General features: G+C 69.9%; 28 protein-coding genes (2 of these 28 only partly in view). 10 read left to right on the plus strand and 18 right to left on the minus strand.

The window, feature by feature from the left end:
• The 5 genes in view from ALI144C_RS41105 to ALI144C_RS41125 are tightly spaced (each overlapping or abutting the next) and all read left to right on the plus strand, a layout consistent with a single transcriptional unit that may run on beyond the window.
• Positions 1-1,733, plus strand: the 3' end of a protein-coding gene (locus tag ALI144C_RS41105) for a nitrate reductase subunit alpha (RefSeq protein WP_076992606.1). The gene continues 1,969 nt to the left of window position 1, outside the view; 1,733 of the gene's 3,702 nt are visible here — the last part of the coding sequence; its start codon lies off the left edge, out of view; the stop codon is at positions 1,731-1,733.
• Positions 1,733-3,313, plus strand: a complete 1,581-nt coding sequence (narH, locus tag ALI144C_RS41110; RefSeq protein ID WP_076992607.1) for a nitrate reductase subunit beta — start codon at positions 1,733-1,735, stop codon at positions 3,311-3,313. The genes ALI144C_RS41105 and narH overlap by 1 nt, the downstream gene beginning before the upstream one ends.
• On the plus strand, positions 3,310-3,921 hold the full coding sequence (gene narJ, locus ALI144C_RS41115; protein ID WP_076992608.1) for a nitrate reductase molybdenum cofactor assembly chaperone: 612 nt from the start codon (positions 3,310-3,312) through the stop codon (positions 3,919-3,921). The genes narH and narJ overlap by 4 nt, the downstream gene beginning before the upstream one ends.
• Positions 3,918-4,649, plus strand: a complete 732-nt coding sequence (gene narI, locus ALI144C_RS41120; RefSeq protein ID WP_076992609.1) for a respiratory nitrate reductase subunit gamma — start codon at positions 3,918-3,920, stop codon at positions 4,647-4,649. Before narJ ends, narI begins: the two co-directional genes overlap by 4 nt.
• Positions 4,646-5,206, plus strand: coding sequence for an HPP family protein (locus ALI144C_RS41125; RefSeq protein WP_237774558.1), 561 nt, complete (start codon positions 4,646-4,648; stop codon positions 5,204-5,206). Before narI ends, ALI144C_RS41125 begins: the two co-directional genes overlap by 4 nt.
• A 1-nt stretch (position 5,207) precedes the next feature.
• Here ALI144C_RS41125 and ALI144C_RS41130 read toward each other — a convergent pair whose 3' ends face one another.
• Positions 5,208-6,095 carry a hypothetical protein gene (locus ALI144C_RS41130; RefSeq protein ID WP_143231162.1) on the minus strand — a complete coding sequence of 296 codons (888 nt, stop codon included), beginning with the start codon at positions 6,093-6,095 and terminating at the stop codon, positions 5,208-5,210.
• 81 nt (positions 6,096-6,176) lie between these two features.
• Between ALI144C_RS41130 and ALI144C_RS41135 the strand changes: the two genes are divergently transcribed.
• The 3 genes from ALI144C_RS41135 to ALI144C_RS41145 are packed head-to-tail and all read left to right on the plus strand — an operon-like array spanning position 6,177 to position 9,422.
• Positions 6,177-6,974 carry an arginase family protein gene (locus tag ALI144C_RS41135; protein WP_076992611.1) on the plus strand — a complete coding sequence of 266 codons (798 nt, stop codon included), beginning with the start codon at positions 6,177-6,179 and terminating at the stop codon, positions 6,972-6,974.
• 9 nt (positions 6,975-6,983) lie between these two features.
• A complete protein-coding gene (locus ALI144C_RS41140; RefSeq protein WP_076992612.1) occupies positions 6,984-7,949 on the plus strand; it encodes a GlxA family transcriptional regulator in 966 nt (321 codons plus the stop codon).
• 48 nt (positions 7,950-7,997) lie between these two features.
• Positions 7,998-9,422: a pyridoxal phosphate-dependent decarboxylase family protein gene (locus tag ALI144C_RS41145; protein ID WP_076992613.1), complete on the plus strand. Its 1,425-nt coding sequence runs from the start codon at positions 7,998-8,000 to the stop codon at positions 9,420-9,422.
• A 34-nt stretch (positions 9,423-9,456) separates the two neighbouring features.
• On the opposite strand, the gene ALI144C_RS41150 is transcribed toward ALI144C_RS41145, so the two are convergent.
• From ALI144C_RS41150 to ALI144C_RS41200, 11 genes are all read right to left on the minus strand, one after another.
• A complete protein-coding gene (locus ALI144C_RS41150) occupies positions 9,457-9,699 on the minus strand; it encodes a phosphopantetheine-binding protein (protein ID WP_076992614.1) in 243 nt (80 codons plus the stop codon).
• Complete coding sequence (locus tag ALI144C_RS41155; RefSeq protein ID WP_076992842.1) at positions 9,696-10,313, minus strand: isochorismatase family protein; 618 nt, start codon at positions 10,311-10,313, stop codon at positions 9,696-9,698. Before ALI144C_RS41155 ends, ALI144C_RS41150 begins: the two co-directional genes overlap by 4 nt.
• Before the next feature lie 44 nt (positions 10,314-10,357).
• On the minus strand, positions 10,358-11,956 hold the full coding sequence (locus tag ALI144C_RS41160) for a (2,3-dihydroxybenzoyl)adenylate synthase (protein ID WP_076992615.1): 1,599 nt from the start codon (positions 11,954-11,956) through the stop codon (positions 10,358-10,360).
• The gene (locus tag ALI144C_RS41165; RefSeq protein WP_076992616.1) at positions 11,953-13,071 is read right to left on the minus strand and encodes an isochorismate synthase; all 1,119 of its coding nucleotides are present in this window, start codon (positions 13,069-13,071) and stop codon (positions 11,953-11,955) included. Before ALI144C_RS41165 ends, ALI144C_RS41160 begins: the two co-directional genes overlap by 4 nt.
• A 54-nt stretch (positions 13,072-13,125) precedes the next feature.
• On the minus strand, positions 13,126-13,923 hold the full coding sequence (locus tag ALI144C_RS41170; protein ID WP_076992617.1) for a 2,3-dihydro-2,3-dihydroxybenzoate dehydrogenase: 798 nt from the start codon (positions 13,921-13,923) through the stop codon (positions 13,126-13,128).
• Positions 13,924-14,017: 94 nt separating this feature from the next.
• Positions 14,018-15,772 carry an ABC transporter ATP-binding protein gene (locus ALI144C_RS41175; RefSeq protein ID WP_076992618.1) on the minus strand — a complete coding sequence of 585 codons (1,755 nt, stop codon included), beginning with the start codon at positions 15,770-15,772 and terminating at the stop codon, positions 14,018-14,020.
• A complete protein-coding gene (locus ALI144C_RS41180; protein WP_076992619.1) occupies positions 15,769-17,442 on the minus strand; it encodes an ABC transporter ATP-binding protein in 1,674 nt (557 codons plus the stop codon). The genes ALI144C_RS41175 and ALI144C_RS41180 overlap by 4 nt, the downstream gene beginning before the upstream one ends.
• A 5-nt stretch (positions 17,443-17,447) precedes the next feature.
• Complete coding sequence (locus ALI144C_RS41185; RefSeq protein WP_168211482.1) at positions 17,448-18,428, minus strand: ABC transporter substrate-binding protein; 981 nt, start codon at positions 18,426-18,428, stop codon at positions 17,448-17,450.
• Between the two features lie 20 nt (positions 18,429-18,448).
• Positions 18,449-19,291 carry an ABC transporter ATP-binding protein gene (locus ALI144C_RS41190; protein WP_076992621.1) on the minus strand — a complete coding sequence of 281 codons (843 nt, stop codon included), beginning with the start codon at positions 19,289-19,291 and terminating at the stop codon, positions 18,449-18,451.
• Positions 19,288-20,322, minus strand: coding sequence for a FecCD family ABC transporter permease (locus ALI144C_RS41195; protein WP_083753827.1), 1,035 nt, complete (start codon positions 20,320-20,322; stop codon positions 19,288-19,290). The genes ALI144C_RS41190 and ALI144C_RS41195 overlap by 4 nt, the downstream gene beginning before the upstream one ends.
• Positions 20,319-21,344, minus strand: coding sequence for a FecCD family ABC transporter permease (locus ALI144C_RS41200; RefSeq protein WP_083753828.1), 1,026 nt, complete (start codon positions 21,342-21,344; stop codon positions 20,319-20,321). Before ALI144C_RS41200 ends, ALI144C_RS41195 begins: the two co-directional genes overlap by 4 nt.
• A gap of 103 nt (positions 21,345-21,447) precedes the next feature.
• Here ALI144C_RS41200 and ALI144C_RS41205 point away from each other — a divergent pair, with 103 nt between their 5' ends.
• The gene (locus ALI144C_RS41205) at positions 21,448-22,230 is read left to right on the plus strand and encodes a siderophore-interacting protein (protein WP_083753829.1); all 783 of its coding nucleotides are present in this window, start codon (positions 21,448-21,450) and stop codon (positions 22,228-22,230) included.
• A gap of 28 nt (positions 22,231-22,258) precedes the next feature.
• Entirely contained in the window at positions 22,259-24,061 is a 1,803-nt protein-coding gene (locus tag ALI144C_RS41210; RefSeq protein ID WP_083753830.1) for an ArnT family glycosyltransferase, read from the plus strand.
• Between the two features lie 517 nt (positions 24,062-24,578).
• Here ALI144C_RS41210 and ALI144C_RS41220 read toward each other — a convergent pair.
• The 6 genes from ALI144C_RS41220 to panD form a co-directional block, all read right to left on the minus strand.
• On the minus strand, positions 24,579-25,829 hold the full coding sequence (locus ALI144C_RS41220) for an HNH endonuclease signature motif containing protein (RefSeq protein ID WP_076992626.1): 1,251 nt from the start codon (positions 25,827-25,829) through the stop codon (positions 24,579-24,581).
• 169 nt (positions 25,830-25,998) lie between these two features.
• On the minus strand, positions 25,999-28,062 hold the full coding sequence (locus ALI144C_RS41225) for a multicopper oxidase family protein (protein ID WP_076992627.1): 2,064 nt from the start codon (positions 28,060-28,062) through the stop codon (positions 25,999-26,001).
• Positions 28,059-34,067 carry a non-ribosomal peptide synthetase gene (locus ALI144C_RS41230; protein WP_076992628.1) on the minus strand — a complete coding sequence of 2,003 codons (6,009 nt, stop codon included), beginning with the start codon at positions 34,065-34,067 and terminating at the stop codon, positions 28,059-28,061. The genes ALI144C_RS41225 and ALI144C_RS41230 overlap by 4 nt, the downstream gene beginning before the upstream one ends.
• Positions 34,052-47,557 (minus strand): non-ribosomal peptide synthetase, encoded by a 13,506-nt coding sequence (locus tag ALI144C_RS41235; RefSeq protein WP_076992629.1) that lies wholly within the window; start codon positions 47,555-47,557, stop codon positions 34,052-34,054. The genes ALI144C_RS41230 and ALI144C_RS41235 overlap by 16 nt, the downstream gene beginning before the upstream one ends.
• Positions 47,554-57,333: a non-ribosomal peptide synthetase gene (locus ALI144C_RS41240; protein WP_076992630.1), complete on the minus strand. Its 9,780-nt coding sequence runs from the start codon at positions 57,331-57,333 to the stop codon at positions 47,554-47,556. The genes ALI144C_RS41235 and ALI144C_RS41240 overlap by 4 nt, the downstream gene beginning before the upstream one ends.
• Positions 57,326-57,671, minus strand: the 3' portion of a protein-coding gene (gene panD, locus ALI144C_RS41245; RefSeq protein ID WP_076992631.1) for an aspartate 1-decarboxylase. It continues 74 nt past the right edge of the window; only the last 346 of its 420 coding nucleotides appear in the window; its start codon lies beyond the right edge, outside the window; its stop codon occupies positions 57,326-57,328. Before panD ends, ALI144C_RS41240 begins: the two co-directional genes overlap by 8 nt.

Genomic DNA, 57,671 nt, shown 5'->3' on the forward strand with positions numbered 1-57,671 from the left:
TGCCGTCGTACCCGACGTTCGACCGCAACCCGCTCGACCTGACCGACGAGGCCGAACAAGCCGGGCTCGACCCGGCGGAGCACCTGCTGGCCCAGCTGAAGGCAGGCGAGCTCGGGTTCGCCTGTGAGGACCCGGACGCGCCGGAGAACTGGCCGCGGGTGCTCACGGTATGGCGCGCCAACCTGCTGGGCTCGTCGGCCAAGGGCAACGAGTACTTCCTCAGGCACCTGCTGGGCACCACGTCGTCCATGCGCGCGACCGAGGTCCCGGCGGACGAACGGCCGAAGTCCGTGCGGTGGCGCGACGAGGCGCCCGAGGGCAAGCTGGACATGTTGCTGGCTCTGGATTTCCGGATGACCAGCACGACGTTGTTCGCGGACGTCACGCTGCCCGCGGCGACCTGGTACGAGAAGCACGACCTGTCCAGCACCGACATGCACCCGTTCGTGCACTCGTTCAACGCGGCGGTCGACCCGCCGTGGCAGGCGCGGACGGACTTCGACGCGTTCCACGCCATCGCCGAGCGGCTGAGCGAACTCGCCGAGGACCACCTGGGAACCAGGCGGGATCTGGTGGTCACGGCGTTGCAGCACGACACACCGGGCGAAGTCGCCCAGCCCGGTGGTGTGGTGCGGGACTGGCGCGACGAGGACGACGACCCCGTGCCGGGCAGGACGTTCCCGATCCTCACGGTCGTGGAACGGGACTACACCGCGATCGCCGCGAAACTCGCCGCGCTCGGCCCATTGCTGGACAAGCTCGGCACCACCGCCAAGGGGATCAACGTCGAGGTCGCGCCGGAACTGGCCTGGCTCGGTGCGGCCAACGGCCTGGCCACCGGCGGCGCCGCGATCGGCCGTCCGCTGCTGGACACCGACCGCAAGGCCGCGGACGCCGTGCTGGCCCTGTCCGGGACCACCAACGGACGGGTCTCGGAGGAGGGCTTCCGCGTGCTGGAGGAGCGCGTCGGCCGTCCACTTCGGCATCTGGTCAGCCATCACCAGGCCCACCGGGTCACGTTCGAGGACACGCGGTCGCGTCCCGCGCCGGTGGTGACCAGTCCGGAGTGGTCGGGCGACGAGTCCGGCGGCCGTCGGTACGCGCCGTTCACCATCAACGTCGAGCAGCTCAAACCGTGGCACACGCTCACCGGGCGGCAGCACTTCTTCCTCGACCACGACTGGGTCGCGGAGATCGGCGAGCACCTGCCGGTCTACCGGCCGCCGCTGGACCTGCACCGGCTGTTCGGGGAGCCGAGGCTCGGCCCGAACGGCCCGGAGGTGACGGTGCGGTACCTCACGCCGCACTCGAAGTGGTCGATCCACTCGGAATACCAGGACAACCTGCTGATGCTGACGTTGTCGCGCGGCGGCCCGACGTTCTGGATCAGCCCGGCCGACGCCGAGGCGATCGGCGTGTCGGACAACGACTGGGTCGAAGCGGTCAACCGCAACGGCGTCGTCGTCGCCAGAGCCGTTGTCTCACACCGGATGCCCACCGGCACGGTCTTCATGTACCACGCGCAGGAACGCACGGTGAACGTCCCCAAGACCGAGACCACCGGCAAACGCGGCGGTATCCACAACTCGCTGACCAGGCTCCAGATCAAGCCGACGCACCTGATCGGCGGCTACGGCCAGCTCAGCTTCGCGCTCAACTACTACGGCCCCACCGGCAACCAGCGTGACGAGGTCACCGTGCTGCGTCGCCGCAGCCAGGAGGTGACCTACTGATGAGACCAATGGCACAGCTGGCCATGGTGATGAACCTGGACAAGTGCATCGGCTGCCACACCTGTTCGGTCACGTGCAAGCAGACGTGGACCAACCGCGGCGGTGTGGAGTACGTCTGGTTCAACAACGTGGAAACCAAGCCAGGACAGGGATATCCACGCCGCTACGAGGACCAGGAGCAATGGCACGGCGGTTGGAAGCTCGGCCGCAACGGACGGCTGCAACTCGCCGCGGGCAGCCGGATCAAACGCATGCTTTCCTTGTTCGCCAACCCGAATCTGCCCGCCATCGAGGACTACTACGAGCCGTGGACCTACGACTACCGCAACCTCACCGACGCGCCGCTGGGTGACGACACACCCACCGCACGACCGGTGTCCGCGGTGACGGGCGCGCCCACTTCCGTGCGCTGGGGCCCGAACTGGGAGGACAGTCTCGGTGGCGCGCCGGAACACGCTGCCACCGACCCCGTCGCGGAGGGCATGCGCGCCCGGTTGGGCAAGAGCATCCAACTGGAGTACGAGCAGGCGTTCATGTTCTACCTGCCGCGCATCTGCGAGCACTGCCTCAACCCGAGCTGCGTCGCTTCCTGCCCGTCCGGCGCGATGTACAAGCGGGCCGAGGACGGGATCGTGCTGGTCGACCAGGACCGGTGCCGCGGCTGGCGGATGTGCGTCAGCGGCTGCCCGTACAAGAAGGTCTACTTCAACCACAAGACCGGCAAGGCCGAGAAGTGCACCTTCTGCTACCCCAGGCTGGAGATCGGCCAGCCGACGATCTGCGCGGAGACGTGCGTCGGCAGGCTGCGCTACATCGGCGTCATGCTCTACGACGCGGACGCCGTCGGCCGGGCGGCGAGCGTCAAGGACGACAAGAAGCTCTACCCGGCGCAGATGGAGGTGTTCCTCGACCCGCACGACCCCGAGGTGGTCACGGCCGCGCGACGCGCCGGGATCCCGCACGACTGGATCACCGCCGCGCAGCGCTCCCCGGTGTACTCGCTGATCGCCGAGCACCGCGTGGCGCTGCCGCTGCACCCGGAATACCGGACCATGCCGATGGTCTGGTACATCCCGCCGCTGTCGCCGGTGGTGGAAGCCGTGTCCAGCACCGGGTTCGACGGCGAGCGGGCCGGGAACCTGTTCGGCGCCATCGACGCGCTGCGGATCCCGGTCGACTACCTCGCCGGGCTGTTCACCGCGGGCGACCCGGACCCGGTGCGGGACGTGCTGCGGCGGCTCGCGGCGATGCGGTCGCACATGCGGTCGATCAACCTCGGTGAACCGCCGGACCGGTACGTGCCCAAGAGCGTTGGGATGACCGCCGAGCAGATCGAGTCCATGTACCGGCTGCTGGCCGTGGCCAAGTACGCCGACAGGTACGTCATCCCGACCGCGGGGATCAGCCGTGCGCACGAACTGGAGTCCATCGGCACGACGTGCAGCCTGGACACCGACGGCGGTCCCGGCATGGGCGGCGCCAGCACCAACGGGCACGGCAACGGGCAGACAGACCTGTTCACGTGGCGGGACGGGGAACGCCCGGAGGGCATGTTCCCCAGTTTGGGGCGGAAGCGATGAGCCGCGCGGTCAACGTGCTGCAGCAGGTCGCGTCGCACTGCCTGCACTACCCCGATGAGCAGCTGTACCAACGGATCCCGCTACTGCGCCGGTGCGTGGCCGAGATCGGGGCCAAGCACGCGGGCGGGATCGCGTCGGTGCTCGACCACTTCGAGCGGACGTCCCCGGTCGACGCGGCCCGGCACTACGTCGACGTGTTCGACACCAAACCGGGCCGCTGCCTGTACATGACCTGGTACACCGACGGGGACACGCGCCGACGCGGCGGTTCGCTCGCCGCCATGAAGAGCACCTACCGGCAGCACGGTTTCCGGCTCGCCGACGGTGAACTGCCGGACTACCTGCCCATCCTGCTCGAGTTCGCCGCGCTCACCGGCGAGCCGGGCCGCCAGGCGCTCGCCCGGTTCCGGCAAGGCCTGGATCTGTTGCACACCAAGCTGTCCAAGATCGACACGCCGTACACGGCGGTGGTCGGCGCGGTGATCGCCACCGTCCCCCACGCCGTGGACGTCCTGCCTGCCGATCCGATGCCGCGCGCGGAACAGGTCGGGCTCGAACCGGTGCTGCTGGGCTACCCGACCACGCGGCCGCTGGAGGCGACCCGATGACCAGTCCGATCGACCTGTTGCTGTGGACTGTGCTGCCGTACCTGACGATCGTGGTGTTCGTCGGCGGCACGGTGTGGCGCTTCAAGTACGACCAGTTCGGCTGGACCACGCGCAGTTCCCAGCTGCACGAGTCGAGGCTGCTGAGGATCGGCGGGCCGCTGTTCCACCTCGGCCTGTTCATGGTGATCGGCGGGCACGTCGCCGGTCTGCTCATCCCGAAGTCGCTGACCGAATGGCTCGGTATCCACAACGAGCTGTACCACCTCGTGTCCTTGGTCGCGGGCACCATCGCGGGCCTGGCCACCGTGGTCGGCCTGGCCGTCCTGGTGTACCGGAGGTGGAGCGTCCCGGCAGTCCGCAAGGCGACGTCGAACAACGACAAGCTGACCTACACCGTGCTCGGGGCGACGATCCTGCTCGGCATGTTCGTCACCGTGGTCGTCAACGGCGTACAGGGCGGATACGACTACCGGGTGAGCATCGCGCCGTGGTTCCGCGGAATCCTGATGCTGCAACCGGATTCGTCGCTGATCGCCGACGCGCCGCTGATGTACCGGGCGCACGCGCTGTTCGGCATGGCATTGTTCCTGCTCTGGCCGTTCAGCAGGCTGGTGCACGCCTTCAGCGCGCCCGTCCGGTACCTGATCCGGCCGTACGTGGTCTACCGCAGCCGCGGCGAGACACTGGCCACCCGCTCGGCGGCGCGTCGCGGCTGGGACCAGCCTTGACACTCTCAGCCACGCCGGACACGGAGGGAAATCGGAAGCCCGGGGGGATCCGGGCACGCCACGGCAAGGCCCTGTACGCCACGGTCGGCGCCCTCGTCACGATGGCGCTGATCGGGGCGGAGGCGGTCGTCACGGACCAGCCGTTGCTGTTCCCGTCGCTCGGTCCCACCGCGTTCCTGCTGTTCACCCGTCCCACGCACGCGACCGCGAGCCCCCGCAACACGCTGCTCGGCCACCTGATCGGTGTGCTGGCCGGGGTGATCGGGCTGGTGGCGTTCGGCCAATGGCACGGCGGGCCGTCGATCACGCACATGACGTTCGCCAGTGCCGGGGCGGCGGCGTTGGCACTGGCGCTGACGTGCGGGGCGATGACGTTGCTCGGCCTGCCGCACCCACCCGCGGGCGCGACGACCCTGATCATCTCCCTCGGCGTGCTGCACACGCCGTTGCAGCTCGTGCTGATCATGTGCAGCGTGGTCGTGCTCACCGTGCTGGGTGGCGTGATCAACAGGCTGACGGGTACGCGATATCCGCTCTGGCGTGCCAGGGAGGGCTGAGCTACCGCAACCCGTTGAGCACGGTGGCGAAGTCGGCCGAGTAGTGGGTGACGACGTCCTCGCCGATGACACCGTTCGCGTCACCGTCGAAGTGGGCGACCGGTTCGAGGTAGCCCGCGCCGGAAGGCAGCCAGTACACGTACGGGGTCAGCGGCGCCGGTCCGGAGGCGTCGGCGTGGAAGCCTGCCGCGAGCCGGGCGATCTCACCCATCGCGTACCGGGCGGCAGCACCGTCGCGCAGGACGTGGAAGATCAGCGTGCCGTGGTTGGGCATCGCGACGAGCACGCCGTCCGGGTACTCGCGTTCACCCGTGACCGCCTCGACCACCCAGGGCATGACAAGCACAGTCGAACCCACGTACTCCCCGCCGGTGAGGATGTAGACGTCGTCGCTGACCGCGTACGTCTCGGGCAACTGGCCGCACAGGTTGTCCAGTCCCGCCTGGATCAGCTGGTCGTAGCCGTACTGCCGGACCCTGTCGTCGTTGAGGATGGCGACCCGGTCGGGGTGGTCGAGCGCGAGCACCATCAGCAGGCCTGGCGCGATCTCAGGGGCGTAGGTCCACCACTCGACCGGGCTGCCCTCGACCGGCCGCAGCCGCGCGTAGATCCGGTCGATCACGTGCTCGACCGGGCCGTCCAGGTCGCTGTCGCCGTTGACCAGCACGTCGACCACCCGGTTGAGGCGGTCGTCGACCAGGTCGGCCCACTGCGCCATCGGTACGCCTTCGACCGCGTCGAACACCGGCCCGAGCCCGATCTCCAGCTCGTGCGGTTCGACGACCTGCACTCTGTCCTCGTGCACGACGACCCGCATACCGATGAACGCCGGGCTGCGCCGGACAAGGTTCATCAACCGATCGTGCTGGGCCGTCGTCAGGGTGCTCACCACGGCAAGCTACAAGATCCACGAGCGCCCCGTGGGAAAACCGGTGATGTCCCGTGGTTTTCCCGGCGTAAGGTCCGCGCCATGACGACTGTTCTCTGTGTGCCCCAGTGGCAGGGCTCCGCCTCGACCGACGCGCCGAGGCTGGTGGCGGGTGCGAAACGCGCCGCGGCGCTGATCGCCGCCGAGTCACTGGTGACGGTGCCGGTGCCGGACACGAGCGGCGACAAGCAGGACGGCGTCCGGGCGCTGGCCACCATCAGGCAGAACCTGGAACTGACCCGGGAGGCCCTGGCCGGTGTCGACGGCATGGTGATCACTGTCGGTGGTGACTGCGGTGTGGACCTCGTCCCGATCGCCCGCGCGGGTGCCCGGTACGGCGAAGCGTTGACCGTGTTGTGGTTCGACGCGCACCCGGACTGCTTCACCGGCGACACCCTGCCGTCCGGCGCGTTCCACGGCATGGTCGTCCGCACCTTGCTCGGTGACGGTCCCGCGGCCCTCACGCAGAAGCACCTGCTCACGTCACGCCAGATCGTCCTCGCCGGGCTGCGTGCGGGCGAACCGAGCGAGTACGAGTACATCGAGCGGACCGGCATCCGGAAGGTCGGCGTCGACGACCTGGACAGCGTCCTCGACGGGCTCCGTGGCCCGGTGTACGTGCACATCGACCTGGACGTGCTCGAACCGGCGCGGTTCGGTTCGGTCTGCTACCCCGAGCCGGACGGGGTGTTGCCCGAGCGATTGATCGACGTGGTTTCCCGTCTCGACAACGTGGTCGGCGCGGGTATCACCGAACACGCCCCCGCTGACGGTGAACCGCGTGCCGCCGAGGCCGAGGTGATCCGCCAGTTGGGTGCCGTGCTCACCCGCTCGAAGTAGGCCAGGCACGTGGGTCGCCGCCGGGTCGCCGTGCCGGTGTTCGCGGGCGGTCCCGTGTTCGACCTCGCCGTGCTGTGTGAGGTGTTCGGCAGGGATCGGCGCTACCTGACCCCGGACTGGTACGAGGTGGTGCTGTGCCAGGTCACGCCGGGCCAGCACACCTCGGTTCCCGGTCTGCTGGTGGAGACCGGCGAGGGCCTCGACGCGCTCGCGACAGCGGACCTCGTCGTGGTTCCGCCTCCTGGACCGTCCTTCCGGCCGCCCGGTGCGCTGGTGGCCGCGCTTCGCGCCGCGCACCGGCGCGGAGTGCGGATCGCGGCCTTGTGTTCGGGTGTTCTCGTCCTCGCCGCCGCTGACCTGCTCGACGGCCGCGAGGTCACCACTCACCGGGATCACGTCGACGAACTGCGACGCCGCTACCCGCGAGTCCACGTCAACGGGCAGGCGCTGTTCGTCGACGACGGCGACATCCTCAGCGCGGCGGGAACCGTCGCCACGATCGACCTGTGCCTGCACATCATCCGCCAGGACTTCGGGGCGGCGGCCGCCGCGGAAGTCGGCCGCCGCATGGTGGTCGCGCCCCATCGCAATGGCGTCCAGTCCCACACGCGACACAGCGGGTCCGGCGGTCTGGCACCGGTGCTGGACTGGGCCCGGCAGCGGCTGCACGAACCGCTGACCATCCCGCAGCTCGCCGGGCGGGCCGCGATGAGCACCCGGTCGTTCGGCCGGCGGTTCGTCAGGGAAATCGGCGTCACGCCGCTGCGGTGGCTCACGCTGCAACGGCTGGCGGACGCACGGGCACTGCTGGAAACCACGGCCCTGTCGGTCGACTCCATCGCCACGCGAACCGGGTTCACCACAGGCAAGGCACTGCGCCGGCATTTCCAACGGCATCTCGGGGTCACGCCGTCCGACTACCGCCGCGCGTTCCAGGCCACCGACGCCGGGTGGCGAAAAACGGGTGGCGCGTGACGTTCTCGGGCCTGTCCGCTCGCCGCGTGCGCGTCGATGATTCGCGGCGTGAACTTGTCCAAGCCCGGCCCGTTGCACGTGGACAGCGGGCACGCCGCCGCACTGCTCGACCAAGCGTCCGTATTGGCCGTACAGCACTACCGGGAAGTCGCCGACGGCCCGGTCACGCCACCGTCCGACATCGCCGCGGTCCGTGAACGGCTTGCCGCATACGACTTCGAGACCCCGCACGCGCCCGGTGATCTGCTCGCCGACGTGATGGACCTGCTGCGCGCGGGAATGGTGCACACGAGCCATCCACGCTACTTCGGCTTGTTCAACCCCGCGCCCACCTGGTGGGGCGTGACCGGGGAGCTGCTGTCGGCGGCGGCCAATCCGCAGCTGGCGGCGTACCTGCACGCGTGGGCGCCCGTGGAGGTCGAACGGCACGTGCTTCGGTTCCTCGCCGACAGGCTTGGATTGCCGGCGGGAAGCACGGGCTCGTTCACGGTCGGCGGTTCGGAAGCGAACCAGACAGCGGTCATCGTCGCGTTGACCAAACGCTGGCCCGAATACGCCGACCACGGCGTCACCGCGGTCCCGGGCCGTCCGCTGCTGTACGCCTCCGCCGAGAGCCACCTCGCGTGGGTCAAGATCGCGCACATGGCGGGGCTGGGTCGCCAGGCGGTACGGCTCGTACCGGTCGACGCCGCGCACCGCATGGACGTGGACCAGCTGCGCGCCATGATCGACACGGACACGGCGGCGGGTCACGAACCGTTCCTGCTCGTCGCCACAGCGGGCACGACCGGCGCAGGCGCGCTGGATCCTCTGCCCGATCTGGTCGCGCTCGCCCGGCGACGAGGGCTGTACCTGCACGTGGACGCCGCCTGGGGCGGTGCGGTCGCGTTGTCGGACCGGCTGCGGCCGTTGCTGTCCGGAGTGGAATCCGCGGACAGTGTCACAGTGGACGCCCACAAGTGGATGTCCGCGCCCATGGGCGCCGGGATGTTCTTGACCCCGCACGCCGAGGCGCTCAGCGCGAGCTTCGACGTGCGCACGGCGTACATGCCCGACGCGGTGGACGGCACGCCCGACCCGTACTCGTCCAGTGTGCAGTGGTCCCGCCGGTTCATCGGGCTGAAGGTCTTCCTGTCACTGGCCGGGTCGGGCCGCCCGGCGTTCGCGCGCCAACTGGAACGCGACGTCGAACTGGGCGAACTGCTCGCCTCCAGGCTGGCCGGACGTGGGTGGCTGCGGATCAACGACACACCTCTGCCGGTCGTCTGCGTGGCGAACCCGGACGTCGACAGCCCCACGTGGCACGCCGCCGTCGCGGCCGAGGTCGTCCGGCGTGGCCACGCGTGGGTCAGCGCGCTCCGGCTCGACGGGCGCCCGGCCATCCGGCTCTGCGTGACCAGCTACCGCACGACCGAAGCTGACATCGACCTGGTCGCAGCCGAGTTGGACAAGTGCCGTGCCATGCACACCTGACACCCGGGGTACGGTCGCAGCGTCGAGGCGATGTCTACGAGCCGGCCGTCCGGCTGTGCTGAGCCGACAGCAGCGTACGCCAGTTGGCCAGCGTCGGCTCCTCGGCCAGTTCGATGAAGCTGACCTCGACCCCCGACTCGCGCCACGCATCCACAAGGGACATGATCCGGATCGAGTCGAGCCCGTGGTCGAGCAGGTTGTCGTCGTCCGCGAGCTGGTCGGCCGGAATCCCCAGCAGGTCGGCCAGCTGTGCCCGCAGCGTCCGCTCGTCGATCATGCCTGTTTCCCTTCCCATGTGGACAGCAGATCACCCGTCGTGGTGACGACACCGCAGCGATTGGCCACGTAGCGGATGGCCATGTCGTGGTCGGCGCGGGAGAAGTCCGCGACCGCGTCGGCCACGAAGAACGACTGGATGTCACGCATGAACGCGTCGGCCGCCGTCATCATGCAGCCGATGTGCGCATAGATGCCCGTGATCACCAGCTGGTCCCGGTCGTTGCCCGCCAGGACCTCGCTCAGCGTCGTGCGGTGGAAGGCGTTGTATCGCCACTTCGTCATGTGGATGTCCCCATCGGACGGTCCGATGTCCGCGAAGATGGCCGCGTCCTGCGGGTCCGCGCCGATGCCCTTGCCCCACATGTCCAGTTGCAGGCCGCGCTCGTCGGTCGACTGGCCGCCCGGCTGCGCCGAGTAGACCACCGGGATCCCCAGCACGCGGGCGCGTTCGGCCAGCCGCCTGACGTTGGCGACCAGCTCGGTCACCGGGGACGCGCCGGGGGTGAACGCGCGCAGGAAGTAGTTCTGCATGTCGTGCACGAGCAGCACGGCCCTGTCCGCGTCCAGTGTCCACTCGACACGGTTGACCGGCAGGTCGGCCGGGACGGGCATGGGGTACGGCTCGATCGCGGGCAGGCCGCGTGTCTTCGTGGTGATCACCGCGCTTCGAGTCCTTCCTTGATCGCCTGCGCCAGTGCACGCCTGGAGGTCTTGCCCACTCCGGTGTACGGGAACTCGTCGACCAGCTCGATCCTGTCAGGGATCTTGAACGCCGCCAATCCCCTCTCGCGCAGGAACTTCCGCAGTTGCGCCGCGCTGGGCTCGGGCGAGCGCGGGATCACGAACGCGCACGTGCGCTCGCCGAGTTGGGGGTCCTCGATCCCGACCAGCACCGCGTCGTGCACGCCTTCGTGCGCCAGCAGGTGGTTCTCGACCTCTTCGGCCGCGACCTTCTCACCGCCGCGGTTGATCTGGTCCTTCACCCGCCCCGACACGATGATATGCCCGGACGGCAGCCGCCGCACCAGGTCGCCGGTCCGGTAGAAACCGTCCGAAGTGAACGCGGTCGCGTTGTGCTCGTCCGCGCGGTAGTAGCCGCGGATGGTGTACGGCCCGCGCGTCAGCAGCTGGCCGACCTCGCCGGGCGCGACCTCCACGTCGTCGGCGTCGACAACCCGGATCTCGTCGTGCGGCGAAATCGGTGTGCCCTGGGTCGTGGTGACGAGCTCGAACGAGTCGTCGTCACGGGTGTAGTTGACCAGTCCCTCGGCCATTCCGAACACCTGCTGCAGGTCGCAGCCCAGTTCCGGCCCGACCCGCCTGGCGGCCTCGTCGGCCAGCCGCGCGCCGCCGACCTGGAGTATCTCCATACTCGACAGGTCGAACCGCTGGCGGGCCGGTGAATCCATCCACAGCAACGCGATCGGCGGCACCACACCGGTGATCGTCACGCGTTCCTTCTCGATCAACGGGAACGCGACGTCCGGACTCGGCGCCGGGGTCAGCACGATCCGTGCGCCCGCGTGCAGCGCGCCGAGCACGCCCGGTGAGCTCAACGTGAAGTTGTGCGAGACGGGCAGCGTCGCCATGTAGACGGACTCGGCCGTCAGGCCGCAGATCTCAGCGCTTTCCCGCACGCTGTACAGGTAGTCGTCGTGGGTGCGGGGAATCAGCTTCGGCACACCCGTGCTGCCGCCGGAGAGGTTGAGGAACGCGACCTCGTCGGCGCGCACTTCCGGCAGCGGGCCCGATGTGTCGGCCGGGACGCTGTCCAGCGCACGGAACTCACCGGGGTCGCCCGCGACCAGGACGTGCTTGAGGTCGGGGATCCGGGCCGCGAGCGTCCGGTAGTCGAACCCGCCGAACCTGTCGGCGATCACGTAGGCGACGGCGTCGGTGAACCGGCAGAAGTACTCGATCTCGCTGTGCCGGTGCGCGGGCAACGCGAACACGGGCAGCGCGCCGATCCGGAACAACCCGAACACCACTTCGAAGAACTCGGCGACGTTCGGCAGCTGCACCACGACCCGGTCGCCCTTGCCGATGCCCAGCGCCAGCAGGCCGTGCGCCATGCGGGTCGCGCGCTCGTCCAGCTCGCGATACGTCCAGCGGTCGTCCCCACCGACCACGGCGGTCCGTGAGCCGTGCTCGGCGGCCCGTTCGGCGAGGAAGTCGCCCAGCGTCTGGCCCTGCCAGTACCCGAGTTCCCGGTAGCGTTCGGCGAATTCCGGCGGCCAGGCAACGAAGTCGGTCATGTGAGGTCACCTAAGCCGATCGCGTTGAGGAAGGTGCGGAACTTGGCGGTGGTCTCGGCGAGTTCCTTGTCCGGGTCGGACCCCGCGACGATCCCGGCGCCCGCGTACAGCCGCAGCGAGGTGCCGTCGACCACGCCGCAGCGCAGCGCGATCGCCCATTCCCCGTCGCCGGAGGCGTCGGTCCAGCCGACCAGTCCGGTGTAGAAGCCGCGGTCGAACGGTTCGAGCTCGCCGATCAGCGCACGCGCGGGCTCGGTCGGGGTGCCGCAGACAGCGGGTGTCGGGTGCAGCGCGATCGCGAGGTCCAAAGCGGACACACCGGGCAACGGCTCCGCGGTGATCAAAGTGGACAGGTGCCACATGGTTCTTGTCGGCAGCAACTCCGGCGTCGGCGGCACGGCGACGCGCGCGCACAGCGGGGCCAGGCCCTCAGCCACTGCCTTGACGACGACCTCGTGCTCGTGCCGGTCTTTTTCCGAGACCAGCAGCCCGGTCGCGTTGCGGCCGTCCTGCACCGGATCGGCGTGCCGCGGCGCCGAACCCGCCAGCGGGTTGGCCGTCACGAGTCCGTTGCGGCGCGACACCAGCAGCTCAGGGCTCGCACCGACGAGTGATCCCGCGCCCACGTCCGTGGCGAACGTGTAGCCGTAGGGGTCACGGGCGATGAGGCGTTCCAGCAGCTTGCCCGTCAGCACCGGCCGGTCGGAGCGCAGGTCGAGCACGCGGGCCAGCACGACCTTGCTCAACTGCTTCGAGCGGATGCGTTCCAACGCCTCTCGGACACCGGCGACGTACCCGTCCCGGCTGTCGTCGGCGCCGGAGAAGTCCGGCCGGTCCAGCGTGCCGAGCGTGGGCGTGGCCATGTGCCACGGCTGGCCGTGCCGCACCGACGGGTACAGGCCGAGCCGGGCCGGTGCCGTGCGGGCGAACGGAACCGCGCCTGCCAGGACGCCGCCTGAGGCGAGTTGTGCCTGTTTGGCGGCGGCGATGGTCGTGTGGACCGCGCTCGGCTCGTCGGCGAGCACCACACCAGCGGGCGACGACAGGAAGAACGCCCCCGGCTGGTAGTCGCTGAGCAGCTCGGCGGGAGCCGCCGCGGTGACGTCGGCGTGCATGGTGGGCACTGGAGAGCGCTCCCTTGTATTTTCGAATAGAGCAGGGTCAAAACGTCAGGCACGGAGGGTGGCCCCGCCGTCCACGTACAGGTCGTGCATGGTGATGTGCCTGGCCCGCTCGGAGACCAGGAAGAGCACGGCTTCGGCGATGTCGTCGGGCTCGGCCAGCCTGCCGAGCGGGATGCCGACCCGGAAGTCGGGCAGGGACCCGGCCACGACGCCCGCGACCGCCTCGTCGGCGCTGCGGTCCTCGGGCCACAACGCGCGCTGCATGTCGGTGTCGGTCGAGCCGGGCGAGACGATGTTGCAGCGGATCCCGTACTCGGCCAGTTCGAGGCCGAGACACCGGGTGAACATGGTCGCGGCGGCCTTCGACGCGGCGTAGGCGGCCATCCGCTTGCGTGGCACACCGGCGGCGTTGGAGCCGACTGTGACGATGCTGCCCGAGCGGCGCGGCACCATCCGCTGGGCGACCTCACGGGCGGTCACGAAAACGGCGTTCGAGTTGACGGCGAACGTCTCGTCCCAGTCGGCGTCGGCCATGTCGAGCACCAGGCCCGGTCTCAGCACACCGGCGACGTTGACCAGGATGCCGATCGGACCGAGCTCGGTCTCGACGGACTCGACGACCGCAGCGACAGCGGCTCGGTCGGACACGTCCGCGGGGTAGGCGCGGACGGTATGGCCTTCGGCCCGAAGCTTGCCGACGGTCTCGATCAGTGGTTGCTCGAGCCGGTCGACGGCAGCGACGGCCACCCCGCTTTCGAGGAGCTTGCGCGTCACGGCGGCACCTATGCCCCGGGCCGCGCCGGTGACCAGAGCAACCACGTGATCGGTAGCGGACTGTGTCACCAGGTTCTCCTCTCCCAGGCGAGCGGCCCAACTGGACGCGTTCCCGGTCAAGAATCACCTTAGGTGAGTCTTACCTAAGTACTCAATGCCTACCTCAGTTGCGAACACCACGTATACCCGTCCAGCTCCACCACAGATCGGCATAACGCCCACCGGCCGCGAGCAGTTCGTCATGCGAACCGGACTCCACGACCACGCCCTTGTCGAGCACCAGGACCCGATCGGCCCGTTCGGCCTGGGTGAGCCGGTGCGCGACCACCAGCGTCGTACGCCCAGAAGTCGCCGCGTCCGCCGCGTCCTCCAGCACACGCGCGCCCGCACTGCCCGCCTCGGCCGTGGCCTCGTCGAGCACCGCGACCATCGGATCAGCCAGCACGAGCCTGGCCAAGGCCAACTGCTGTGCCTGCGCGGCGGTCAGTTCGTGTGCGCCCTCACCGACCTGGGTCGCGGGGCCGTCGGGCAACGCGTTCACCCAACCGGTCGCGCCCACGACATCGAGCGCGGCAAGGACCTCGTCATCGGAGGCGTCGTCACGGGCGAGCCGGACGTCGTCGAGCAGCGTCCCGTCGAAGACGTGCACTTCCTGGCTGAGCAGGGCGATGTGCCGCCGGACGCGGGCCTCGCCGATGTCGGCGAGGTCGAAGCCGCCGAGCTTCACCACACCGCTCACCGGTTCCAGCACACCCGCCGCGATCCCCGCGAGCGTCGTCTTCCCGGCGCCGCTGGCGCCCACCAGCGCGACCCGTTCGCCCGGTTCCAGCCGCAACGACACGTCGTGCAGCACAGCCGGCCCGTCGTAGTGGTGGGTGATCCCGTGCACCTCCAGGCTCGCGGCGGCCGGTTCACGCGGGTTGTCCGGGTCCGCGGGCGGATCGAGGGACGCGACACCGGCGAGACGTGCCATGCTCGCGCCCGCGGACTGGATCTCGTCGAACTCCATGATCAGGAACCCGACGGGGTTGAACAGCCGGTGGAAGTACAACGCCGCCGCGGTCACCGCGCCGACGGTCGCCATGTCCCCGCGTACCAACAGGAACCCGACAACGAGCACAGCCGTGAGACCGACGAACTCCGCGCGGTTGTTGCGCGAGGCGAACCTCGTGAACAGGCGGAACACGTCCATCGACAGGTTCATCGCCGACGCCGACCGGTCGGTGAGGCGGTCGATGTGCGCGTCCTCCAGCCGGTGTGCCCGAACGGTCGCCTTGCCGCGCAACGAACTCGCCAGCGCCTGGGTGCGTTCGCCGATCGCGATGCGTTCCTTGGCGTAGTACGGGCCGGAACGCGGCAGGTACCACCGCAGGGCGATCACGTACATGGGCGCGGCGACCAATCCGGCGAGACCGAGTCGCCAGTCCAGCGCGAACAGCCCGGCGCCGGTCAGCGCGATCGTGAAGACGGCCTGCACCAGATCCGGCACGGTCTGCGTGATCGCCCTGGTCACCGCGGACACGTCGTCACCGGCCCTGGCCAGCAGATCACCGATGCCGACCTTCTCCAACGCGCTCGAGGGCAGGTGCAACGCGCGGTCGAGCACCCGCTCCCGGATGCGCGCGAGGACAGTCTCACCAACGCGCGCAACCAGTGTCGTGCCGATACCGACCAGCACCCCCGCGACCAGCGCGGCGCCGACGAGCACAGCGACGATGCCGACGATCCGCCCGGCCCCGGCGCCCGCGGTCACGTCGTCGACGAGCACACCGATCATCCACGGCGCGATGAGTCCCGCGCCGCTGGCCGCCAGCATCACCAGCAGCGCGACCGTCGAGAGCTTGCGCTGGCGCAGCAGTTCCGCGCGCAGCAGCGCCCAGGTCTGTTTGGGTGTCGAGACAGGCAGCAGGTCGCTCAACGCAGCACCGCCTTGCGGTAGGTCTCGTCGGTGTCGACGAGTTCCGCGTGCGTGCCCACAGAGGACACCTGGCCCGCGTCGAGCACGATCACCCGGTCCGCCTTCCCCAGCAGGGCAGGGCTGCTCGTCACGACGAGCGTGCTCTGCCCGGTCCGCTTCGCGGTGAGTCGTTCCGCGATCAGTTCCTCGGTCACCGCGTCCACCGCGGTCGTCGGGTCGTGCAGCACGAGCACGGGTGGCGCCGCGAGCAACGCCCGCGCCAGCCCGATCCGTTGCCGCTGCCCGCCGGACAGCGAACTGCCCCGGTCGGTGACGGTGTGGTCGAGACCGGCCGGGTGGACGTCGACGACGTCCTCCGCCGCGGCCGCCGCGACAGCGGCCGACACCTCGTCGTCGCTCGTCCGCGCACCGCCGGAGATGTTCTCCCGCAACGAGCCCTCGAACAACGCGATGTCGTGCTGCTCGACCAGTACCACGCGCCGCCGTTCATCGATGTCCAGGTCCGCCGACGGGATCCCGTTGACCAGCACCGCGCCTTCGTGCTCCGGCACCTGGCCCGCCAGCACGGCAAGCAAGGCGTCGGCGTCACGTTGGTCGTACGCGACGAGGCCGACCATTTCGTGTGGCGCCACCGCCATGTCCACCGACCGCAACGTCCGGTACGACACCCCTTGCAGCGTCAGCGAAACCTCGGCGGAGTCGACGGACCGCGTGCCGTGCTCCACGAGCGGCTCCGCGTCCAGCACCGTGGTCAGCCTGGCCGCCGAAGCACGGGAAGTCGCCAGCAGCTGACCGCAGAAACCCAGTGTCCGCAACGGCTCGGCGATGAACTGGGCCAGACCCATCACAGTCACCAGCTCACCGACAGTCAGACGGCCCGACAACGCGAACCACCCCGCGAACCCCGCCACCGCCGCCAGGAACAGGCCGCTCGCCGCAGCCGTGACCCCTTGGTAGAGCCCGGTTGTCGTCGCCGCACGCAGGCTCGCCCGCAACGCGCCCTCGCTGGATGCGCGGTAGCGCGACGCGGCGGTGTGCTGCGCGCCGATCCCCCGCAAGGTGCGCAACCCGCTCACCAGGTCCGTGGCCAACGCCGTCGTTCGTGCCGCGGCTTCCTGCTGCGCGGCACTGTGCCGAGTCAGCAACGGCGCGACGCGTGTCGTGACAAGCACCAGCAACGGCACACCGACCAACACGCCAAGGCCAAGCGGCACGTCGATCGTGAGCAGCGCGACGGACGACACGGCGAGCGCGGTGAGCGCGGCGATGCCCATGGCCACCCCCCGGATGACCAGCGCCGCGCGTTCGGCGTCCGAGGACGCGATCGACAACAGCTCACCCGAACGCATCCCCGTGCGCTCGCCGCGTGGGTCCAGCACCCGTTTGGCCACTTGCACGCGCAGGTGGTGCATCTCGCGCTCGAACGCGAGCACGGCTTGGCGCGAGCCAAGCCTGTACGCGAACGCGAGCACGGTGAACAACACGGCAAGCCCGGCCACCGACCAGGCCAACGCGCCCCAGTCCCCGGTGGCCACGGCCCGGTCGATCACCAGACCGATGGCCACCGGGACGGCGGCTTCCGCTGCCTGGTGTGTCGCCAGCAAGAGCACACCGACCAGCAGACGGCCCCAATGCCGCCGTACAGCCCCTGCGAGCAGCCCCCTCCGCATAGGGCTCAGCCAGCCAGCTTCGTGAGCACCTTGTCGAACACCGTCACGAGTTCGAGCCCGGTGCCGAGCGACGCCGCACCACTCAGGACGGGGAACACCCGGCCTGCCTTGACCGCGGGCAGTTGCTTCCACAGTGCGTTGCCGGTCAGCGGCGCGTTCTCCGGCGCCTCGGCCGTACCGTCGATGGTCGACGGCACCAGCAGGACGTCGCTCTGCGCGAGCACCCCGATCTGCTCCATCGAGAACTCCTTCGTCGGGTCGGGCTGCGACTTCGACGGCTCGGCCAGCCGGGCACCGCAGTCGACGAGGACCTTGGTGTCGGTCCACTTCTCGCCGAGCGTCCAGAACGTGGTGTCCGTGGCGGACTGCGCGTACGTGAAGGTGTACCTGCCGAGCACGGCGGCGTGCTTGGTCTTGATCTCCTGCGTGCGCCTGGTGTACTCGGCCAGCAGCTTGTCGGCCTCGTCCTTGCGGCCGAGGATGTCGCCGACCCGGGTGGTCACCTCGGTCAGGCTGAGCTTCTGGAAGCTGACGACCACGGTCGGCGCGATCCCGGTCAGCTGCTTGTACAGCGCCTCGTCGGTGTCGATCGTGCGCAGGATCAGGTCGGGGTCGGTGCCCGCGATCTTCTCCGGGTCCGGCTTGGTGAAGTCGCCGACGACCGGGACCTTGCCCAGCTTGGGCGCGTACAGCGGACCGGACTTGTCGTACCCGCCGCCGCTGGCGCCGACCGGGATCAGTCCGAGGTCCGCGACGACGAACGCGCCGAAGAAGTCCGCGCACGCCACCTTCTGCGCCTTGCCCGGCACCTTGACCGAGCCCTTGTCGGTCTGCACCTCACGCTCAGCGGGCGGCGCGGCGGACGTCGGGGCGTTGCTGCCGCTGCCGCTGTCGCCGCTGTTGCCACACGCGCCTAAGACGGTGAGGGCCGCGATTCCGCCGCCTGCGGCGAGGAAACCGCGCCTGCTCACTGGTGTTCGTCTCACTGGGGCCTCTTTCCGGGATTTCATTTCGGCGGTGCAGGCAGTACGGGACTGGTGGAACCGTTCCGCTCGGCCGGGGCGGTGCTGTGGTGGCGGCCGATCGGGACAACCAGGGGTGTGCCGGACACCGGGTCGGGCACGACGCGGTTGGTCAGCTGGAACACCTCGGAGACCAGCTCCTGGGTGATCACTTCCGCGGGGTCGCCGTGCGAGACCACTTCGCCGTCCTTCATGGCGATCAGGTGGTCGCCGTAGCGGCAGGCCAGGTTCAGGTCGTGCAGGACCACCGCGATCGTCGTGCCCTGCGCGTGGTTGAGGTCCGTGAGCAGGTCGAGGACTTCGACCTGGTGGGTGACGTCCAGGTACGTGGTCGGTTCGTCGAGCAGCAGGACGCCGGTGTTCTGGGCGAGTGCCATGGCGATCCAGACGCGCTGGCGCTGGCCGCCGGACAGCTCGTCCACCGGCCGCTCCGCGAGCTCCAGCGTGCCGGTCGCGCGCATCGCCCCGGCGACGATCTCGTCGTCCTTCGGGCTCCAGCGCTGGAACCAGCCGTGGTGCGGGTGCCTGCCGCGGCCGACGAGGTCGGTCACGGTGATGCCTTCCGGCGCGATCGGGTGCTGCGGCAGGATGCCCAGCTTCACGGCCACTTGCCGCGTCGGCATGCGGTGGATGTCCTGGCCGTCCAGCAGGACTGCGCCCGCGCTGGGGGACAACAGGCGCGCCATGCCGCGCAGCAGCGTCGACTTGCCGCACGCGTTCGGGCCGACGATCATCGTGATCCTGCCGTCGGGGATCACCGCGGACAGGTCGTCGACGACCCGACGGCCGTCGTAGCCGAGTGTGATCCCGGTCGCCTCGAGTTTCATCCGGCCCGCCCTGATCTCGTTGCCATCAGCCACAACAGATACGGCGCGCCGAGCACACCGGTCACCACACCGACGGGCAGCACGGTGCCGCCCAGCAGGTGCTGCGCTATGAGGTCCGAACCGAGCAGCACGACCGCGCCGACGAGCGCGGACGGCACGAGCGCGGAACTGTGCCCGTGGACCAGCCTGCGTGCGATCGGCCCGGACACGAACGCGACGAACGCGACCGGCCCGGCGGCGGCCGTGGCCGCCGCGGCGAGCGCCACACCGCACAGCATCAGGCTCAGCCGTCGTTGCTCCACCGACACACCCAGGCCTTTGGCGACGTCGTCGCCGAACTGCAACGCCTTGAGCGACTTCGACAGGACCAGCACCAGCGGCGCCACCACGGCCAGGATGACCGCGATCGGTGTGACGTCGATCCACGTACGCGCGGTCAGGCTGCCGGTGAGCCAGATCAGTGCTTGTTGCGCGTCTTTCACGTCGGCGCGCGTGATCATGTACGACACGACGCTCGACAGCACGGCCGCGACGCCGATCCCGATCAGGACGAGGCGGTAGCCGGACACGCCACGCCGCCACGCGAGGACGTAGATCAGGATCGCGGTGGCCAGTGCGCCGGCGAACGCGCCACCGGACACCGCGACGCCCGTCAGACCGAACCCGAGGATGCACACCACCGCCGCGGCGCTCGCGCCCATGGTGATGCCGATGACGTCCGGGCTGGCCAGCGGATTGCGCACCATGCTCTGGAACATGCCGCCGGACAGGCCGAACGCCAGGCCCGCGAGCACCCCAGTCAACGCGCGCGGCAGGCGTACCTCGTTGACGATGTAGGCCGCGCGGCGTGGCGCGTCACCGAACAGCGCACCGAGCACGTTCCCCGGCGACACGAAGACGCTGCCCAGCGCCAGCGCGGCGATGAACAAGGCCGCGAGGACCAGGACGAGGATGATGGTCACCAGGCGTACGCGGTTGAGGCCGCGCGTCCGCACGGCCGCGACTGTCCTGGCATCCTGGATAGCGGTCACAGCTCGGCCAGCTTCCGCCTGCGGACCAGTGCGATGAAGATCGGGGCGCCGATCACCGCGGTCACCACGCCGACCTGGACCTCCCCCGGGCTGGTGATGATCCGGCCGACGATGTCCGACCCCAGCAGCAGCGACGGCGCGAGCACCATCGAGAACGGCAGGATCCAGCGGTAGTCCGGTCCGGTGATCATCCGGGCGGCGTGCGGCACGGCCAGCCCGATGAACGCGATCGGCCCCGCCAGGGCCGTCGCCGTCCCGCACAGCAGGACAACCCCGAGCGCGGCGAACGCCTGCCCGGCTTTGACGTTGACGCCCAGCGACTGGGCGACGTCGTCACCGAGCGACAACGCGTTGAGCAGCCGACCGCAGATGAGCGCGAGCACCGCGCCGACAGCGAGGAACGGCAGCGCCCGCGCGACGACGCCCAGGTCGCGCCCGGCCAGGGAGCCGACCTGCCAGAACCGGAACCGGTCGAACGCCTCGGTGTCCGTCAGCAGGATCGCCGTGGTCAACGACGCCAGCGCGGCACTCGTCGCCGCGCCGGACAGGGCCAGCTTGACGGGCGTCGCGCCGTCTCGTCCCATGGCGCCGATGCGGTAGACCAGGATCGCGGCGGCCGCGGCGCCGACGAACCCGAACCACACGTAGCCGGTGACGCTCACGACACCGAAGACGCTGATGCCGCACACCACGAACAGCGCCGCGCCCGCGTTCACACCGAGGATCCCAGGGTCAGCCAGCGGGTTGCGCGCCAGTCCCTGCATCACCGCGCCGGAGAGGCCGAGAGCGGCACCCGCGAGCAAGCCGATGACTGTGCGGGGCAGCCGCATGTCACGCACGATGATGTGCTGGTTGTTCGTCGGGTCGAAGTTGAAGAGCGCGTCGTACGCCGCGCGGGCGGGTACGGAAACCGATCCGACGGTGAAGCTCAGGACTGTCAGCACGACCAGCACCGCTACGGCTGCGAGCAGCCCGAAGGCAAGTACCGGTCGGTTGACCGCCACCTGTGGGTTCTCGGGCATTCGCTCGTTCCTCGGGGTGCTGCAGCCAGCAGAGGCTAACCTAATAGATCCAAGTTAGGTTAGGCTAACCGCTAGAACGGCCGATGGGAGGGGACCTCAGGCGATGACCGGATCACTGGATGGCGCGACGGCGACCGGAGTGCGGAAACCACGGCAGCAGCCTATGTTCGTCACCGTCACGGCGGTCCGCCGCCTGTCGGAACGAATGGCGCGGATCACACTGACCGGCGACGAGATCGCCGAGTTCGACTACGCGGGCCCGGACCACCTCGCCAGGGTGTTCTTCCCGGTGTGCGAGGATTTTCGGCTGCCGGTGACCGAGCAGTGGTGGCCGGAACTGCAGGCCATGCCCGTGGAGCGGCGACCGGTCATGCGCAACTACACCGTCCGCCGGATGGACCACGCCCGCGGTGAGATGGACATCGACTTCGTCCTGCACGGCGACAGCGGCCCGGCGTCGGCATGGGCGTGCGCGGCCAAGCCGGGCGACCGGATCGGCGTGCTCAGCGACGGCGCCGAGTACAGGCCCGGCGACGCGGACTGGCAGCTGCTGATCGGCGACGAGACCGCCATCCCCGCGATCACGGGGATGCTCGAGACCCTACGGACACCGGCGCACACCTTCTTCGAGGTGGCCGACGAACTGGACGTGATCGACGTCGCGTCCCCCGCGACCTGGCTGTACCGCTCGGGCACACGCGGCGCCAAGGTGCTGGAAGCGTTGCGCGGCATGGCGTTCCCCGAAGGCAAGCCCTACGTCTGGGTGGCCGGTGAGTCGACGCTGGCGACCTCGGTCCGGCGGTACTTGGTGAACGAGCGGTCGATCGACAAGAAGCAGATCTACTTCTGCGGGTACTGGCGCGCGGATCGCCCCGCGTACGACTGAGTTTCCCTGCTCCCCCGGAGAGCGACAAATGAACACAGCTCGGTGGGTTCCGCTTGCCCTGATCGCGACAACGGTCCTCGCCGGAGTCGGCTACGCGTGGGATCTGGCAGGTCAGGGGTACTCGTACGCGTATTACAGCGCGGCGGCCAAGACCATGGGCAGCGGCTTCCAGCAGTTCCTTTTCGGCACGTACGACCCGGTGGGTGTGCTGACGATCGACAAGCCCCCGCTGGGCGTCTGGCCCCAGGTGGTGTCGGTCTGGATCTTCGGCCTGCACGGGTGGGCGGTGCTCCTGCCGCAGGTGATCGCCGGTGTGGCGGCCGTGCCACTGCTGGCTTTCACCGTGCGGCGGTTCAGCGGGTCGTTGAAAACCGGGTTGCTGGCCGCGGTGATCCTCGCCGTGACCCCGGTGACCATGGTGATCACGCGGGACAACGCACCCGACCCGTGGCTGGTGTTGTGCCTTGTCGCCGCGGCCTACGCGTTGTCGCGTGCGTTGACCGGTCAGGCTGAGACCCGATGGCTTGTGCTGGCCGCCGCGCTGCTCGGGTGTGGGTTCCTGGTCAAGATGGGCCAGGCACTGCTCGTCGCGCCCGCGTTCCTGGCCGCCTACCTGGTGGCCAGTTCGCTGGCCTGGGGCAAGCGGTTGCTCAACGGCGCCATCGCCGTGGTGACTGTGGTGGTCGCTTCGCTCTGGTGGGTGCTCCTGGTCGACCTGTGGCCGGGCAGGAAGCCGTTCATCGGTGGGTCTCTCGACAGCTCGGCGTGGGACCTGACCGTGGGGTACAACGGTTTCGGCCGGATCTCGGGGCAAAGCGCGGCGGCGGGCAACGAAGCGAACCCGTTCTACAGCACACCGGGGATTCTGCGCCTGTTCAGCGATTCGCTCGCCGGACAGGCGGCGTGGCTGCTGCCGTTGGCGCTGCTCGGCCTGGTGATCTTCTTCGTCCGGCCGAAGGCACCCCGGTTGGTTGTCGCGGGGTGGGTGCTGTTCGGCGGTTGGCTCGTGCTGGCCGGGCTTGTCCTCAGCTTCATGACCGGCGTGTGGTTGCCTTACTACACAAGCATGTTGGTACCTGCCATTGCCGCGGTGTCGGCGTTCACGCTCGCGATGCTGTGGCGTTACCACCTGGCGGGCAACCGATGGCTGCTGCCGTTGGTCATCGCGGTCAGTGCCGCGTGGGTGTTCCTGGTGATCCAGCGGGATCCGGGGTGGCACGGGTGGTTGCGCATCCCAGTTGTCGCATTGGCGGTCTTGGGCATTGTCGCGTTGGTGGCCGGACGCTTCGGCTCAGGCCTTGCGTTGGGCTTGGCGGCCTTGCTGATCACGCCGCTCACGTGGTCCGCACTGGCCGTGTCGGGCTACTGGGTCGGCTGGGCGACGAACCCCACCGCCGGTCCGGTGTCCGCCCAAACGGTGTTCCTGCCACCAGAGGAACGCGCGGAGTACGCGGAGTACTTCGCGGGCCGCAAGTCCGCGGAGATCAAGGCTAAAACCGGGTCCCTCTCGGAGGAACAGTCCGCCGTGCTCAAGCTGGCCCAGGCGTCCACAACGGACATCCAGCTCGCCGCGGAGGGCGGGGCGTTGCAGGTGGCGCCGTACATCATCCACACAGACCTGCGCGTGGTGGCCATGGGCGGCTTCACCACCGACGACCCGGCGCCCTCGGTCGACCAGCTCGCCGGGTGGGTGAAGGACAAGCGGGTCAAGTATGTGCTGACCGACAGCGAGAAACGCGCCCGCTCGGACTGGGTCGAGGCCCACTGCCGTCTGGTCCCGCCCGCCGACTACTTCCCCGAGGCCGAGCAGAAACTCTACGACTGCGCATGACGACATCCCGCCGGGGCGGTCCGATCGGACCGCCCCGGGGCGATTCGACTACTCCGGCTCAATGGCATGAATCAGGGTGATGGATTCCGCCGGGCTCATCGCACGCCTGGCGAGGTCACCGAGCAGTCGTTTGATCCTGCCGGTCTGCCTTGGATCTGGACTTCCCGCAAGCCGACCATCGAATCGGCGAACACATTGTCCGGCTCGTCAGTGTCGTCGAACGACAGCAGGCACACCGAACTGTTCAACCCCAGAGCTTGTGGCATGCCTTTGACACCGGCAACCAGGATGCTGCGGCCCGTTGCTTCCGCTTCGGTCTGTGGTGCGCTGAGCAAGCGAGTTCACGGGACCTGCGCGCCGCGACACTCGCCGACATGGCACGCCAATCGATTTACCTGCGCCGACTAGATGAAGCCTTGTCGCTGACCGAGCGCCAAGCAACCGGCCCCGGCGACCGCCGGGGATCATCTGGGAGCATGTGGACTCCGGGAAGATCTCGGCGATCCCACCACTTGCTTTACTTGCAGCCAAGCGCTTGGCGCGGCTCGGTAGGTGTGACACCGAGTAAGTGGTTGCGCCGGGGCGATCGTGTGGGATCGACGTAGTCCGGTGGGGTGAACCAGGCGATTCCGTCGACGAGCTGAACCGACCACTCACTGCGGTGGATGAGTCGGTGATGCTGTCCGCAGAGGAGAACCAGGTTGCCGAGGGCGGTCGGCCCACCTCGTAGCCAGGACTTGATGTGGTGCGAATGGCAGACGCTGGCGGGCCTGTCACAAGAGGGGAAGGTGCAGCCGCGATCGCGGAGCACAAGTCCACGCCGAATGTGAGCAGGAACAACGTAAGCAGGGACGGCAACATCCAGAGGTTGGGACGCACCGCCCATGACCACGGGCAGAACATGGGCGTCGCACGCGATTCGGCGGGCCTCGCCCGCCGTCAGCCTGGTTCCGGGCAGCACCTGGTTGTCGGCTGACCGCATCAGTTCGTCCATGGACACGGTGAAGGCGACTTCGGTCTTGTAACCGTTGTGCGCAGGCGAATCCGGGCAGTTCGCCGCCTTCTGCAACACGTCGGCGAACGCATCTCCACCTCGTTCCGCACAGCCACGCGTCTCACTGGACTCGCGCTTCTCGAATGGCGCCAGCAGGGCTTCGAACAACGCAGCGGTCTCCGCGTCGAGCCGTCCCTTGAACTCCATTCTGCCGTCGCGGAACACGTGCCGCCGCAACTCCCGCTCGGGCCGCTGAGACTCCTCGTCGTGGGGTGGCGTCCCGTCCGGGTCGATGATGTCACGGACCCAGCGTTCGCCATAGCGCGCCAAGGCGTTCGGGTCGTCTTCTTCGGCGCGCTCGACCATCAACTTCTCAGCCAGCGTGATCTTCTCCGGCTCCAGGTGCTCAAGACTCGCGACGAACTTCCGGATCACCTCGACCTGTCCGACGCCAACCTCCCCTGCGGCCAGCCGATCAGCCGTCAACGGCAGAACTGCTTCGATGACGGACCCGGTCGGGGTCTTCACGTCGTGCAGCGCGGCTGCGTGCGCCAGCCGTTGGTTGGCTTCGGCACGAGTAATGTTCAACGTGTGCAGGAGAAGAGCGGCGGTGCTGCTGTACCCCAACTCGTACGCGGCACCCCGGGAATCGAGTTCCGACAACAGCCGCAGGTGTTCGGAGTAGGCCAGGCGCAACCGCTCCTCGGACGCGGTCAGCTGGGCGACGAGTCCCCGATTGCCGACCTGCCAGAGAGGTGCTGGAAGTTGAGCCATGCCTCCAAGATACTTCGACGGAACATGAAAGTCCTTGGGAGTTTTAGCGTTCACCGGATCGTGTTCGGCAAGTGCCGACAGAAACCCTTGGTAGTCAAGGGCACGACGACGTTCAGAAGTCGTCGCGCCCCGGCAACCCGGGTACGGAACCTGGCGGGTGAACTGCCTTCTACCGGTGGCCGCCGTGCGTGTGCGTGGCCGGGCCGTCCTGCTTGGGTACGGCTTTCGCCGTGGCAGGTTCCGGGTGGGCCATCGGGTGACCACCCCGCATCTCGATCTTCATCACCTCGGCAGGCATCACCACGAACGGGCGCATCATGCCCATGTCCTCGTGGTCACGCATGTGGCAGTGGTGCAGGAAACGGCCGCTGTGCTCGAAGTGCGCCGCCACTGTCACCAGTTCGCCGTTGTTGACCTGGACGACGTCCTTCCAGCCGCCCTCGACTCCGGTCAACTGCTGCGCCGCGACGTACTCCACCGGGGCCACTGTTCCGCCGCCGACGGTCCGGCCCTTGTCGTCGTGGATGAAGCCGAACTTGTCGGCCACGTTGTAGGTGTGCCGTGACTGGACCTTGAAGTGGGTCGCGTGGATGTGCTGCGGGTGCGGCCAGCCCGCCACGTCCAGGTTGAGCCACGACCACTTCTCCCACGCGCCCGTCTCCACCATGAACTTCACCGGGTCGGCGAAGGTCCGTGCCACGCGCTGGTAGGTGCGGACCTTGCCGTCCTCGCCCTTGACCTGCACGATCCCGTCGATCGGGAACTGGCCCGGCGGCGGCGCCGGGATCTCGGTCATCTCCCACTGCTCGATCTGCCCCGTGCCCAGCGGCGGGAACACGATCATCCGGTGCGGTGCGGAGTCCAGCTTCGGCGGCCGCGGGAACGACGTGTCCAGTTTGGACGGCACGCGGTAGTGCCCGCCGGTGCGCCCGCCGACGCGGAACTCCATCACCTCCGGCCAGGGGCCCGGGTCGTAGTCGGTGTTCACGAGCCGGACGCGCCTGCCGCGCAACGCACCGAAGTCGACAAGCAGGTCCGCGCGTTCGGCCGCCGCGAGGTACAGGGGGCCGTCCTGTGCCACCGGCGCCGGGAGCAGGCCGCCGTCGGTGCCGACGAGCTTGATGACACCGGCCGGGACGGGCTTTCCGTCCTCGAACTGCAGTTGCAGGTTGTACGGGCGGACGTTCGCGACGTTGGCCAGGCGCAGCCGGTACCAGGTCGGCTCGACGTCGGCGTACGGCCAGATCACGCCGTTGACCGACGTGAACGGGCCGGAGAACGACGTCGCCTGGATCTCCGGGTCCATTGTGTACAGCACGGTCTTGTACAGCTGGTCACCGGTCAGCTTGCCCTGGGCGTCCAGGTCGAAGTTGCGGTCGCACAACACGAGCGGGATCTCGTAACGGCCGGACGGCAACGCGTCGTCGTAGCGGTCGCGGATGACGTACAGGCCGCTCAGGCCCGCGATCGTGGTCCAGCGGGAGATCGGCATGGCGTGGTCGTGGTACCAGAGCGTGGTCGCGCGCTGGTTGTTGGCGTACTCCGCGACCTGGACGTCACCGGGCGAGATGCCGGCTTCCGGCCAGCCGTCGTTGCCCTGGCCGGTTTCCGCGCCGTGCAGGTGCACCACCACCCACGGCGGCAGGTTCGACACGTCCGGCAGCAGCGGCGCGTCGTCGCGGCCGGGACGGTCCCACAGGGGCGGGTCCGCCTGCCGGATCATCGGCGCGACCGCGAGCAGCGGCAGTTTGCCGGTGAGCTCGTTGGCCCAGCGGACCCGGAGCCTGCGGCCACGGCGGGCCTCGATGACCGGGCCGTGCACGCCGCCCTCATAGCCCCAGATCGTGGTCGGCGGCAACTGGGAGTGCAGCTTGGCCTTCGCGGTCCGCATCCGCACGGTGATCTCGCCGACGTCGCCCGGTGAAGGTCGTAACGTCCGCGGGATCGGCAGCGGGTCGCGGAACGGCTCGACGGGGTGCGGGTGCTTGGCTTGCTGGTACGCCACGCGCTTGACGCGTCCCGGGATCGGCGGCGACTGCGGGGACACGACGATCTTCCGAGCCTCGGCAGCGACCTCCCCGGCACCTTCGGGGGTGTCACCGGCGACGAGCTTGGCCAACGCGGGCAGCGGTCCGCTCGGCAGGACGGTCGGGATCACCACGCCTGCCGCCGCCGTCCCGGCGAGCAGCCGCCGCCGGGACCATGTGCGCTTGTTCTCGCCCGGTGTCGTCATCGATTCTCCTGTTCCAGCAAGGCGCCGACGGTCCGGCGTTGGAATATGTCCTTGGGCGCCAGAGTGATCCCCGCTCGCGCGGCCAGGCTGATCACGCGCATCGACGCGAGGCTGTCGCCGCCGAGCACGAAGAAGTCGTCGTCCACGCCCACCCTGGCCACCCCGAGCGCCTCCGCGAAGACCTCGCACAAGCGTTGCTGCTCGGTCGTTTCCGGCTCCCGGTAGGCCACACCGGAGCTGAACTCCGGGCGCGGCAACCGAGCTCGGTCGACCTTGCTGTGACTGGTCAGCGGCAGCTCGTCGAGTGCGACGAACGCCGACGGCACCATGAACTCGGGCAGTCTGGCGGCGAGCGCGGCCCGCAGGCCCGTCACGTCACCGACCACGTATGCGGCGAGTTTGCCGTCCACGGCGACCACCACCGACTGGGAAACGTACTCGGCCAGCGCGGCCTCGATCTCACCCAGTTCGACGCGGTAGCCCCGGATCTTGACCTGCCCGTCGGCCCGGCCGAGGTAGTCGATCGAGCCGGTCGGCGTCCACCGGACGAGGTCCCCTGTCCGGTACATCCGCTGCCCCGGGGTGAACGGGTCCGCGACGAACCTGTCCGCGGTCAGCCCCGGCTGCCCGAGGTAGCCACGGGCGACCCCGGCTCCGGCGATGTACAGCTCACCCGTGACGCCAGGGGGCAGCAGCGCCAGGTTCGCGTCGAGCACGTAGACGCGGGCGTTGTCGACCGGCTTGCCGATCAGCGGCCGTTCGCTGTCACCGACGAACGCGGCGAGCGTGTCGACCGTGCACTCCGTGGGGCCGTAGAGGTTCACGCCCGGCAGCGCCAGGTCACGCCACTGGGCCTCGGCCACGGCGTCGCCGCCGAACCCGATCAGCGACAACCCGTCGAACGCGCCGAGGTCGCCGAGCGGCGCCAGCATCACCGGTGGCACTTCGATGAAGTCGATGCCGTCACCCGTGATGATCTTCGCGAGCGCCACGGGGTCGGAGCGGCGGTCCTCCGGCACGATGTGCACCGCGTGCCCGTCGAACATCCACAGCTGCGGCTGCCATGCGGCGTCGAACCCGAACGGCCACGCGTGCGCGACACGCAGCGCGTCACGCCCGGTGCGCTCCTTGACCTGGTCGTACAACGCCCGGCGGTGGCTGTGGAACAGGTTGGCGATCGACCGGTGGGAAACCAGGACGCCCTTCGGTTTCCCGGTCGATCCCGATGTGTAGATCAGGTACGCCGGGTTGTCCGGGTGTACCTCGGGCAGTGCGACGTCCGCGCCGGGCGAGTCCGGTCGGACGGTCCCGAAGTCGCGGTCGCTGACGACGGCGACCGGAGCGGCGTCGGTGAGCATCTCGCGGATTCGTTCCGCCGGGTAGTCCGGGTCGATCGGCAAGTACACCGCGCCCGCGCGCAGGACCGCGATCATCGCCGTCATCGCGGCAACCGACCGGTCCAGGCTCACCGCTACGACCTTCTCCGGCCCCGCTCCACAGGCGACGAGAGCCGCGGCGAGCCGTTCGGAATCGGCGGCGACCTCGGCGAACGTCCTGACCTCGGTCCCGCAGACCAGGGCAGGGCGGTCCGGGTTGCGGCGGACCTGGTCGGCGAACAGCTCCGGCAGCAACGGTCCGGCGGGCTGCCCGGTGTCGTTCCAGTCGACCAGCACCAGTTCCTGCTCGGCGCGGGACGCGGCAGGCAGGGTCGCGATCAGCCGCCGAGGGCTGTCCACCATGGCTTCGATCACCTCGAGCAGCCGGGTGCGCAGCCCGTCCGCCTGTGCGAAGGTGAACAGGTCCGGCCGGTACTCCAGCACGATCCGCAAGCCCGCGTTGGGGAACACCGTGACGGTCAGCGGGTAGTGCGTCAGCGACAGGCCACCGGCCACCTCGACGTCCAGGCCGCCCGCGCGTTCGGCGGCTTCGAGCGCGTCCTCGTCGACCGGGAAGCTCTCGAACACCAGCAGGGTGTCGAACAGTTCGCGGTGCCCGGCCAGCCGGTGGATCTCGGCGAGCCCGGTGTGCTGGTGCTCGATCAGCCTTGCCTGCGCCAGTTGCAGTTCCGACAGCGCGTCCTGGACCGTGACGTCGGGCGGCAGCGGCACCCTCACCGGAATCGTGTTGATCATCAGGCCGAGGACGGACTCCACACCGGGCAGGTCGGCGCTGCGGCCCGACACCGTCGCCCCGAAGACCACGTCGTCGCGGCCAGTCGCCTTGCCGAGGACAACGGCCCAGGCGAACTGCAGGACAGTGTTCAGTGTGACGCCGCACCTGCGTGCCAACGCGGTCAGCCGGGTGGCGAGGTCGTCGGCCAGGTCCAACGGCAACAACTCGGCGCCGCCGGACGACGGCGAGCCAGCCGGGGCCAGCAGCGTCGGGCCGTTGACGCCGTCCATCGCGGTGCGCCACGCGTCTTCGGCGGCGTCGTTGTCCTTACCCGCCAGCCATTCGAGGTAGCCGACGTAACCGTCCGGGACGGTCGGCTCGATGCCCGCGTAGGTCGCGAACAACTCGCGTCCCAGCAACGGGACGGACCAGCCGTCGAGGATCGTGTGGTGGTTGGTGATCACCAAATGGTGCCGCGTGTCCGTCAGCCGCAGCAGCAGGAACCGGACCAGCGGCGGCCTGGCCACGTCGAACCGCTTGTCCCGCTCGGCTCCGGCTTCCCGGTCAGCTTCTTCCACTGTGGACACTTCACGGAACGTCCATTCCACGGGCACATCGGACGCGATCACCTGGACGACCTGGCCGTCACGCTGCTCGAACCCGGCCCGCAGCGCGGGATGCCGGTCCACCACCCGCTGCGCGGCGGCCCGCAGCCGATCCGCGTCGACGGCACCGTCCACATCGAGCACGAGCTGCATGGTGTAGATGTCCGGACCGGTTTCGTCGTAGCCGGACAGGAACACCATGCCTTGTTGCAGCGGAGTCGCCGGGAGCACGTCGTCGCCGTACCGCAGGCGCCACGCGTCGAGCGAACCGGTGCTGGTCCGGCTCTCCTTGACACGCTTGCCTGCCACGGCCAAAGCCGCGACGGTCTTGTACTCGAAGATGTCCTTGGGGTCCAGCGCGAACCCGGCCGCCCGCGCCTTGCTGACCACCTGGATGGACACGATGCTGTCGCCGCCGAGTTCGGCGAACCCGTCGTGCACGCCGACCTGGTCGAGCCCCAGCACGTCGGCGAAGATCCCGGCGAGGGTCCGTTCGTCCGCGCTGCGCGGCCGGTCGCCGCCGCTGAGCAGGCTCAGGTCCGGTTCGGGCAGCCGGTTGCGGTCGATCTTGCCGCTCGGGGTCGTCGGCAGGGCGTCCAGCCGCACGAACACCGACGGCACCTGGTGCTCGGCCAGGTGCTCGGCGGCGGTAGCACGGACCGCCTCGACGTCCGCGTCACCGACGAGGTAGGCGACGATCCGGGCTGGCCCGTCCGCGCGCCGGTGGATTCCGACCGCGGCCGCCCGCACACCGTCGGCCCGGGCGAGGACGGATTCGATCTCGGCCGGTTCGACGCGGAAACCCCGGATCTTCACCTGGTAGTCGGTGCGGCCCAGGTAGTCGATCGAACCGTCCGTGCGTCGCCGGACCAGGTCGCCGGTGCGGTACATCCGCTCGCCCGCCGCGAACGGGTCCGCCACGAACCGGGCCGCGGTCAGCCGTTTGTCGCCGAGGTAACCGCGCGCGAGCCCCAGCCCGCCGATGTACAACTCCCCCAACCCACCCGGTGGGACTTCCCGCAGCCAGCCGTCGAGCACCCGTGCTTCGGTGTTCGCGATCGGCACGCCCAACGCGAGCGACTGGCGCGCGTCCCGGCAGTACAGGCTGTCGCCGCTGACTTCCGACGACCCGTAGAGGTTGACGACCCGGCCGGACGGGATCGACGAGACGTGCGCCGCGGTCAACGCCTCGCCGCTGGAGATCCACGTAAGCACCGACCCGAGCTTCTCGGGCGCGCTGTCCCCCATGGCCTGCAACAGGCTTGGCACGCCCGTGACCCAGGTGGGCTTGTGCTCCGCGATCAGACCGGCCAACGCCAACGGGTTGCGCCGGTCCTCATCGGACGCCAACACAACGGGCACCCCGGCGGTCAACGCGCCGAGCAGCTCGGTCGTGCCGTCGATGAAGCTGATGGAACTCTTGGCCAGCACCAGGTCCCGTGGCCCCAGCGGTTCACGCCGTCGCAGCCACTCCAACCGGTTGGCCAGCCCAAGCCGGGTACCGATCACCCCTTTGGGACGTCCAGTCGACCCCGACGTGTAAACAACGTAAGCCGGATGCCCAGGTAGAGCTCGTGGATGTTCACCAGGGTCAGAACCCGGATCAACACTCACGGGCAGTTCTGGGGCGAGGTTTTGGAGTTCGGTGGGGAGGGGGCCGGTGGTGAGGAGTAGGGCCGGTTTCGCGTCGGTGATCATGTAACGCAGCCGCTCGACCGGGTAGCGCAGGTCCAACGGCAGGTAGCAGGCGCCTGCCTTGAGCACGGCCAGCAGTGCGATGACCAGGTCCGCGCAGTAGCCGGTGGCCAGTCCCACAACGGATTCCGGACCGATGCCACGCTCGGCGAGTGCGGCGGCCATGGTTGAGGAGCGGTCGTCGAGTTCGCCGCGGGTCAGCCAGACACCGTCGGCGAGCAGCGCCCGTGTGTCCGGCTCCGAACGCAGTGTGCGCTCGACGAGGCCGGTGACCTCGGGGAATTCGACGGTTTCCGGCTCATGCGGGACGATCGTCCGTGCCCGGGTGATCCGGCCGACCGGGGTGTCGGGCTCGTTCACTACGGTCGCGAGCACTGTCTTCATGCGGGCCAGCAGCTGGTCGGCGGTGGCGGCGTCGATGGTGCGGAACTTCAGGTCCAGCCTGATCCGGCCGCCGCCCGGACTGACCATCAGCATCACCGGGTAGTGCGTGCCGTCCTGTCCGGACATCCGCTCCACCCGCAGGCCCGTGCCGCTCTCGGACCGCTCCAGTGCTTGCTCGTCGATCGGGTACGTCTCGATGACCAGCAGTGTGTCGAACAGTTCGCCCTCACCGACGGTCCTGGTGACCGTGGGCAGGTCGATGTACTGGTGGTCCAGCATCGCGGTCTGCTCGTCCTGCAGCCTGGTCAGGAAGTCCATGAACGGCTCGTCGGGCCGCAGCCGCGTGCGGACCGGGATGGTGTTGATGAACAGACCGATGATCTCGCCGACCCGGGGCACCTCGGGTGGCCGCCCGGCGACGACCTGCCCGGTCACGACGTCGGACGTCCCGGCGAACTCGCCGAGAACGGTCAGCCACGCCCCCGCGAGCAAGGTGTTGAACGTCAGGCCGCGCTCACGAGCCACCGAGACCACGTGGTCGTCGATCACGACGGACCGCCGATCGGCCGGGCCGGGCGTGTGCGCGCCGGAGAACGGCGTACAGGACTTCACGTCCGACAAGGCCTGCCGCCACGCCTCGACGCTCTGCGCCTTGTCCCTGCCGTCGAGCCACGCCAGGTAGTCGCGGTACTGCGCGGCTGGCGGCAGCCCGACACCGCGGTACAGCTCCAGCAGTTCACGGACCAGCAACGCGTTGGACCAGCCATCCAGCATGATGTGGTGGCTGGTGATCACCAGCCGGTGCTCCCCGGGCCCCAGGCGCAGCAGGTGGAACCGGAACAGCGGCGGCTCGTCCAGCTTGAACCGGGTGGCCAGCTGGGCCGCGGCGACCCGGTCGGCCTCGCCGCGCGGGTCGGGCAGGCCGGTCAGGTCCAGCTCGGTCCACGGCGGGTCGACCGATTCCGGGACGAGCGCGACCGGGTGGTCGAGGTCCTCGAACCAGAAGCAGGACCGCAGGTTCGGGTGCCGGTCGAGCAGCGACCGCACAGCGTCCCGCAGCCGCGCGGGATCCAGGTCTCCGCTCAGGTCGACCGAGAGCTGCACGGTGTACGGGTCGTCGCCCTCGCTGGAGTAGCTGCTGAGGAACAGCAGCCCTTCCTGAAGCGGTGACAGGGGCAGGATGTCCGCGATGCTCACTTCTTCGCCCATTTCGCCTGGATCTTGTCGAGCTGGGACTGGTTCAACCGCGCCAGCGGCACGTCCGCCGGGGTGTAGCCACCCGCGCCTTGGAGGTCCGCGGCCGCGACGACAGCCCGCAGCGCCCGTTCCCACAGGGCCGCGAACTCGGCCACCGAGGCTTCGGTAAGCACGCCGGACGCGTACGCCCATTCGACGCGTACCTGCTGGCCGTCAGCGGACGCGGTGGCGTCGATGACCAGCGCGTGCTCGGCCGTCCGGTGTTCGTCGACCGTGCCGCCGAGCCCGCCTTCGGTCTGCCAGCCGTCGGTCGCGGTGCCCGCGCTCATCCGGCCGAGGTAGTTGAAGGCGATCGACGGCGTCGCGACGTCCTCGAGCGACCGCAGCAGGCCGAAGCCGATTCCGTCGTCGGGGACCTGCCGCAGGTGCTGCTTCACGGCTTTCAGCACGTCTTCCGCGCGCGCCGGGTCCCGTTCGGCCGTGGCCACGTCGATCCCGGCGCTCGCCAGGCGCACCGGGTAGATCGTGGTGAACCACCCGATGGTCCGCGACAGGTCCGCGCCGGGCACGAGGTCCTGCTGGCGGCCGTGTCCTTCCAGGTCGAGCAGCAGGTCGTCGTGGCCGGTCCAGCTTCGGGCGGCGATGGCGAGCCCGGTCAGCAGGACGTCGTTCACGGTCGCCCGCAGCTTGCCGGGCACTGTCGTCACCAGTTCGCCGACGTCCATCACCCGGCTGATCCGCGACAGGGTCGCGATCGTGTCGCCGGAGTTCAACGGGCGGCTGCCGACCGGCGCGGGCCCGTCGCCGAGCACCGAACGCCAGTACGGCTCCTGATCCTGTTTGGACACTTGGGCCAGGCCCGCCGCCCACGTGCGGAACGAGGTACGGACCGGGCGGAGCTCGGCACCCGCGTACGCGGATTCCAGATCGGGCAACAGGATTCGCCACGACACGCCGTCCATCACCAGGTGGTGGACCAACAGCAGCAGCTCGGACGGCGCGTGCGCGCCGTGGTCGAACCACACCGCCTGGACCATCGCGCCGCGCCACGGGTCGAGCCGGTCCCGCGCGGCCAGGAACTCCGCACGGGGTGGCTGCTCGCCCGGCGCGACCCGGATCACCCGCAGGCAGTCCGGGATCTCCTCCGGTACGACGATCCCCAGCCCCGGTTCGAGCCGTGCGCGGAGCATGTCGTGTGTCCGCAGCACCGACCGCAGCGCCAGGTCGAGCCGGACCGGGTCGATCCCGGCAGGCAGCTTGAGCAGCATCGACTGCCCGAACTTCTCCACGGCCACGTGCCGGGTCAGGAACCGCCGCATGATCGGCGTCGGCTCGACCGAGCCGGTGCCCGGGTCGTGCACGTCCGGCCCGTGCCCGGCGAGGTCCGTCGCGACCACCGCCAGATCGCGGACTGTCTTGCGTTCGAACACGTTGCGGGGTGTCAGCGCGAGACCTTCCTCGCGTGCCCTGGCCACCAGCTGGATCGACAGGATGCTGTCGCCGCCGAGTTCGAAGAACGCGTCGCCGACGCCGATGTCGTCCCGGCCGAGCAGGTCGCGGAACAGCCGCAGCAGGATCTCCTCGCGCCGTCCCTCCGCGGGCAGCGCCGACTCGGCCGGGCGGGCGAAGTCCGGTGTCGGCAACGCGTCCCGGTTGAGCTTCCCGGCCACGCTCAGCGGCAACGACTCCAGTTGCATCCACTGGGCCGGGACCAGGTACTCCGGCAGGACCTGCGCGACGGCCTCGGCGACGGCGGCCGTGTCGAGCCGGGTGTCGGAGACGAGGTAACCCACGAGCGCGTGCCTGCCGTCCGTGGACTCCCGCACGGCGACCGCGGCCGCCTTCACCGCGGGCAGGTCGATCAGCGCGGCCTCGATCTCGGCCGGTTCGATCCGGTAGCCGCGGACCTTCATCTGCTCGTCGACCCGGCCCAGGTAGTCGATCAAACCCTGAGGCGTCCAGCGGGCGAGGTCGCCGGTGCGGTACATCCGCTCGCCCGGGGTGAACGGGTTGGCGACGAACCGCGTGCTCGTCAGCCCCGGCTGGCCGAGGTAGCCACGGGCCAGGCCCGCACCGCCGAGGTACAGCTCACCGGTGACACCCGGTGGGACCGGCTTGAGGTCCGGGCCGAGGATGTAGGCCTTCTTGTTCACGTCCGGCACGCCGATCGGCAGCACCGGCGCGGCCCAGTCCGGCTCGGCGCGCCAGAGCGTCGAGTTCACTGTGGACTCGGTCGGGCCGTACGCGTTGAGGAAGATCCGGCCGCCCGCCCACGCGTGCACGAGGTCACGCCGCAGAGCCTCGGTGCCGACGATCAGCGTCAGGTCCTTGGGCAGTACCGAGGTGTCCGGCAGCGACGACACCACCGACGGCGGGATCACCAGGTGTGTCAGGTCGTTGGCGGTGGCGAACCGCCCGAGTTCCGCACCGGCCCGCGCGTGCTCCGGCAGGAAGAACATCGCCGCGCCGCACAGGATCGAGATGCTCATCTCGGCCATGGACACGTCGAAGGAGAACGACGCGAACTGGCCGACGCGCCTGCCCGGCCCGCTCTCCGATCCACCCGCCATGGTCCGGACCAGGCTCGGCAGGCCGCTGTGCGGGATCGCCACGCCCTTGGGCCGTCCCGTCGAACCGGACGTGTAGATGACATAGGCCAGGGCGTCCGGCCGGATCGTCACTCGTGGGCGGTCGCTGGGCCCGTCCTGCCAGGCCGTGGCCACCGGCAGCAGCGGCACGGCTTCCGTGCCCGGCAGGGATTCCTTGGCGATCACCAGCGCAGGTCGGGCGTCGTCGAGGACATGCCGCACGCGGGCGGCCGGGTGTCCGGGGTCGACCGGCAGGTACGCGGCACCGGCCTTGGCGACCGCGAACATCGCGACGAGGAACTCCGCCGAGCGCGGCAACGCGATCGCCACCAACGACTCCGGCGGCAGTTCTCGTTCGATGATCCGCTGTGCCAGCCGGTTGGCGAGCGCGTCCAGTTCGGCGAAGGTGAACCGGCGGTCGCCGTCGACCAGTGCCAGCTCGTCCGGCCGCGCGTCGACCTGCGCTTCGAACAGCCCGGCCAACATCAGGTCCGGCACCGGCTCGGCGGTGGAGTTCCACCGCGACAGCACGAGTTCGCGTTCGTGGTCGGTCAGCACGTCCACAGCGGACAACCGGGCGACCGGGTCGGCGCACAGGGCGGCCAGGACGTGTCCCAGGCGCTCGACGAGTGCCGAGCCGGTCGACGGGTCGAACAGGTCCAGCGCGTAGGTCAACGCCAGCGACAGGTCGTCGTGGCCGACGGTTTCCCGCACGGTGAACGTCAGGTCGAACTTGGCGACGACGAGACCGGGCTCGTAGGCGGACGTCGTGGTGCCCGGCAGGCCGAGGTCGTCCTCGTCGAGCATCCGGTGGGTCACCACGACCTGGAACAGCGGGTGCCGGGACATCGAGCGCTCCGGCGACAGGTGGTCGACGAGCCGCTCGAACGGCAGGTCCGCGTGCCCGAACGCGCCGAGGTCGGTCGCCCTGACCCGGGCGAGCAGTTCGGCGAAGGTCGGGTTGCCCGCCGTGGACGTCCGCAGCACCAACGTGTTGACGAAGAACCCGGTGAGGTCGTCCAGCGCGGGGTCGGTCCGGCCCGCGATCGGCGTGCCGAGCGGGATGTCCTCCCCGGCGCCGAGCTTGGACAGCAGCACGGCGACCGCCGCCTGCACCACCATGTACACCGTGACGCCGTGCTCGGCCGCCACCCGGCGAACAGTCGCGGCGACGTCGTCCGGCAGCCGCAGTTCGACCTCTTCACCCTCGTACGAGGCAGTCGGCGGGCGCGGGCGGTCCGCGGGCAGGTTCAGCTCGTCCGGCAGACCGGCGAGAGTGTCCTGCCAGTAGTCGAGCTGCGCCTGGGACAGCGGTGAGTCAAGCAGTTGACGTTGCCACAGCGCGTAATCCGCGTACTGGACGGGCAACGCGGGCCATGATGGGGCCAAACCGTCGAGCCGGGCGCCGTACGCGGTCGCCAGGTCGGTGAACAACGGCCGCGCCGACCACTCGTCGGTCGCGATGTGGTGCACCAGCACAAGCACCACGTACTCGCTGTCGCTGAGCTTGTAGACCGTCACCCTGATCGGGAGTTCCTCGGCGAGCCGGAACGGGTGGCGTGACGCCTCGGCCAGCAGCCTGGGGAGCAGGGCCTCGTTCGTGGCCACCACGTCGAACGGCACCTGCCCGGTGCTCACCACCTGAGTGGGAATGGCGGTGTCGGGGTAGACCGTGCGCAGGATCTCGTGCCGTTCCACCACGTCGGTGACCGCGGCACGCAGTGCTTCCAGGTCCAGTGGGCCGTTGAGCCGGGCGGTGAACGGCACGTTGTACGTCGGCGACGGGCCGTCCATCCGGTGGATGAACCACAGCCGCTGCTGCGCGGGCGACAGCGGCATCGGGTCCGGCCTGGCGGCCGGGACGAGCGCGGGCCGACCGCCTTCGCGGCCGAGCAGGGCCGCGAGGCCGCGCACGGACGGCGCGTCGAACACGTCGGAAATGGTCAACTCGGCGCCGAACACCGTCCGGATCCGGGACACCAGCCGCACAGCGAGCAGCGAATGCCCGCCGAGGGCGAAGAAGTCGTCCTCCGCACCGACCGAGCGCAAGCCCAGCAGCTCCGCCAGCATCCCGGCGAGCAGCTCCTCGGCCGGGTCACGCAGCGCGCCGTCGCCTGTGTTCGCCCGCGGCTCCGGCAGCGCCTTGCGGTCGACCTTGCCGTTGGGCAGCAACGGGATTTCGTCCAGCGGGACGATCGCCGACGGCACCAGCTGCTCGGGCAGCCGCTCGGCGAGCGCGGTCAGCAGACCGGCGGTTTCGCCGACGACGTAGCCGATGAGCCGGTCGTCGCGCACGACCGCCACAGCGGCTCGCACGCCGTCCTGCGCCAGCAACGCCGTTTCGACCTCGCCGAGCTCGATGCGCATGCCGCGGAGCTTCACCTGGTCGTCGTTGCGGCCCAGGTACTCGATGGCGCCGTCGGCCCGGTAACGGACGAGGTCGCCGGTCCGGTAGAGCCGTGCACCCGCCGCGCCGAACGGGTCCGCCACGAACCGGCTCGCCGTCAGGCCCGGCCTGGCCAGGTAGCCCCTGGCCAGCTGGACACCACCGAGGTACAGCTCACCGGTCACCCCGGCCGGGACCGGCCTGAGCGCCTGGTCGAGCACGTGCACCTGGGTGTTCCACACCGGGCGGCCGATCGGCACCGGCCCGTCCGCGACCACGTGCCAGTGGGTGACGTCCACCGCTGCTTCGGTTGGCCCGTAGAGGTTGTGCAGTTCGGCCGGTAGCTGTGCACGGCAGCGAGCGGCGACGTCCGCGGGCAACGCCTCGCCGCTGGTGAACAGCAAACGCAGTGGCGCGGCGACACCGGCGTCGAGGAACACTCGCAGCATCGACGGCACGAAGTGCGCGACGGTCACACCGTTGCGGGTGATCGCGTCGGAGATCGAAGCCGGATCGCGGTGCGCGCCCGGGTCGACGAGCACGAGCGCCGCGCCGGTGAAGGCAGGCAGGAAGAACTCCCACACCGACACGTCGAACCCGGCCGGGGTCTTCTGCAGGATCCGGTCGGCGCCGGTGATGGCGTACTCGGCGGCCATCCATTCGAGCCGGTTGACGATCGCCCGGTGCGTCAGGACCGCGCCCTTGGGCCGCCCGGTCGACCCGGACGTGTAGATCACGTAGGCGGCGTTGTCCGGGTGGATCTCCTGATCCGTCCAGTCGCCGACCGCGCCGCGGATCTCCTGGGCGGTCAGCGTCAGCACGGAACCTGAGTCGGACCGGATGAGCTCGCGGCGCTCGGCGGGGTAGTCCGGGTCGACCGGAACGTATGCCGCACCGGCTCGCAGTACGCCCCACAACGCCACGACCAGCTCGATCGAACGCGGAATGGCCACCGCGACCACGCTTTCCGGCCCCACCCCGCACTTCGCGAGGTACGCGGCGACAGCGCCGCTGCGCTCGACAAGCTCGTCGTAGGTCATCTGCCGGTCGCCGTGGACCAGCGCGACCGCGTCCGACCGGTTCGTGTGCAGGCGGTCGACCAAGGTGCCGGGTGCGACGGCGCGCCCGGCACCGGCGGACGGCCGCTCCGCCGGAAGGCGCACGTCCACTGAGGACAATCGGACACCTGCCACCGCCTGTTCGATGACCAGCAGCAGCCGCGAGACCATCACGTCCACTGTGGACCTGTCGAACAGGTCCGAGGCGTAGTTCACCGACACGGTCAACCCGTCGACGCCGGGGAGCTCCTCGAACGCGAACCCGAGGTCGAACTTGGCCGCGTCCGGTGCCACCGCTGTCGACTCGGCCGTCAGCCCCACGAGTTCCGGTGCGCGCAACTGCCGGTACTGGTGGTTGACCATCACCTGGAACAGCGGGTGCCTCGCCCGTGACCGCCGGGGCGCCAGTTCCTCCACGAGCTGCTCGAACGGCACGTCCTGGTGCGCGTACGCGGCCAGGTCGGTGTCCCGGACACGGCCAAGGAGCTCGTCGAACGACGGGTCGCCGGTCAGGTCCGTCCGCAGCACCACGGTGTTGACGAAGAACCCGACCATGTCCTCCAACGCCGGATCGGGCCTGCCGCCGACCGGCGCGCCCAACGGGATGTCGTAGCCCGCACCGAGTTTCGACAACAACACGGCCACAGCGGTGCGCAACACCATGAACGGTGTCGTACCGGTCCGTCCGGCCAGCCCACGCACGGCAGCGTGCAGGGGCGCGGGAATGTCCCGTTCGACGAAACCGCCGCGGTAGGAGGCTTTGGCCGGACGCGGTCGGTCGGTCGGGATGCCCAGTTCCTCCGGCAGTCCGGCCAACTGGTCGCGCCAGTACTCGAGCTGTTCCTGGCTGTCGAGCGAACGCTGCCACAGCGTGTAATCCGCGTACTGCACGGGCAACGGCTCGAACTGGGGCACTTCGGACGCCCGCCGAGCCGCGTACGCCCTCGACAGGTCACCGAACAGCGGCCCGGCCGACAACGCGTCGGCCACGATGTGGTGCAGCACGACGACGAGAACGTGGTCCCGGCGGGAGTCGCTGATCAGCTCGACCCGGATCGGCAGGTCGCGTGCCAGGTCGAACGTGCGGGCGAGGCATTCGCGGACCGATTCCGGCCCGGCGTGCCGTGCCCGGAACGGGATCTCGTCCAACGGCAGAACGCGCTGGTACGGCTCGCCGTCCTGCTCGACGAACACGGTCCGCAGGCTCTCATGTCGCTGCATGACGTCGCCGACCGCAGCGCGCAGGGCCTGAATGTTGACGTCGCCGTGCAACCGCGCGGTGAACGGGATCGTGTACGCCGCCGACGGCCCTTCCAGTTTGTCCAGGAACCACAGTCGCCTTTGGGCGAACGACAACGGAATCAAAGCCGGTCGCTCCGCGGGCACGAGCAGTGGTCGGGTGGTCTGCTCGTCGAGGTGCCCGGCCAGCGCGCGGACTGTGGGCGCCTCGAACACCGTGCGCAGTGACACCTCACGCCGGAACACCGCACGGATACGCGACACGAGCCGCGTGGCCAGCAGCGAATGCCCGCCGTTGTCGAAGAAGTTGTCGTCGAGCCCGATCGAGCCGAGCCCGAGCACCCCGGCGAAGATCTGCGCGAGGACCTCTTCCCGGGTACCGGCCATTGCCCCGGCGGGCGCCTCGGCGGTGGCCTGGATGTCCCGCAACGCCCCGCGATCGGTCTTGCCGTTGGGGAGCAACGGGATCTCCGGTACCGCCACGAACGAGGTCGGCACGAGGCCGGACGGCAGCACCGAACGCGCGGCGGTCCGGGCCGCCGCGATGTCGTCGGCGACCACGTAGGCCACGAGTTCATGGCCCCGGGCGACAACCGCCGCGGCGGTCACACCGTCCACACTGGTCAGCACCGCTTCGATCTCGGCCGGTTCGATCCGCACACCGCGGACCTTCACCTGGTCGTCGGCCCGGCCGAGCAGAGTGAGCACGCCGTCGCGGTCGCGTCGCGCGAGATCTCCCGTGCGGTACAGCCTGGTGCCGTTCGGCCCGGCGACGAACCGGGTCGCGGTCAGCGAGGCTGACTTGTAGCCCCGCGCGATCCCGGCGCCGCCTAGGTACAGCTCGCCCACCACACCCGTCGGCGCTGGTGAGAGCGTGTTGTCCAGGACGTACGCCGTGGTGCCGTCGACAGTCCGTGCGAAGCCGGTCCCCTCGGACATCAGGCTGTCGCCACCGGCTTCCGAGCAACCGTAGAGATCCACGAGCCGCGCGGCGGGCAGTGCCGCGCGGAACCGGTCGGCCAACGCGGCGGGCAGCGCCTCACCGCTGGAGATCCAGACGCGGACGCACTCCAGCTTGCCCGGGTCGGCGTCGAGCAACGCCTGCAGCAGGCTCGGCACGAGCGTCAACCGGCTGCCGTGGTGTCGTACGACCAGATCAGCCAACGCGTGCACATCCTGGCGTTGCGCCGAATCGGCGAGCACGACCCGCGCGCCACCGAGCAGCGCGCCGAGCAGTTCCGTGCTGCCGTCGACGAAGCTGATCGAGCTCTTGGCGACGATCACGTCCTGCACGCTCACCGGGAGCACGCGCTGTCCCCACGCCAGCCGCGCGGCCAACGCGCCGTGCGTGCCGGTGACCGCTTTGGGGTGGCCCGACGAGCCGGACGTGAACAACACGTACGCCGGGTGCTTCGGGCTGAGCGGGGAGGTCCGTTCCTCATCGGTGACGCGCCCGCCCGGCAGGTCCGCGAGCTGCTCGAGGGTGGTCTGGTCGTCCAGCGCCAGCGTCGGACCGGTCCAGAGGCCGAACTCGCCGCTGGTCAGGACCAGGTGCGGTGGGGCGTCGTCGAGCATCAGGCGCAGCCGTGCCTCGGGGTACTCGACGTCCAGCGGCAGGTAGGCGGCACCCGTCTCCAGGATCGCGAGCAGTCCGATCACGAGGTCAGCGGACGGGCGGCACGCCAGGCCGACCACGGCCTCCGGGCCGATGCCGCGCGTGATCAGCAGCCGCGCCAACTGCCCGACGCGTTTGGTCAGCTGCCCGTAGGACAGCGCGCCGTCGATGGCGATCCGGCCCGCGTTCCGCACAGCCGACAGCCGGAACATCTCCGGGACAAGGGGGCCGTCGACGTGCGCCTGCGGTTCCGGGACGCGTTCGGCCCGCAGCAGAACGGAATGCGCGCTGATCGGCTCGTCCGGCCGGGTGACCATGGCGCCGATCAGGGCGGTCAGCCGCTCGGCGAGGTCGGCGACGGTCTCGGCGTCGAACAGGTCCGTCGCGTACTCGATCCCGGCGCCGAGCGTGCCCGCGGTGCTGAAGAAGCTGAACGTCAGGTCGAACTTGGCCTTGTCCAAGCCGAACGGCAGCGCCTGGCTGACCAGGCCGCCGACCCCGAGGTCCAGGTCGAGGTCGTGCTGGTGGGTGACCATCACCTGGAACAGCGGGTTGCGCGACAGCGACCGCGTCGGGCTGAGCACCTCGACCAGTCGCTCGAACGGGACGTCGGCGTGCTCGAACGCGGCCAGGTCCACTTCACGGACCCGGCGCAGCAGTTCGGCGAACGTCGGGTCGCCGTCGGTCCGCACGCGCAGGACAAGCGTGTTGACGAAGAACCCGACCAGGTCCTCAAGGGCCGCGTCACCGCGGCCCGCGATCGGCGACCCGAGCGGGATGTCCTGTCCGGCTCCCATCTTGGACAGCAGTACGGCGACGGCCGCCTGCACGACCATGAACACGGTGACGTCGTTGTCCCTGGCCAGGTTCACCAGCGCCTGGTGGACGTCGTCGGACAGCTCGTAGAAGTGGTAGCCGCCGTGGTCACTGGCGATGTCGGGCCGTGGCCGGTCGAACGGCAGGACGAGTTCCTCCGGCGCACCGGCGAGTTGCCGCCGCCAGTAGTCGACCTGCGCGGAGACGTCCAGCTGTTGGCGTTGCCAGATGGCGTAGTCCGCGTACCGCACGGGCAGTGGAGTCCACTGTGGAGAACGGCCGTGGCGGCGCTGTTCGTAGGCGTGCCGCAGGTCGGAGAACAGCGGGCCGACTGACCATTCGTCACCGGCGATGTGGTGCATCAGCACGAGCAGAACGTGGTCGCCGTCGGCGACCTTGAACACCGTCGCCCGGATCGGGATCTCGCTCGTAAGGTCGAACCCGTGCTCGGCGGCGGCGCGCAGCGCGTCCGGCAGTTCGTCATCGGTCGTCTCGGCGAACTCGAACGGGACCTCACCAGCAGGCAGGACGACCTGTGCCTCCTCGGTGAACACCGTGCGCAGGCTCTCGTGCCGTTCGACCACATCGGACAGTGCGCGCCGCAGCGCGGGCACGTTCAGCTCGCCGCTGAGCCGCAGCACGGACGGGATGTTGTACGCGGAACTCGGGCCGTCGAGCCGGTGCAGGAACCACAACCTGCGCTGGGCGTAGGACAACGGCAACGGGCCGGAGCGGTCCGTGCGGACCAGCGCGGGCCGCTCGGTCTTGGCCAACCGGCGCAGCAGGCCGCGTGGGGTGGACGCCTCGAACACGTCCCTGATCGCGGCGGTTGCGCCGAAGACCGCGCCGATCCGCGACAGCAGCCTGGTCACCAGCAGCGAGTGGCCGCCGAGGGTGAAGAAGCTGTCGTCCGCGCCGACCTCCGGCACTTCCAGGACGGCCGCGAACACGCCGCACATCAGGCTCAGGCGCGGGTCGGCCTCCACCCTGGCCCCGGCCACCGTGCTCGACGCGGGCTTGGGCAGTGCGGCGCGGTCGATCTTGCCGTTGGGCGTCAACGGGAACGACTGCAGCTCGACGAACACCGACGGCACCATGTGCTCCGGCAGCGAGCGGCTCAGCTGGTCGTGCAGGCCCGCGGTCACGCCCACGACGTACGCGACGAGCCGGGTACCCAGGGACTCGTGCTCGTCCGCGACCACCAGCGCACCGTGCACACCCGGCTGGGCGAGCAGCGCCGACTCGACCTCGCCGGGCTCGACGCGGAACCCGCGGATCTTCACCTGGTGGTCCGCGCGCCCGGCGAACTCCAGCTGACCGTCGGTGCGCCAGCGCACCAGGTCACCGGTTCGGTACAGGCGTGCGCCCGGCTGGAACGGGCTGGCCACGAACCGGGTCGCGGTCAGCCCGGGGTTGCCGGAGTAGCCGCGGGCCAGGCCGGTGCCGCCGACGTACAGCTCGCCGACCGCGCCGACCGGGACGACCCGCAGCAGGCCGTCGAGGACGTACACGCTCGTGTTGTGCACCGGTGTGCCGATCGGCAGGGCCGAACCCGTTGTGCCCTCGCGGTCGGCTTGCCACAGCGTGGCGTCCACTGTGGTCTCGGTGGGGCCGTAGGAGTTGAACAGCCGGTGTCCGGCGTCCACCCAGCGCCGCGCCAGCTCCGGCGGGCACGCCTCGCCCGCCACGATCACCACGGCGTCCGACGGGACAGCAGCGGTGTCCACATCGGCCAGTGCCGAGGGCGGCAAGGTCAGGTGTGTGACGCCGTACTCGGCGATGAGGTCCTGCAACGCGCTGCCGAGGCGGCGCTCGGGCGGTGCGATGACGACCGTCGCCCCGGTGGCGAGCGCCATCAGCAGTTCCCAGATGGACGTGTCGAAGCTCTGTGAGGCGAACTGCAACACGCGATCGCCCGGCCGTGGCCGGAAGTGCTCGGCGACCGTGTGCGCGAGGCTGGGCAGTCCCCGGTGGGTGACGACAACGCCCTTGGGACGGCCGGTCGAACCCGAGGTGTAGATGACGTACGCGGCGCTGTCCGGGCTGATGTGGACGGACGGTTCCGCGTCGGAGCCGTCCGGCACGTCCGAGAGCAGCACGACCGGAGCCGTGCCGGGCAGGACGTCGAGGTGCTCGGCCTCGGTCAGGACGAGCGCCGGGCGGGCGTCCGACAGCAGGAGCGTGACCCGCTCGGCCGGGTACGCCACGTCGACCGGCACGTACACCGCGCCTGCCTTGAGGGTCGCGAGCATCGCCACGACCTGCTCGATTCCGCGCGGCAGCACGACAGCAATCGCTTGCTCGGCCTCCACTCCGCGGCTGAGCAGGTAGTTCGCCAGGCGGTTGGCGCGGCTGACGAGTTCGTCGTAGGTCAGCTGGGTGCCCTCGAACATCACCGCTGGGTCGGCCGACGGCCGCACGAGCTCGCCGAACGTGGTGCCACGGACCTCCGTCGCGGTCTGGTTGCGGGTCTCGACCAGGTCGGTGTGCTCCTCGGCCGACACGACCGGAATCCGGCCGACCGGCCGGTCGGGGTCGGCGGCCATGGCCGTGAACAGCGCGACGACCCGGTCCGCCACGCGCCGCGCCAGCTCGGCGGGGACGATCTCGGTGCGGTGGCGGATGTCCAGGCGCAGGCGTTCGCCGGGGGTGGCCACCACGCCGAGCGGGTAGTGGCTGCCGTCGTTGCCGTCCACAGCGGACACCCGTAACCCGGCGCGTTCGCCGAGCCGGTCGAGTTCCTCGGTGTCGATCGGGTAGTTCTCCAGCACGGTGAACGTGTCGAACAGCTCACCGTCGACCCGGCCCGACTGGATGTCGGCGAGACCGAGGTACTGGTGCGCGAGCAGCTGGGACTGACCCGCCTGGATCCGGCCGAGCAGCGACGCGACCGACTCCCCTGGCCGGACGGTGACGCGCACCGGGGTGGTGTTGATCAGCAGGCCGATGATCTCCTCGGCCCTCGGCAGGCCGGTGGACCGGCCGGAGCCGGTGAGCCCGAACGTGACGTCCGCGCGGCCGGTCAGTTCGGTCAGGACCAACGCCCACACCGCCTGCAGGACGGTGTTCACGGTGACCTCGCAGCGCCGCGCAAGCGCTTGCACAGCCGTGGTCGTTGCCTCGTCGAGCCAGGTGGTGACCTCGCCCGGTTCGCTGCGGGCGTGCAGGTCGTGCCCGGCCGCGACCAGGGTCGGCTCGGTGACGCCGTCCAGGTAGCGGTTCCAGGCCGCGAGCGACCTCGCCTTGTCCTGTTTGGACACCCAGACGAGGTGGTCGCGGAACCGGGCGGGCGCGGGCATGCCGACGTCCGACCCCGCCGCCGCGTACAGCTCGAACAGCTCACGCACGAGCAGCGGCGCGGACCAGCCGTCGAGCAGGATGTGGTGGTGGGTGAACACCAGGGTGAACTCGTCGTCCGAACGCTTGACCAGCAGGAACCGCACCAGCGGCGGACGGCCCATGTCGAACGGCTTCGCCCGCTCGGCAGCCACCGCGGCCGCGACCTCGGCCGGGTCGCTCACCTCGATCTCGGCCCACGGCAGGTCGACCTCGGCCGGGATCAGCGCGACCGGCTCACCGGAGCGGCGCAGCCGGAACCCGGCGCGCAGGTTCGGATACCGGCGCAGCAGCGCCTCGGCGGCGGCCTTGAGCGTCTTCGGGTCGACCGGGCCTTCCAGGTCCAGCGTCTTCTGCACGGTGTAGACATCACCGGCCGCGCCGCCGTAGGAGGCCCAGAACATCAAGCCCTGTTGCAGCGGCGACAGCGGCAGAACGTCCGACAGGCCGGGCGTGGCGCTCACGAGGTCCTCCAGAGCTCGTCGAACTCGTCGACCTCGTCCTGGGTGAGGTCGTCGATCAAACCGAAATCGGACGGCGTGTGGCCGCCCGCGCCGTCGTCGCGGACGCTGCGCACCAAACGCAGCAACTGCGCCCGGAACGCATCGGCGAAGGCGTGCACCATCTCCTCAGGCACGCTGGGCGCCCACGCCCACCTGATCCGCAGCCTCCCGGCGACGGCCGCGACCGTGATGTCCACCGCGAACGGGATCGGCATCCGGTCGTGCACGTCCCCGGACAGCGGCTCGGTCGCGTCCACCGGCTGCCACGGTCTGCCCGCGCCCGCGGTGAACCTGCCGAGGTAGTTGAACCGGATCTGCGGCACGGGCGCGTCCCGCATGAGCAGGCCGAAGCCGATGCCCTTGCCGGGTGTGGCGTGCAGGGTTTCCTTCACGCGCTTGACCGCGTCGGGCACGTCCAGTCCGCCCACGTCGAGCCGGACCGGGTACATCGTGGTGAACCAGCCGATCGTCCGGCTGGTGTCGGTGCCGGGGAACTCCTCGTCGACCCGGCCGTGGCCTTCGAGCATCACCGGCACGGCCTCGCCGATCGCCAGGGCGAGCGCGCTGAGCAGGACCTCCTCCGGCCCGGTGTGGAAGGCCTCGGTGACCTCCCGCGTCAGCGCGTCCGTGTCCTTTTCGGACAGTTCGGCGGTGAGTTCTCGCTGGTTGGCGGCGATGTCACCGGACCGGTCGCCCACCGGCAGCAGCGGCCGGGTGTCCAGCACCGCCGTCCAGTGCTCGGTCTCGCCCGCACGGCGGTGTGCTTCCGCGGCGAGGAGCTCGGTCCAGCGCGCGTAGGACGTGCCCACCGGGGCGAGTTCCTCGCCGTCGTAGGCGGCGGCCAGGTCGGGCAGCAGGATCCGCCACGAGACGCCGTCCATCACGAGGTGGTGCACGGTGATCATCAGGCCGTCCGGCCGTAGCACCCACGCGGTCATCACGCCGTTGGCCGGGTCGAGGCCCGCACCGGCGTCCACCTGGGGCACCTCGCCGTAACCGGGTTCCAGCGACCGGTCCACCAGACGGGCGCACAGGATCGGATGGCGTCGCACCACCTTCTCGATCGCCTGTTGAACCCGTTGCGCGGTCGCGCCTTCCGGGAGCCGGACGAGCATCCGCTGGCTGTAGGTCTCGTACGGCCCGTCCTGGTCCAGCAGCCAGTACGCGATCGGGGTCAGTCCCGACACGGCGTCGTCCTGCTCGGGTGCCGTTCGCGTGGGCGCGGTGGCGATCGCCGCGAGCGCGGCCGGGGTCCTGTGTTCGAAGACATCCGCCGCGGTGAACTTCAGCCCGGCCGTCCGGGCCTTCGCCGACAGCTGGATCGCGAGGATGCTGTCCCCGCCCAGCGCGAAGAAACTGTCACCGGCCCCAGCCGCCGGTAGGTCGAGGACCTGCTTGAACAGCTCGACCAGGGTGGCTTCGCCGTCGGTGGACGGGCGGGCGTCGCCGGGCACGGCCCGCGCCCGCGTGACGGCCTTGGCGACCGGGAGCCCTTCGATCCTGCGGTGCAGCCCGGCCGCACACAGTTCGACCTGGTCGGTGTAGACGCGCAGGATCCGCGCGGCCTCGGCCTCGGTGACGCAGTCGGTCCGGTACTTCAACGAGATCCCGAACCGCTCACCGGGGAACAGCGTCAGCGTGACCGGGTAGTGCGTGGCGTCGTCGGCCTCGATCCCGACCGTGTCACCGATCCCGTCGAGCGGGTAGTTCTCGAACACGACCAGGCTGTCGAACAACGGCCCGAGCCCGGCCATCCGCTGCAGCCGGGCCAGACCCGTGTACTGGTGCTCCACAGTGGACGCCTGCCGGTCCTGCAGGCGGCGCAACGCGTCTGCGAGCGTGTCCCCCGCCGCCAGACTGACGCGGGCGGGCACGGTGTTGATGAACATGCCGATCGCCGCGTCGATGCCCTCGATCTCGGGTGGCCTGCCGGACACCGTCATGCCGAAGACGACATCGCCGCTGTCCAGCAGCCGCGCGAGAGTCAGGCCCCATGCGCCTTGCAGCAGCGTGTTGATGGTCAGCCCGTGTGCGCTCGCCTGCCTGCGGATCGCGTCGGACGTCTTGTGGTCGAGTTCGACCGTGAGTTCCGCGGGCAGTTCGTCGGCCGGGCTGTCCTGTGCGGGGACCAGCATCGACGGCGCGGCGAGGCCGTCGAGCACCGGACGCCACGCCGCCAGGTCGGCGTCCTCGTCACGGCCCGCCAGCCAGGTGAGGTACTCCCGGTGAGCGGTGGTGACCGGTGGCGTGTCGCCCGCGTACAGCGCCAGCAACTCGTTGACCAGCAGTGGCGACGACCAGCCGTCCCACGCGAGGTGGTGGCCGGTGATCACCAGGGTCCGGTCGTGGTGACCGAAGCGGAACAGCGGTGGCACGGCCAGGTCGAACCGTTCGATCCGATGCCGCCGGGCCAGTTCGTCGACGTCGTCCGTGGCTTCGAGGACGACCGGGCCGTCCTCGTGGACGACGCCGACGGCAGCGCCCGACTCCAGGTAGCGGAAACCCGTTCGCAGCGCGGGATGACGGCTGATCAGCGTGGTCAGCGCCTCGGTCAGCCGGTTCGAGTCGAGCGCTTCGGCGAAGTGCAGGGCGATCTGCACGGTGTAGACGTCCAGCGCGGCCGGGCGGGTGTGGGCGAGCGCGAGCAGGCCTTCCTGCAACGGCGACACCGGGACGACGTCGAGCCAGCCGCCGTCCAGCCGGTCGATCTCGTGTTGCGGCACGCCACGCCTGGTCAGGTCGGACGGCGTCCGGCTTGGTTCGGCCGCGGCGACGTCGTCGGCCAGCTGTCGCAACTGCTCAGCCAGCCGGTCGAGAAACGCGGTGACTACCTCGTCGGTGTAGTCGGCGGAATGCCCGAACAGGATTTCCAGGGTGCCGTCGGGTTTGGTGTACGCCGTCAGTTCCAGCGCACTGGCTGGCTCGTCGGCCGTGACGATGTCCTCGTCGCGGCGACCGAGGAAGTTGACCAGCAGTTCGGGCTGACCGGTGAACGCGGTCGCGGTTTGCGGATTGAGGTACCGCAGCAGGCCGTATCCGATGCCGCCGTCCGGGACCGCGCGCAGCTGTTCCTTCACCGCACGCAGCCCGTCCACGGTCGCGTCGACCCGGACCGGGTAGAGCGTGGTGAACCAGCCGACCATCCCGGCGTTGTCGTCGTCGCGGCCGTGTCCTTCGAGGGCAACGGTCGCGGTCCCGCCGAGCGCCTGAGCGATCGCGGTGACGAGCACATCCTGACCGTTGGCGCGGAACTTGCGCTCCGCGTCCGTCCACACTGTGCCAAGCTGGATCGAGCGCCGGACGACCCCGGCCTTGCCCCCGCCCTTCGCCAGCGCCGCGTCGAACGAGATCGCGCTCCAGTACCCGAACTGGGACAGGATTTCCGCGGTTTGCGCCCGTTCCACAAGGGACACCGCCCAATCGCGGAACGGCCTGACAGCGGCGAGCGCGTGCCCGCGCAGGGCGGCGCGCAGATCGGTTTCCACCACCTGCCACGACACCGCGTCGATCCCGAGGTGGTGCACGGTCACTTCGGCTCGGTTGCCGTCGACCAGCCGCCAGGTGCTGCTGCGCCCAACCGACGGGTCCAGCTCGCCGAACGGTTCGGCCGGGATTTCGGGGACGTCCAAGGACCAGAACCCGTCCGGGCTCACCCGCAACCGGGCGCGCAGCATCTCGTGGCGGTCCACGACCGCGCGCACGGCCGTCTCGAACTGTGCTTCGGTGACGGTGCCCGGAAGTTCGATGATCGTGGTCTGGCTGGCCGATCCGGCCGTTTCCCGCAGCCAGTGCAGCATCGGGGTCAACGGGATCGGGCCGGTCACCGGCTTGTGAACCGCGTTGTCACCCGCTTCGGCCGGTTTCAGCGCACGGGCCAAGTCGGCCGCGCTCTGGTGCGCGAACACGTCCTTGACGCTCGCCCGGAGCCCGGCGGACTTGAGCTTGGCGACCAGGCTGATCGCCAGGATGCTGTCCCCGCCGAGCGCGAAGAACCCGGTGTCCGGATCGACCGCTTCGGCACCCAGCACTTCGGCGAACGCACGCCGCACGACATCCGTAGGGCCGTCGGCGACGACCAGCCGTGTCTGCGGCACGGGGTCAGGCAACGCCTTGCGGTCGAGCTTCCCGTTGGCCGACAGGGGAAGTTCCGCCAACGGCACGATCACGGCCGGGACGAGGGCCTCCGGGACGACCTGGGCCGCGGTCGCCCGTACGTCCTCGGGGTTGACGGTCGCGGGCACGACGTACCCGACCAGCCGCGTGTTGCCGTTGCGGTCGACCTTCGCGGCCGCCGCGGCGGCTGTCACCCCGGGGTGCCGCAGCAGCGCGCTCTCGACCTCGCCGAGTTCGATCCGCACACCGCGGACCTTGACCTGGAAGTCGGTGCGTCCCAGGTATTCGAGCACACCGTCCCGCCTGCGCCGGACCAGGTCGCCGGTCCGGTACATCCTGGTGCCCGCGTCGAACGGGTTGGCCACGAACCGTTCCGCGGTCAGCCCTGGCCGGTTCAGGTACGCGGTGGCCAACTGCCGTCCGGCCAGATACAGCTCACCCGGCACACCGGGCGGGCACGGTCGCAGCGACTTGTCCAAGACGTACGTGGCCGTGTTCCAGACCGGGCGGCCGATCGGCACGGTGTCGGACTCGGTCACCGGCCACGCGGTCACGTCGACCGCGGCCTCCGTTGGGCCGTAGAGGTTGTGCAACTCGGCCCCGAGCGTGGCCCGGAACTGGGCAGCGGTTTCCCATGGCAACGCCTCGCCGCTGCAGAACACGCGGCGCAGTCCCGTACAGGTCCTGGCGTCGGGGTCGGTGAGGAACGCGCGCAGCATCGACGGCACGAAGTGCAGCGTGGTGACGCCTTCGCGGTTGATCACGTCGGCGAGGTACGCGGGATCGCGGTGCCCGCCCGGTCCGGCGACGACCAGCCCGGCACCGGTGAGCAGCGGCCAGAAGAACTCCCAGACCGACACGTCGAACCCGGCCGGGGTCTTCTGCAACACCCGGTCGGCCGGGCCGAGCGGGTAGGCGTGTTGCATCCACAAGAGACGGTTGACGATCGCGCTGTGCGGCACCACAACGCCTTTGGGGCGACCCGTCGAGCCGGAGGTGTAGATGACGTAGGCCGGTTCCGCCGGTGTCACGGTAGGCGGTTCGCCGGGTTCGCCCGTGCGCAGGGCACGCACGTCCTCAGCCGTGAGCGTGATCGACGGCTTGGCGTCGTCGAGCATGAACTGCTTGCGTTCGGCCGGGTGGTCCGGGTCCAGCGGCAGGTAGGCCGCTCCCGCCTTCACCACCGCGTGCAACGCCACGACCAGTTCGACCGACCGCGCGATGTCGACCGCGACGATCGTGCCCGCGCCCGCACCTCGTGCCCGCAGGCCCGCGGCGACCCTTGCGGTGTAGTCGTCGAGTTCCGCGTAGGTCAGGCGGGTGCCGCCGAAACCGAGCGCGAACCGGTCGCCGTGCGTCTCGGCCGCTTCGGCGAGGAGGTCGACCAGTGACTTCTCGGGGACCGCCACCCGCGCGCCGACGAGCGGCGGTGCGTCGGTGGCCAGCACCCGGGAGATCTGCTGGTCGGCCTTGCCGGGCAGGTCACGCAGGACTGTGCTGAGCGCGGTGGCGATGTCGTGCACGCTGTCCTCGGTGAACAGATCCGCCGAGTACTCCAGCTTGACGTCGATCCCTGCGGTGCGTTCGACGAACTTCACCGTGAGGTCGAGCTTGGCGGTGCCGGTGTCGGCCATCCGCACCCGTCCGGTCAGTCCGCCGAGCGTGATCGCGTCTCCGGCGGCGTGCTCGTGCACGACCATCACCTGGAACAACGGATGTCGTCCCGGTACACGCGGTGGGTTGACCGCCTCGGCGACCCGGTCGAACGGCAGGTCCGCGTTGGCGAACGCCTCCGCGTTCGACTCCTGCACCCTGGTCAGCAGCTGGGTGACGGTCGGATCGCCGCTCAGGTCGGTGCGCAGTACGACCGTGTTCAGGAAACACCCCACCAGGTCGCGCAACCGCGCATCCGGACGACCCGCGACCGGCGTGCCCAACGGCACGTCCTCACCGGCGCCCAGGCGTTCCAGCGTGATCGCGACAGCGGTCTGCAGCACGGTGAACGTCGTGACACCGGCAGTCCGCGCGCACTCGATCAGCGCCCGATGCGTGTCCGGGGTGACCGACACCGCGACAACGCCGCCGTCCGACGTCGGTTCGGCGGGGCGGCTGCGCCGCATCGGGAGGTCGATCTCCGCCGGGCTGCCCGCGAGGCGCTCACGCCAGAAGTCGGCCTGCGGCCCGGCTCGTTCGGCCAGGACCCGCTCGAACCACACCGTGTAATCCCGGTACTGCACGGGCAACGGCGCCCATCGCGGTGCCGCGCCTGCGATCCGGGCGTCGTACGCCGTCGTCAGGTCGGCCAGGAGTGGCGCCGTCGAGCCGTGGTCGGCCGCACTGTGGTGCAGGACCAACACGAGTACGTCACCATCAGCCCGTCGCAACAGATGTGCGCGGAACGGCGGTTCGCCTGCCAGGTCGAAGGGCACACGGACGAGTTCGTCGACGTTGCCGCCGACGGACAGCCGCGAAGACGGCTCGACGACGATCTGCCGGCCACGCGCGTCCTTGTGTTCCAGCAACGTCCGCAGCGACTCGTGCCGGGCGACCACGTCCTCGATGGCCTGTGCCAACACGGATTCGTCCAGTTCGCCGGGGAACCGCAGTACGAACGGCACGTTGTGCACCGGGCTCGGCCCGGCGAGCTGGTCGGCGAAGGAGAACCGGGACTGCGAGGGGGACAGGGGGACGTCCGCTTCGGTGCGGCGTTTCGCCAGCGGCGGCCTGGTGTCCGCAAGGGACATCTCGGCGAGCGCGGCGGGAGTGCGCGCGGTGAAGACGTCGCGCAGGTTCGTGTTCAGCGCCGCGGCGAGACGCCCGGCGAGCAACGAGTGCCCGCCGAGTGCGAAGAAGTCGTCGTCGAGCCCGACCCGGTCGCGGCCGAGCACCTCGGCGAACAGGGCACAGATCTTGCGCTGTGCCGGGGTTTCCGGCTCGCGGTACGCCCTCACGACCAGTTCGGGCACGGGCAGCGCGCGAACGTCCAGCTTTCCCTGCTCGGTCAGGGGGAGCTCGGCCACCTCGACGACAGCGGCCGGGACCATGTAGTCCGGCAGCCCGAGACGGGCGTGCGCGAGCACCGCCGCCGGATCGAGCGGCCCGGCAGGGACGACATAGGCGCTGAGAGCGATCCCGGACGCGAACTCCGTGGGGACGACAGCACATCGGGCCACCGCCGGGTGTGCCGCGATGACGTGCTCGACCTCCCGCGGCTCGATCCGGAAACCGCGCAGTTTCACCTGGTCGTCGACGCGGCCGAGGTATTCGAGGCCGTGCTCGCCGACGCGCACGAGGTCGCCGGTCCGGTACATCCGGGCGCTGGGGCCGAACGGGTTGGCCACGAACCGCGCCGCGGTGAGTCCCGGCTCGCCGGTGTACCCGCGGGCCAGCCCAGGACCGGCGAGGTACAGCTCGCCCGGCGCGCCCGGCGGCACCGGCCGGAGCCGGTCGTCGAGGACCAGGCAGCGGGTGGTGCCGATCGGGTGGCCGATGTGCGGGTGCGCACCGGCGGCGACGATCCCCTGCGTCGCGTCCACTGTGTACTCGGTCGGTCCGTACGTGTTGACCGCCAGCACATCCGGGCAGGCGGCGAGCCGGTCCCACACGTCCGCGGGCACCGCTTCGCCGCCGAAGACCACGATGGACGGCCGGTGTTCGGCCAACAGTCCCGAATCGATCAGCTCGGCCAGGTAGGTCGGGGTGACGTCCACGTAGTCCAGCCGCTCGGCCCGGATCGTCCGCACCAGGGCACGGGCGTCGCGGTAGTCCTCGACAAGCACGAGTTCATGACCGGCGACCATCCACAGCAGAGCGTCGATGGCCGCGTCGAACGAGAACGACGCCGTGTGGCCGATCCGCAGCCGTTTTCCGGTGAACCGCGCCATCGGGCCACGGCGGTGGCTGGCGAGCAGGCTCCCCAGCGCGCGGTGGCTGACCTGCACGCCCTTGGGTGTGCCGGTCGATCCCGACGTGTAGATGGTGTACGCCAGGCTGTCCAGGTTCGGCGTGAAGTCCGTCCGGCCCGCGCCCGACGGCAGGGACTCCAGCACCAGAGTCGCCCCGCTGTCCTCGATCACGCGGCGTTGCCGTTCGGCGGGCTGGGTCGTGTCGAGCGGCAGCCACGCCGCGCCACTGCGCGCCACGGCCAGGATCGCGATCACGTAGTCCGCGGTTCTCGGCAACGCCAACGCGATCACGCTGTGCCCGGTCAGCGAACCGGCCACCTGAGCGGATCGCGCGTCGAGCTCGGCGAACGTCCAGCTGCGCGTGGCATCCCGGAGCGCCACGGCACCGGGGGTGCGAACGGCCTGGTCACGGAACGCTTCGACGATCGACACAGGAGCGCCCGCGCCGGGTCCGACCAGGTGCCCGCCGCGCTCACGCGCCTCGACCTGCTCGGCCAACTCGATGCCGTCGCCCGACAACCGCTCGGCGAAAGCCTCGAAGTACTCGGCGAACCGGCGCGTGTGCGCGGCGGCCTCGCCCTCGCTGTAGGTCTCGGTGTTGAAGTCCATGTCGACGGCGAACCGGCCGGATCCGTGGTAGACCGACACCGTCACGTCGTCGACCGGGCCCGCCGCGATGTTGTGGAACACACCGGGTGTGGCGCCGAACGTGAAGCCGTAGTCGAAGAACTTGATGTTGACGCTCGGCCCGAACAGATCGCGGACGGTGCCGCCGTTGGCGCTGACCAGGTCCTCGATCCGGTACCGCTGGTGCGCCCGCAGCGCTTTCAGCCCGTCGGCCACCCCGGAGACCACGTCGCCGTCGAGGTTCACCCGCAGCGGCAACACGTTCGCCGCCATCCCGGGGACCCGCAGCAGCGCGGCGCCGACGCGATCCGTTGTGGGCACACCGATCCGGACGTCCGATGTACCGGTCATCACGCCGAGGTAGGACGCGAACGCGGCGATGGCCACGTCGGCCCAGGTTTTCCTGATCTCCCTGGCTCGCGCGGCCAACTCGCCGGACAGCTCGAAACTGTGCCGGGTGAACGCCGCCGCGCGTAAGGACTGCCTGCCTGACAAAGTGGTTGCGGATCCGTGCAGCTGCTGTGACCAGAACTCGGCGTCTGCCGCGAAGTCGGGTGACTCGCGGTACTCCCGGTCCCGTTCGACCAGCAGGCGCAACGGGGCGAACGGCGACTGGCTTCGGTCCTTGCCCGTTGCCAGTTCGGTGTACACCTCGGCGACCCGCTTGCACACCAACGGGAAGCTGTACCCGTCGATCGCGATGTGGTGACAGCGCACGTACCAGCGCCACACATCCGGGCCGATCCGGTGCAGCGCCGGGGCGAACACCGGCTCCCACCGCGGGTCGACCGGCTGCGCCATGTCCGCGCGCATCCACGCCTCGGAGTCCGCCGGGCTCAGGTCGAGCACGGGCAGTTCACACGAGGCGTCCGTGATCCGCTGCGTGTCCCCGCCCTCGTCGGCACAGACGCGGACACGCAGCGTTTCCGCCTCGAGCATGACCTCCTGGCAGGCGCGTTCGAGCAGATCCGCTTCGATCCGGCCGTGGATCTCCACGTAGCCGCCGACGTTGTAGGCGGGGCTGCTCTGGTCGAGACGCTGACCGAGCCAGATGCCGAGCTGCGCCGTGGTGAGCGGCAGCGCCTCAGGCATTGACGGCGCGGCCGGTGACGAGTGCCGGTTCCCCCGGGACGGGGGCGGCCGGGTCCTTGCCCAGTTCGATGATCTGGTTCGACGCGTTGACGTGCACCACCTTCGGCAGGTGCGCGTCGAGCACGTCCTCGGCGACAGCCACGTACGTGATGATGATGACGAGATCCCCCGGGTGGACCAGGTGCGCCGCGGCACCGTTCACGCCGATGACGCCAGTGCCCGGTTCGCCGGTGATGGCGTAGGTCTCGAGCCGGTTGCCGTTGGTGATGTCGACGACCTGCACCCGCTCTCCCTCACGGATGTCGGCCGCCTTCATCAGCTCCTCGTCGATCGTCAGC

Source organism: Actinosynnema sp. ALI-1.44, from assembly GCF_001984155.1.
Taxonomy (GTDB): domain Bacteria; phylum Actinomycetota; class Actinomycetes; order Mycobacteriales; family Pseudonocardiaceae; genus Kibdelosporangium.

Excerpts from the sequence above, each read along its gene's own strand:
- narH (WP_076992607.1), top strand. The coding sequence starts at position 1,733 with ATGAGACCAATGGCACAGCTGGCCATGGTGATGAACCTGGACAAGTGC.
- narJ (WP_076992608.1), top strand. The coding sequence starts at position 3,310 with ATGAGCCGCGCGGTCAACGTGCTGCAGCAGGTCGCGTCGCACTGCCTG.
- narI (WP_076992609.1), top strand. The coding sequence starts at position 3,918 with ATGACCAGTCCGATCGACCTGTTGCTGTGGACTGTGCTGCCGTACCTG.
- ALI144C_RS41135 (WP_076992611.1), top strand. The coding sequence starts at position 6,177 with ATGACGACTGTTCTCTGTGTGCCCCAGTGGCAGGGCTCCGCCTCGACC.
- ALI144C_RS41150 (WP_076992614.1), bottom strand. The coding sequence starts at position 9,699 with ATGATCGACGAGCGGACGCTGCGGGCACAGCTGGCCGACCTGCTGGGG.
- ALI144C_RS41155 (WP_076992842.1), bottom strand. The coding sequence starts at position 10,313 with ATGCCCGTCCCGGCCGACCTGCCGGTCAACCGTGTCGAGTGGACACTG.
- ALI144C_RS41160 (WP_076992615.1), bottom strand. The coding sequence starts at position 11,956 with ATGACCGACTTCGTTGCCTGGCCGCCGGAATTCGCCGAACGCTACCGG.
- ALI144C_RS41165 (WP_076992616.1), bottom strand. The coding sequence starts at position 13,071 with ATGCACGCCGACGTCACCGCGGCGGCTCCCGCCGAGCTGCTCAGCGAC.
- ALI144C_RS41180 (WP_076992619.1), bottom strand. The coding sequence starts at position 17,442 with ATGCGGAGGGGGCTGCTCGCAGGGGCTGTACGGCGGCATTGGGGCCGT.
- ALI144C_RS41190 (WP_076992621.1), bottom strand. The coding sequence starts at position 19,291 with ATGAAACTCGAGGCGACCGGGATCACACTCGGCTACGACGGCCGTCGG.
- ALI144C_RS41200 (WP_083753828.1), bottom strand. The coding sequence starts at position 21,344 with ATGCCCGAGAACCCACAGGTGGCGGTCAACCGACCGGTACTTGCCTTC.
- ALI144C_RS41205 (WP_083753829.1), top strand. The coding sequence starts at position 21,448 with ATGACCGGATCACTGGATGGCGCGACGGCGACCGGAGTGCGGAAACCA.
- ALI144C_RS41210 (WP_083753830.1), top strand. The coding sequence starts at position 22,259 with ATGAACACAGCTCGGTGGGTTCCGCTTGCCCTGATCGCGACAACGGTC.
- ALI144C_RS41220 (WP_076992626.1), bottom strand. The coding sequence starts at position 25,829 with ATGGCTCAACTTCCAGCACCTCTCTGGCAGGTCGGCAATCGGGGACTC.
- ALI144C_RS41225 (WP_076992627.1), bottom strand. The coding sequence starts at position 28,062 with ATGACGACACCGGGCGAGAACAAGCGCACATGGTCCCGGCGGCGGCTG.
- ALI144C_RS41230 (WP_076992628.1), bottom strand. The coding sequence starts at position 34,067 with ATGGGCGAAGAAGTGAGCATCGCGGACATCCTGCCCCTGTCACCGCTT.
- ALI144C_RS41240 (WP_076992630.1), bottom strand. The coding sequence starts at position 57,333 with ATGCCTGAGGCGCTGCCGCTCACCACGGCGCAGCTCGGCATCTGGCTC.